Annotated in this window: 59 protein-coding genes, 1 tRNA gene and 1 pseudogene (1 of these 61 only partly in view); 31 read left to right on the top strand and 30 right to left on the bottom strand. The window is 51.9% G+C overall.

Features of this window, described 5'->3' with window-relative positions; all coding sequences use genetic code 11:
• From ribBA to NP589_RS10225, 6 genes are all read right to left on the bottom strand, one after another.
• Nucleotides 1–910, bottom strand: partial view of a bifunctional 3,4-dihydroxy-2-butanone-4-phosphate synthase/GTP cyclohydrolase II gene (gene ribBA, locus NP589_RS10250; protein WP_256606891.1) — the 5' portion only. 203 nt of this gene lie to the left of the window's left edge; 910 of the gene's 1113 nt are visible here — the first part of the coding sequence; it begins with the start codon at nucleotides 908–910; its stop codon lies beyond the left edge, outside the window.
• Nucleotides 903–1562, bottom strand: a complete 660-nt coding sequence (locus tag NP589_RS10245) for a riboflavin synthase (RefSeq protein WP_256606890.1) — start codon at nucleotides 1560–1562, stop codon at nucleotides 903–905. The genes ribBA and NP589_RS10245 overlap by 8 nt, the downstream gene beginning before the upstream one ends.
• Before the next feature lie 37 nt (nucleotides 1563–1599).
• Nucleotides 1600–1860 (bottom strand): hypothetical protein, encoded by a 261-nt coding sequence (locus NP589_RS10240; protein ID WP_256606889.1) that lies wholly within the window; start codon nucleotides 1858–1860, stop codon nucleotides 1600–1602.
• A gap of 4 nt (nucleotides 1861–1864) precedes the next feature.
• Complete coding sequence (gene ribD / locus NP589_RS10235) at nucleotides 1865–2956, bottom strand: bifunctional diaminohydroxyphosphoribosylaminopyrimidine deaminase/5-amino-6-(5-phosphoribosylamino)uracil reductase RibD (RefSeq protein WP_256606888.1); 1092 nt, start codon at nucleotides 2954–2956, stop codon at nucleotides 1865–1867.
• Nucleotides 2946–3404, bottom strand: coding sequence for a transcriptional regulator NrdR (nrdR, locus tag NP589_RS10230; protein ID WP_064037024.1), 459 nt, complete (start codon nucleotides 3402–3404; stop codon nucleotides 2946–2948). Before nrdR ends, ribD begins: the two co-directional genes overlap by 11 nt.
• 84 nt (nucleotides 3405–3488) lie before the next feature.
• A complete protein-coding gene (locus NP589_RS10225) occupies nucleotides 3489–6860 on the bottom strand; it encodes a mechanosensitive ion channel domain-containing protein (RefSeq protein WP_256606887.1) in 3372 nt (1123 codons plus the stop codon).
• Between the two features lie 45 nt (nucleotides 6861–6905).
• On the opposite strand from NP589_RS10225, the gene NP589_RS10220 reads away from it, so the two are divergent.
• Complete coding sequence (locus tag NP589_RS10220) at nucleotides 6906–7562, top strand: class II aldolase/adducin family protein (RefSeq protein ID WP_256606886.1); 657 nt, start codon at nucleotides 6906–6908, stop codon at nucleotides 7560–7562.
• Nucleotides 7563–7604: 42 nt separating this feature from the next.
• A complete protein-coding gene (grxC, locus tag NP589_RS10215) occupies nucleotides 7605–7859 on the top strand; it encodes a glutaredoxin 3 (protein ID WP_064010832.1) in 255 nt (84 codons plus the stop codon).
• A gap of 145 nt (nucleotides 7860–8004) precedes the next feature.
• Here the strand turns inward: grxC and NP589_RS10210 are convergent, their stop codons facing one another.
• The 14 genes from NP589_RS10210 to smpB all read right to left on the bottom strand — a co-directional run bounded on the left by NP589_RS10210 (nucleotide 8005) and on the right by smpB (nucleotide 20715).
• Nucleotides 8005–8583, bottom strand: a complete 579-nt coding sequence (locus NP589_RS10210) for a PilZ domain-containing protein (protein WP_256606885.1) — start codon at nucleotides 8581–8583, stop codon at nucleotides 8005–8007.
• Between the two features lie 87 nt (nucleotides 8584–8670).
• Nucleotides 8671–9861 carry an O-succinylhomoserine sulfhydrylase gene (locus tag NP589_RS10205; protein ID WP_256606884.1) on the bottom strand — a complete coding sequence of 397 codons (1191 nt, stop codon included), beginning with the start codon at nucleotides 9859–9861 and terminating at the stop codon, nucleotides 8671–8673.
• Nucleotides 9862–9872: 11 nt separating this feature from the next.
• On the bottom strand, nucleotides 9873–11381 hold the full coding sequence (gene purF / locus NP589_RS10200; RefSeq protein WP_256606883.1) for an amidophosphoribosyltransferase: 1509 nt from the start codon (nucleotides 11379–11381) through the stop codon (nucleotides 9873–9875).
• 12 nt (nucleotides 11382–11393) lie between these two features.
• Nucleotides 11394–11912, bottom strand: coding sequence for a CvpA family protein (locus NP589_RS10195; protein WP_256606882.1), 519 nt, complete (start codon nucleotides 11910–11912; stop codon nucleotides 11394–11396).
• Between the two features lie 42 nt (nucleotides 11913–11954).
• Nucleotides 11955–12794 (bottom strand): SPOR domain-containing protein, encoded by an 840-nt coding sequence (locus NP589_RS10190; protein WP_256606881.1) that lies wholly within the window; start codon nucleotides 12792–12794, stop codon nucleotides 11955–11957.
• Between the two features lie 11 nt (nucleotides 12795–12805).
• Nucleotides 12806–14071, bottom strand: coding sequence for a bifunctional tetrahydrofolate synthase/dihydrofolate synthase (gene folC / locus NP589_RS10185; RefSeq protein WP_256606880.1), 1266 nt, complete (start codon nucleotides 14069–14071; stop codon nucleotides 12806–12808).
• 11 nt (nucleotides 14072–14082) lie between these two features.
• Entirely contained in the window at nucleotides 14083–15030 is a 948-nt protein-coding gene (gene accD, locus NP589_RS10180) for an acetyl-CoA carboxylase, carboxyltransferase subunit beta (RefSeq protein WP_256606879.1), read from the bottom strand.
• Between the two features lie 24 nt (nucleotides 15031–15054).
• Nucleotides 15055–15858, bottom strand: coding sequence for a tryptophan synthase subunit alpha (gene trpA, locus NP589_RS10175; protein ID WP_064010839.1), 804 nt, complete (start codon nucleotides 15856–15858; stop codon nucleotides 15055–15057).
• Entirely contained in the window at nucleotides 15855–17057 is a 1203-nt protein-coding gene (trpB, locus tag NP589_RS10170) for a tryptophan synthase subunit beta (RefSeq protein ID WP_064010840.1), read from the bottom strand. Before trpB ends, trpA begins: the two co-directional genes overlap by 4 nt.
• Nucleotides 17058–17062: 5 nt before the next feature.
• Nucleotides 17063–17683, bottom strand: coding sequence for a phosphoribosylanthranilate isomerase (locus NP589_RS10165; protein WP_256606878.1), 621 nt, complete (start codon nucleotides 17681–17683; stop codon nucleotides 17063–17065).
• A gap of 119 nt (nucleotides 17684–17802) precedes the next feature.
• Entirely contained in the window at nucleotides 17803–18564 is a 762-nt protein-coding gene (locus NP589_RS10160; RefSeq protein ID WP_256606877.1) for a DUF2231 domain-containing protein, read from the bottom strand.
• A gap of 52 nt (nucleotides 18565–18616) precedes the next feature.
• Nucleotides 18617–19615 carry an FAD:protein FMN transferase gene (locus NP589_RS10155; RefSeq protein ID WP_256606876.1) on the bottom strand — a complete coding sequence of 333 codons (999 nt, stop codon included), beginning with the start codon at nucleotides 19613–19615 and terminating at the stop codon, nucleotides 18617–18619.
• A 42-nt stretch (nucleotides 19616–19657) separates the two neighbouring features.
• Nucleotides 19658–20224 carry a hydrolase gene (locus NP589_RS10150; RefSeq protein ID WP_256606875.1) on the bottom strand — a complete coding sequence of 189 codons (567 nt, stop codon included), beginning with the start codon at nucleotides 20222–20224 and terminating at the stop codon, nucleotides 19658–19660.
• 5 nt (nucleotides 20225–20229) lie between these two features.
• The gene (gene smpB / locus NP589_RS10145) at nucleotides 20230–20715 is read right to left on the bottom strand and encodes an SsrA-binding protein SmpB (RefSeq protein WP_020481594.1); all 486 of its coding nucleotides are present in this window, start codon (nucleotides 20713–20715) and stop codon (nucleotides 20230–20232) included.
• A 101-nt stretch (nucleotides 20716–20816) separates the two neighbouring features.
• Between smpB and NP589_RS10140 the strand changes: the two genes are divergently transcribed.
• The 7 genes from NP589_RS10140 to NP589_RS10110 all read left to right on the top strand — a co-directional run bounded on the left by NP589_RS10140 (nucleotide 20817) and on the right by NP589_RS10110 (nucleotide 25882).
• Entirely contained in the window at nucleotides 20817–22175 is a 1359-nt protein-coding gene (locus NP589_RS10140) for a sodium-dependent transporter (RefSeq protein WP_256606874.1), read from the top strand.
• Nucleotides 22175–22612 carry a type II toxin-antitoxin system RatA family toxin gene (locus NP589_RS10135; RefSeq protein ID WP_026600617.1) on the top strand — a complete coding sequence of 146 codons (438 nt, stop codon included), beginning with the start codon at nucleotides 22175–22177 and terminating at the stop codon, nucleotides 22610–22612. The genes NP589_RS10140 and NP589_RS10135 overlap by 1 nt, the downstream gene beginning before the upstream one ends.
• Nucleotides 22613–22616: 4 nt before the next feature.
• Nucleotides 22617–22889 carry an RnfH family protein gene (locus NP589_RS10130; protein ID WP_256606896.1) on the top strand — a complete coding sequence of 91 codons (273 nt, stop codon included), beginning with the start codon at nucleotides 22617–22619 and terminating at the stop codon, nucleotides 22887–22889.
• A 23-nt stretch (nucleotides 22890–22912) separates the two neighbouring features.
• The gene (locus tag NP589_RS10125) at nucleotides 22913–23359 is read left to right on the top strand and encodes a hypothetical protein (protein ID WP_256606873.1); all 447 of its coding nucleotides are present in this window, start codon (nucleotides 22913–22915) and stop codon (nucleotides 23357–23359) included.
• Nucleotides 23360–23546: 187 nt separating this feature from the next.
• The gene (locus NP589_RS10120) at nucleotides 23547–24149 is read left to right on the top strand and encodes a GNAT family N-acetyltransferase (RefSeq protein WP_256606872.1); all 603 of its coding nucleotides are present in this window, start codon (nucleotides 23547–23549) and stop codon (nucleotides 24147–24149) included.
• Nucleotides 24142–25002, top strand: a complete 861-nt coding sequence (locus NP589_RS10115) for a carbon-nitrogen hydrolase family protein (RefSeq protein WP_256606871.1) — start codon at nucleotides 24142–24144, stop codon at nucleotides 25000–25002. The genes NP589_RS10120 and NP589_RS10115 overlap by 8 nt, the downstream gene beginning before the upstream one ends.
• Nucleotides 25003–25282: 280 nt before the next feature.
• A complete protein-coding gene (locus NP589_RS10110) occupies nucleotides 25283–25882 on the top strand; it encodes a hypothetical protein (RefSeq protein ID WP_256606870.1) in 600 nt (199 codons plus the stop codon).
• 65 nt (nucleotides 25883–25947) lie between these two features.
• On the opposite strand, the gene NP589_RS10105 is transcribed toward NP589_RS10110, so the two are convergent.
• On the bottom strand, nucleotides 25948–26310 hold the full coding sequence (locus NP589_RS10105; protein WP_256606869.1) for a hypothetical protein: 363 nt from the start codon (nucleotides 26308–26310) through the stop codon (nucleotides 25948–25950).
• 456 nt (nucleotides 26311–26766) lie between these two features.
• Here NP589_RS10105 and NP589_RS10100 point away from each other — a divergent pair, with 456 nt between their 5' ends.
• From NP589_RS10100 to NP589_RS10040, 13 genes are all read left to right on the top strand, one after another.
• Nucleotides 26767–27714 (top strand): chromate resistance protein ChrB domain-containing protein, encoded by a 948-nt coding sequence (locus NP589_RS10100; protein ID WP_256606868.1) that lies wholly within the window; start codon nucleotides 26767–26769, stop codon nucleotides 27712–27714.
• Nucleotides 27711–29087, top strand: a complete 1377-nt coding sequence (gene chrA / locus NP589_RS10095) for a chromate efflux transporter (RefSeq protein ID WP_256606867.1) — start codon at nucleotides 27711–27713, stop codon at nucleotides 29085–29087. Before NP589_RS10100 ends, chrA begins: the two co-directional genes overlap by 4 nt.
• Nucleotides 29084–29830, top strand: a complete 747-nt coding sequence (locus NP589_RS10090; RefSeq protein WP_256606866.1) for a superoxide dismutase — start codon at nucleotides 29084–29086, stop codon at nucleotides 29828–29830. The genes chrA and NP589_RS10090 overlap by 4 nt, the downstream gene beginning before the upstream one ends.
• Before the next feature lie 346 nt (nucleotides 29831–30176).
• Nucleotides 30177–31142, top strand: a complete 966-nt coding sequence (pilM, locus tag NP589_RS10085; RefSeq protein WP_256606865.1) for a pilus assembly protein PilM — start codon at nucleotides 30177–30179, stop codon at nucleotides 31140–31142.
• Nucleotides 31139–31765 (top strand): PilN domain-containing protein, encoded by a 627-nt coding sequence (locus NP589_RS10080; RefSeq protein ID WP_256606864.1) that lies wholly within the window; start codon nucleotides 31139–31141, stop codon nucleotides 31763–31765. The genes pilM and NP589_RS10080 overlap by 4 nt, the downstream gene beginning before the upstream one ends.
• Nucleotides 31749–32393: a type II secretion system protein M gene (locus NP589_RS10075; RefSeq protein WP_256606863.1), complete on the top strand. Its 645-nt coding sequence runs from the start codon at nucleotides 31749–31751 to the stop codon at nucleotides 32391–32393. Before NP589_RS10080 ends, NP589_RS10075 begins: the two co-directional genes overlap by 17 nt.
• 31 nt (nucleotides 32394–32424) lie before the next feature.
• Nucleotides 32425–32715: a general secretion pathway protein GspB gene (locus tag NP589_RS10070; RefSeq protein ID WP_256606862.1), complete on the top strand. Its 291-nt coding sequence runs from the start codon at nucleotides 32425–32427 to the stop codon at nucleotides 32713–32715.
• Entirely contained in the window at nucleotides 32712–34400 is a 1689-nt protein-coding gene (gene mshL, locus NP589_RS10065; RefSeq protein WP_256606861.1) for a pilus (MSHA type) biogenesis protein MshL, read from the top strand. The genes NP589_RS10070 and mshL overlap by 4 nt, the downstream gene beginning before the upstream one ends.
• A gap of 46 nt (nucleotides 34401–34446) precedes the next feature.
• A complete protein-coding gene (locus tag NP589_RS10060; RefSeq protein ID WP_256606860.1) occupies nucleotides 34447–34896 on the top strand; it encodes an REP-associated tyrosine transposase in 450 nt (149 codons plus the stop codon).
• A gap of 112 nt (nucleotides 34897–35008) precedes the next feature.
• Nucleotides 35009–35917 (top strand): ExeA family protein, encoded by a 909-nt coding sequence (locus NP589_RS10055; protein ID WP_256606859.1) that lies wholly within the window; start codon nucleotides 35009–35011, stop codon nucleotides 35915–35917.
• A complete protein-coding gene (locus NP589_RS10050; protein ID WP_256606858.1) occupies nucleotides 35914–36933 on the top strand; it encodes a tetratricopeptide repeat protein in 1020 nt (339 codons plus the stop codon). Before NP589_RS10055 ends, NP589_RS10050 begins: the two co-directional genes overlap by 4 nt.
• Nucleotides 36934–36943: 10 nt before the next feature.
• Entirely contained in the window at nucleotides 36944–38641 is a 1698-nt protein-coding gene (locus NP589_RS10045; RefSeq protein WP_256606857.1) for a GspE/PulE family protein, read from the top strand.
• Nucleotide 38642: 1 nt separating this feature from the next.
• Nucleotides 38643–39866, top strand: coding sequence for a type II secretion system F family protein (locus NP589_RS10040; RefSeq protein WP_256606856.1), 1224 nt, complete (start codon nucleotides 38643–38645; stop codon nucleotides 39864–39866).
• On the opposite strand, the gene NP589_RS10035 is transcribed toward NP589_RS10040, so the two are convergent.
• On the bottom strand, nucleotides 39863–43027 hold the full coding sequence (locus NP589_RS10035; protein ID WP_256606855.1) for a LamG-like jellyroll fold domain-containing protein: 3165 nt from the start codon (nucleotides 43025–43027) through the stop codon (nucleotides 39863–39865). The genes NP589_RS10040 and NP589_RS10035 overlap by 4 nt on opposite strands.
• Before the next feature lie 713 nt (nucleotides 43028–43740).
• On the opposite strand from NP589_RS10035, the gene NP589_RS21655 reads away from it, so the two are divergent.
• The 5 genes from NP589_RS21655 (at nucleotide 43741) to NP589_RS10010 (ending at nucleotide 46447) form a co-directional block, all read left to right on the top strand.
• Entirely contained in the window at nucleotides 43741–44196 is a 456-nt protein-coding gene (locus tag NP589_RS21655) for a type II secretion system protein (protein ID WP_305890979.1), read from the top strand.
• Between the two features lie 120 nt (nucleotides 44197–44316).
• Nucleotides 44317–44808: a prepilin-type N-terminal cleavage/methylation domain-containing protein gene (locus NP589_RS10025; RefSeq protein WP_256606854.1), complete on the top strand. Its 492-nt coding sequence runs from the start codon at nucleotides 44317–44319 to the stop codon at nucleotides 44806–44808.
• On the top strand, nucleotides 44792–45259 hold the full coding sequence (locus tag NP589_RS10020) for a type IV pilus modification PilV family protein (protein WP_256606853.1): 468 nt from the start codon (nucleotides 44792–44794) through the stop codon (nucleotides 45257–45259). Before NP589_RS10025 ends, NP589_RS10020 begins: the two co-directional genes overlap by 17 nt.
• Before the next feature lies 1 nt (nucleotide 45260).
• Nucleotides 45261–46052, top strand: coding sequence for a PulJ/GspJ family protein (locus NP589_RS10015; protein ID WP_256606852.1), 792 nt, complete (start codon nucleotides 45261–45263; stop codon nucleotides 46050–46052).
• A 26-nt stretch (nucleotides 46053–46078) separates the two neighbouring features.
• Nucleotides 46079–46447 (top strand): hypothetical protein, encoded by a 369-nt coding sequence (locus tag NP589_RS10010; protein WP_256606851.1) that lies wholly within the window; start codon nucleotides 46079–46081, stop codon nucleotides 46445–46447.
• A gap of 198 nt (nucleotides 46448–46645) precedes the next feature.
• Here the strand turns inward: NP589_RS10010 and NP589_RS10005 are convergent, their stop codons facing one another.
• Entirely contained in the window at nucleotides 46646–46825 is a 180-nt protein-coding gene (locus NP589_RS10005) for a hypothetical protein (protein ID WP_256606850.1), read from the bottom strand.
• Nucleotides 46826–47235: 410 nt separating this feature from the next.
• Here NP589_RS10005 and NP589_RS10000 point away from each other — a divergent pair.
• Nucleotides 47236–47322 (top strand) — tRNA-Leu (locus NP589_RS10000).
• 62 nt (nucleotides 47323–47384) lie between these two features.
• On the opposite strand, the gene NP589_RS09995 is transcribed toward NP589_RS10000, so the two are convergent.
• The 5 genes from NP589_RS09995 to traF form a co-directional block, all read right to left on the bottom strand.
• Nucleotides 47385–47618 carry a hypothetical protein gene (locus NP589_RS09995; RefSeq protein WP_256606849.1) on the bottom strand — a complete coding sequence of 78 codons (234 nt, stop codon included), beginning with the start codon at nucleotides 47616–47618 and terminating at the stop codon, nucleotides 47385–47387.
• Between the two features lie 110 nt (nucleotides 47619–47728).
• Complete coding sequence (locus NP589_RS09990; RefSeq protein WP_371929662.1) at nucleotides 47729–48211, bottom strand: FlhC family transcriptional regulator; 483 nt, start codon at nucleotides 48209–48211, stop codon at nucleotides 47729–47731.
• A gap of 14 nt (nucleotides 48212–48225) precedes the next feature.
• A complete protein-coding gene (locus tag NP589_RS09985) occupies nucleotides 48226–48816 on the bottom strand; it encodes a flagellar transcriptional regulator FlhD (RefSeq protein WP_256606847.1) in 591 nt (196 codons plus the stop codon).
• A gap of 95 nt (nucleotides 48817–48911) precedes the next feature.
• Entirely contained in the window at nucleotides 48912–49271 is a 360-nt protein-coding gene (locus tag NP589_RS09980) for a conjugal transfer protein TraH (protein WP_443190211.1), read from the bottom strand.
• On the bottom strand, nucleotides 49268–50278 hold the full coding sequence (traF, locus tag NP589_RS09975) for a conjugal transfer protein TraF (protein ID WP_256606846.1): 1011 nt from the start codon (nucleotides 50276–50278) through the stop codon (nucleotides 49268–49270). The genes NP589_RS09980 and traF overlap by 4 nt, the downstream gene beginning before the upstream one ends.
• Before the next feature lie 504 nt (nucleotides 50279–50782).
• Between traF and mobI the strand changes: the two genes are divergently transcribed.
• A complete protein-coding gene (mobI, locus tag NP589_RS09970; protein ID WP_256606845.1) occupies nucleotides 50783–51253 on the top strand; it encodes a conjugative transfer protein MobI(A/C) in 471 nt (156 codons plus the stop codon).
• 382 nt (nucleotides 51254–51635) lie between these two features.
• On the opposite strand, the gene trfA is transcribed toward mobI, so the two are convergent.
• Together trfA and NP589_RS09960 are read right to left on the bottom strand one after the other, a co-directional pair.
• Nucleotides 51636–52499, bottom strand: coding sequence for a plasmid replication initiator TrfA (gene trfA, locus NP589_RS09965; RefSeq protein ID WP_256606844.1), 864 nt, complete (start codon nucleotides 52497–52499; stop codon nucleotides 51636–51638).
• Between the two features lie 10 nt (nucleotides 52500–52509).
• Nucleotides 52510–52956 carry a hypothetical protein gene (locus tag NP589_RS09960; protein ID WP_256606843.1) on the bottom strand — a complete coding sequence of 149 codons (447 nt, stop codon included), beginning with the start codon at nucleotides 52954–52956 and terminating at the stop codon, nucleotides 52510–52512.
• Between the two features lie 128 nt (nucleotides 52957–53084).
• Between NP589_RS09960 and mobH the strand changes: the two genes are divergently transcribed.
• Together mobH and NP589_RS09950 are read left to right on the top strand one after the other, a co-directional pair.
• Entirely contained in the window at nucleotides 53085–55430 is a 2346-nt protein-coding gene (gene mobH, locus NP589_RS09955; RefSeq protein ID WP_256606842.1) for a MobH family relaxase, read from the top strand.
• Between the two features lie 82 nt (nucleotides 55431–55512).
• Nucleotides 55513–55815: pseudogene (locus NP589_RS09950) on the top strand (conjugative transfer system coupling protein TraD); the annotation flags it as partial.

Here is a 55815-nt window from a genome sequence, read left to right as displayed (position 1 = left end):
GAATCAGTTCCACCAAATCCTTATTGTTTTCTTTTTGGCGGATTATCACCAAAACGCCGCGACCGGCTTCGGCGATATTTTTCAAGGCTTCCCGCACCGGCAGGCTGCAATCGCTGCGCTTGGAAAACAATAAATCGTCGATCAAGTTGCGGGCGTGGACTCTCACCAGCACCGGTTCATCGCCGGCCACGTTGCCCATCACCAAGGCCAAATGCACGTTATCGTCGTTGCAATCTTGGTAGGCGTAAAGTCTGAAATCACCGAATTCGGTCGGATAGACGCATTCGCTGATCCGCTCCAGCGTATTTTCGTGTTTGATGCGGTAATGAATCAAATCGGCGATGGTGCCGATTTTTAGATTGTGCTGTTCGGCAAACACTTCCAGATCGGGCCGGCGCGCCATCGAACCGTCGTCGTTCAGGATTTCCACAATCACCGCCGCCGGCTCAACGCCTGCCAGCCTAGCCAGATCGCAACCGGCTTCAGTGTGACCAGCCCGATTTAACACGCCGCCGGCTTGCGCCATCAATGGAAAAATATGTCCCGGTTGCACCAAGTCGCTCGGTTGCGCATTTTTTGCCACCGCCGCCTGCACGGTCAAGGCCCGGTCGGCAGCGGAAATACCGGTGGTCACACCGGTAGCTGCTTCAATCGATACGGTGAAATTGGTGGTGTACGGTGTGTTGTTGTCAGTCACCATCAAGGGCAAACGCAACTGCTGGCAACGCTCGCGGGTCAAGGTCAGACAAATCAGGCCACGGCCGTATTTGGCCATGAAATTAATGTCTTCAGGCCGAGCAAACGCCGCCGCCATCAACAAATCGCCTTCGTTTTCGCGGTCTTCATCGTCCATGATGATGACCATCTTGCCTTGGCGAAGGTCGGCTATGATTTCTTCTATGCTATTCATTTATAAAGCCTGCGTTTTGTAATAAGGCCTCGGTAACGCCGCCTTGACTGTAAGCCGCGGTTTCGCCTTTCATCAGGCGTTCCAAGTAGCGGGCCAGCAAATCGACTTCCAGATTCACCTCGCTGCTCGTCTCGGTGCTACCCAGGGTGGTCTCTTGTAAGGTATGCGGTACGATATTCACGGAAAAATAAGCGCCATCGACTGAGTTGACGGTTAGGCTGATACCGTTGATGCAAATCGAGCCTTTTTCGGCGATATATTTAGCCAGCACGTCCGGCGCCTTGAATTTGAAACGGATCGAGCGGCCGTCCGCCTGTTTTTCGACCACTTTGCCGATCCCGTCGACATGACCGCTGACGATATGTCCGCCCAGCCGACTGGACGGCGTCATCGCCAGCTCCAGATTAACGGGCGTACCGGTAGTTGCCGTCTTTAAGGTAGTACGCGATAAAGTCTCGTTTGAGACGTCGGCGCAAAAATAATGTTCGCCCAGTTCCACGGCGGTCAGGCAAACGCCGTTCACCGCGATGCTGTCACCCAATGCGCATTCGCGCAACGACAGCTTGCCGGTATCGATGATTAACCGGCAATCGCCACCTTTAGGCTGGATGGCCTTGATTTTGCCGATAGCTAAAATAATCCCGGTAAACATGGTTATCGCTCCTTAAAGGGAAAAATATCCGTAACCATTAGCGCGGGGCTGGCTCGGAGGATTGCTTTGGAGTTGGGGTGTCCGGGTCTTTCTTTACCGGCTTGACCGGCTTACGATAAACATCCACCGTTTGGTAGGTACCGCTATGATAATCGTAGATTTCGATTTCATGCTTTTCGCCGATCAATTTACCGCCTTGAATCTGCAAGGTACTGGTTTCCGGGGTGTCGTCCTCATCCGCCGTCGCCCAAGCGGGCAACAAGCCCATTACCACTGTAATTACAATAATGCTTTTCATCGTTTCAATCGGTTTTTGCTTGATAGCGTAATCTCAAATCCGGTCCAATTTGCCGGGCATCTATCAAACGCAGATTTTTTTTATCCTGCATAGTCAGCATACCCGACAGACTAAACAGGCCGCGCGCCTGATCGCCCAACACGCACGGTGCCATGTAAATCAACCATTCATCGATCAGCCCGCTATCCAGCAGCGCGCCGTTCAGCGTGGCTCCGGCCTCGATCAATACTGTGTTGATTTGTAACTCGGCCAGCAACTTAAAAACCTGCGCTAAGTCAGCGCGCCCGTTCTGCGCGCCGACCTGAAACACTTTACAGCCTACGTCGCGTAATTTCTGCTGTTTTAGCGCGTCGTCGCTACAGGTAATAATCCAGACGTCTACCGCATTTTCCAACAGTCTTGCGGATAAGGGCATGCGTAATTGCGAATCCAGCACGACTTTAACGGGCTGCACCGCATCGAAATCGACGCGCGCATTCAATTGCGGATCGTCGTATAACACCGTGTCGATGCCGGTGACAATCGCGCTGCTGGCCGCCCGCCAGAGCTGCACGTCTTGCCTGGCGCTGGCGGAAGTAATCCATTGACTCTCGCCGGAGGCCAGCGCGGTGCGGCCATCCAAACTCATAGCCAGCTTGCTGCGGATCCAGGGCAAACCTTGCCTCATGCGTTTGAAAAAGCCTTGATTCAGTTTTTCGGCTTCTTGCTGTAATACGCCGACTTGCACCTCAACGCCGGCTGCGCGGAGTTTTTGCAAACCGCGCCCGGCCACCAGGGGATTGGGATCCTGCATCGCCACCACGACTCGGCTGATACCGGCAGCGATTAATGCGTCGCTGCAAGGGCCGGTTTTACCATGATGACTGCAAGGCTCCAGCGTCACATAAGCTGTCGCGCCTCGCGCGTTATCGGTCTTAGCCAGCGCATCGACTTCGGCATGGGCAAACCCGGCGCGTTGCGTCCAACCCTCGGCAATAACCTTGTCGTCCTTGACCAACACACAGCCTACATGCGGGTTGGGGTCGGTCGTGTATCTGCCGTTTTCCGCCAATTTGACGGCGCGCGCCATATAGGCCGCATCTTGACTAGGCGTCATGCTTCTGCAGATTTTCGATCATCGCAGTGAATTCGGAGACATCCTGGAAGCTGCGATACACCGAGGCGAAGCGCACGAAAGCGACATGATCGAGTGTTTGCAATTCTTGCATCACCAGTTCGCCTAGTTCGCGAGCCGGAATTTCGCGCTCGCCCTTTGCCGTCAGGGCTTTTTTGATGCGGCTAAGCGCCGCTTCGACGGCGTCGACCTGCACGGGACGTTTCTCCAGGGCCCGCTGCATCCCAGCCCGCAACTTGGCTTCATCGAAACTTTGCCGGGCACCGTTACGCTTGATAATGCGCGGCAAGGTCAATTCAACCACTTCGAAGGTGGTAAACCGCTCTTTACAGGCTACGCATTCGCGGCGGCGTTTGACTTGATCGCCGTCGTCGGCCAAGCGGGTATCGATTACCCGGGTATCTTGTGCTGAGCAAAACGGACAACGCATAGTTAAAGAGCCAAGTCGATGTTCAAAGGGCCGCCATTTTATTACAGAATGGCTTTATATTGAAATCGGCTAATAAACCGTGCGTCATTCGTTCATTATCCCCTTCGCTACCGAACGGATGTGCACGTCGCGTTGCGGATAAGGTATCTCGATATGGTGGGCCAGCAAGGCTTCGTATATTTTTGTGTGCAGGCGATGGGTAACTACCGTCCTGTCGCTAAGCTCACGGACGAATACGTTTATTTTGAACTGTAGGGCACTATCGCCAAAGCCAACAAAGATCACCAGCGGCTCAGGGTCACTAAGCACTTGTTCTACGCTTTTTACCGCATCGGCCAGAATTTCCTCCACCATTGCCACACTGGTACCGTAGGCCACGCTGACCGGCACGACCACCCTGGTGACAGTATCCGACAAGGTCCAGTTGATCAAGCGGTCGGTAATAAAGGTTTTATTCGGCACTACCAACTCTTTTCTATCCCAATCGACGATATGCGTCGCCCGCATTTGAATGCGGCTGACCCGGCCGGTAACATCGCCGACGGTGACCGTATCGCCCACTCGAATCGGCCGCTCGAACAACAAGATAATGCCCGACACCATATTCGCGAAAATCTCCTGCAAACCAAAGCCTAAACCCACCGACAGCGCGGCCACCAGCCATTGCACTTGCGACCAACTGCCGCCCAGCTCTTTGGCAACCGCCAGAAAAGCGATAGCTATCAAGGAATAACGCACTAACTGGATCAACGCATAACGACTGCCGGCGGTCATAGCAAACTTGCCGGCGGTTACCAAATCCACCAAAGCCGGAAAGTTACTGGCAAAGACAAAGGCCAAGGCGCTATAGACCAGGCATATCAGCAGGTTGATCAAGGTGATGGGCTCCAGGGTTTCCTTGCCCTCCACCATCTCGCTATGCTGCCACAGCACTACCTGATCGAACACCGTCAAAGCCGGCAAAATATCGCTCCAGATCATCCAGAAACCCATCAACATGATCACCATCACCACCGTGGTCAACAATTTATGGCTTTGCTGATTGATTTTGGAAATATCCAGCAATTGCTCCTCAACCGGATAGCCTCCTTCCAAGTTGGCGCTACTCACGGCGGCTTGCTCGACCTGTTTACGTTTCTGCCGCGCGTTTTTTAAGGCCAATTGCCGTTCGGTGTTGCGCAACCAACGCAATACCAAGCCCTGGAACAATACGGTGATAAAAATCAACCGTAGGGTCAACAGAAGCTTTTCCTGCAATTCCAATGCGCTTTGGTAATAGCCCGCCACCGCAAAACCGATAATGACCAGCGGCGTCAATACGGCGATACCGTACCAGAGATAACGCAAACTGCTGAGCCAACCATCGGATTGTTGGTAGAAATTTTTCCCTAAGCCGGTCATGGGTTGCGTGAGGCGATGTAACACATAGCTCATCATCAACATCATCACGATCATTGCCGTTCTACCCAGCGCGTGACTGTGTTCCGAGAACAAATCGCTGCCGGTCATTGCGGTGATAAACACGCAAGGTACCAGTACGAAGCGCGCCCATTTCATTTGGCCGTATAGTAAACGGACCGCGTGTTGCGGCCATTGCAACAAGGTGTCAGCAACGCCACCCGGTTTGAACAACCGAAACACAAATTGCACTATGCATAATGACACTGCGGTGGCAGTCAGGCCTTCGGCAAAAGCGTGACTAAACAGATCGGCCCGAACGTTCAATATCAACACACCAGCCATCCAGGCCATAAGCAATGGGCCCGACAAGGAGAGTAGTAACAGATACAGCAGGCTGGATAAAATTTCCGCAAACTCTTGATTGACGGCTTTTTTCCCCAGCAGCTCCGTCAAGCGCTGTTTGACGCCGGCGCGAAAGCGCCAGTGGAATACCACGACACTTAAACCGCCGAGTACCAGCAACGGAAAATGACTGATGCCGTCCCAAAAACCGCTCATCACCCCCAACCAGTTCCCAGGACTCATGAACCACAACAAGGAGGAGAAAATATCTTGCAGGAAATATTTATCGATAACCGGGGCACTGGGCACCCAGAGCAAGCGTTGATCCAAATACGCGCTAAATTTGTCGGCTATACCCAGCATTTGCTGCAAACTAAAATCGACATCGCCCAGCACGCGGCCGTATTCGTTGTAACCGTTAGCCAGTCTTGCTACCAGATCTTTCTGATCGTTCAGCAACATTCGCAGTTCGGTGCGCACCCTCAGCTTTTCCGAATCGGGTGTGTTCTCCGGCAACTGGGCGATACGCGTCAACAACAGTTGATTAATATCGACCAGGCCTTTTTTGGTTTCATCCAGCTTGAACATTTCCAAACTCGCCAGCGCAATCTGATTTTGAATCTCATCGCCCAAGGTGCTGTACTGTTTGCGTTGCGGCAAATTGCGGCGCTGTTCGCGCAGTAAATTACCTAAGGCCGGACTTAAACCCGCCAGACTGATTTTTTGCTCGGCGCTTTGAAAGTCCTTTTCCAGTTGTTTGTAGCGGACGTCGATTTCATTTTTCTGGAGCGAGTACAGCTCCATATTTTTATTGATTTCCTGCAAACTGCGGTTGAACTGCATATTCTCTTTCGTCGCGACTCGAATCAACGGATGTTTGCCCTCCGCATCTTTTTCAGCCTGCAATAATGCGGCCTGTTCTTTGTCGGTTTCCTGCTGACGCCGCTCCAGCAGGAAATTGTCGAGGTCGGCAATCACTAAACTCTGCTGTTCGCGTTGCAAGGTCAACAGATGTACACGGTCTTTATTGGCCTGCAATTGCAGAGGATTACTAAGATTTTCCAACTCCAGCGTTTTCAGCGTGCTGTTTAACAGGCGAATCCGGCTATCCAGTTGTATCTGTCTGGCTTCTTTTTGATAAAGATTATCGCCAGCCGCAGATGCCAAAGCTTGTTGTTCATGTTGACTGGACGCCTGCTTGCTCTTGATTTCGGAGACTTTTTCCCTGATCAGTTGCGGGCGGCCGCTCAGTTCGCCCAACATGGCTTCAATACGGCTAATCTCAGCATCCAAATCGCTAAGCCGGGTTTTTTCGATCAGCAGACGCTGCTCCAACTCATCCGTAGGAAAGATCGCCAGTTTCTCGGACTTGCGATTTTTCAAATTGCTTTCGGCCTCGGCTATTTGTCTTGCCAATTGCTTAACTTCTATCGGTAAGCCGTTTAATGCCTGCTTGAACGATTCCGCCAGCCTATCCTGGGCCTCCAGTTCATTGAGGTTATCTTCGCTCTCATGATAAGCCGCCAGAATCCGGTTTTTTTGCTCTTCAGGCAGATTTTGCTTGTCTTTGACGGTCTGAATACGTTGTTGTATGTCGGTAAGCGATAGCGCTTTAATCGCCGGCTTTTGATTTGCGGCGTGAGCAAGGTTTAAACTGATCAGCAAAAACAGCAAACAAAAGGCAAAGCCGGATCTTAAAAAATTTGGTTTCATGCGTTGGCTGGATAACAAAATAAATCTAAAAAGCACATTATAAGAATGGAAAACGGGTTGAGCGAACTGGAAGGTGTTATTAAATATCGCCTTGATCATCAGCATGGCGAATTAGCGGCGGATATCGATATCAGCGAACTCAATGCCTGGCGTAGCTTGTTTTATCGCTTGCGGCTGATTGGGCAAATAACCGAAAAATACGCTGGGCTGGGCTTCGGCAACATCAGTCGGCGTCTGGTTCCCGGCGGCCAAGAATTTTTGATCTCCGGCACTCAAACCGGACATTTGCCTGTGCTTAACAAACAACACTATGCGCTGATCGAAAGCGCATCACTAGAACGAAATGCCATCAAGTCGCGCGGCTTATCGCAACCGTCCTCGGAAGCGCTCACCCACGCCAGCGTTTATCGACAACACCCATCGATTACTGCGGTGATACACGTTCACTGTCCGGAGTTGTGGGTGCAGACCAACAGGCTTGGTCTGGCTTGTACTGCTGCAGATGTGCCCTACGGCACACCGGAAATGGCAAACGCCGTTGCGGAGCTATTTGCTTCGGGTAGATTGCAACAAACCGGATTGTTCAGCATGCTCGGCCACGAAGATGGCATTGTGGCATTTGGCACAACATTAATCCCCGCATCCTGCTTGTTAATCGAGCAACTCGCCAAAGCTATCGCTATTGAGCAAAAGCGACTCTAGCCTTAGAATATCCCCATTCATTAGCATTTATTAATTTTTCTCATGCCGGACATTATCATTTACACCGCAAAGCTCTGCCCATACTGCACCATGGCGAAAAAACTTTTTGATCGAAAAGGTGTCGGCTATACCGAAATCAATGTGGATGCCGAGCCTGGACTACGTCAGCAAATGATGGAAAAAACCAAACGGCGCACAGTACCGCAAATCTATATCGGCGAGCGGCATATCGGTGGTTTTGACGATTTACATGCTCTGGATATGAACCACGAGTTAGATCCGCTACTAAACGCTTAAGTCGATAGACACTGCATTTCAGGACATCATTTCCGTCTGAATGCCCCCAATCGCGATAAGGCTGCTTGTATTATTTGTATAGGGTTGACTGGCCTAAAAATACCCAGAATGCATGAATCAACGGCGCAAGCAGCCCATCCTGGCCTTATTTGACGATCACCAATTGCAGACCAAGGCGGGTGACCAGTTCGTTACTCTCTACCCAGACCACTTTGCCTAAAGCGCTCAACCCGAGCCCGGCAGCCAGCAGCTTAACCGGAGCGTTGATCTTAATACAGGGATGATTACCCGTTAGCTTCAGGCACATGCCCTCTACCGAACGATTCACACCTTCCACGCTGAAGCGCTCCTTATCGATAAACAATTCGGCTTTAAACCCTTCCAGTTTGCGATAGCCGCGCCGCTTGCGCCAGAGTTTGTGGGCATTGTGCACGACATCGCGAAACTCCAAACCCATCATGATGCGGTTGCGTTCGCGTTTCACCCAAACAATATCGACCTCACCGGCCAACATCAATTCCGCAACGAATATTTCCGCCTGCCGATCTTCGTTCAGCAACGCTTCAAAATCCTGGATAGTGGTGAGCAAATCGCCAGGACTGACTTCAACCATCGCGCCTTTCAGCGACACATCATAGCAATTCAGTTGTAAGGTCTCGCCACCCACAAATAGTTGGCCTTCCGCGTTAAAGTTTTTTCGGTACTCTTTTCTATCCTGAAACATGATCGCAATCTCTCTATAACGTCGGTCAAAGATAGCTTAAATTTTGATTTGCGTTGCGCGCCCGGCAGGCTTTGCCTAACCACGCCATCAGCAAATCGTCAATCCGTTAAGCAAATCGGCCTTGATATCGTCGATATTTTCCAATCCCACCGAAATTCTGACCAGGCTGTCTTTGATGCCGGCTTCGGCCCGCGCTTCCGGTGTCAAGCGGCCATGCGTAGTAGTCGCCGGATGAGTGATGGTGGTTTTTACATCGCCCAGATTCGCGGTAATCGACAACATGCGCGTGGAATCGATCAACTGCCAGGCATGATCCTTGCCGCCTTGCAATTCGAAACTGACCACCGCGCCGAAATGACTTTGTTGACGTTTAGCCAACTCATGCTGGGCATGCGATTCCAGGCCCGGATAATGGACTTTGGCAACCGCCGGTTGTTGCTCCAGCCATTTGGCCAGTTCGAACGCATTGTCACAATGCGCTTTCATCCGTAACGCCAACGTTTCCAGTCCGCCCAAAAAAACCCAGGCATTGAACGGGCTCATCGTCGCGCCGCCGGTGCGCAGATAGGGATATACGTATTTTTCGATCAACTCTTCGTTAGCCACCACCGCGCCGCCGACGCAACGCCCTTGGCCGTCGATGTATTTGGTCGTGGAATGCACCACCAAATCCGCGCCCAAGGTCAATGGCTGCTGCAAGATAGGTGTGCAAAACACGTTATCAACCACCAACAACACCCCATGCCGATGGGCAATATCCGCCAACGCGTGTATATCGGCAATTTCGATTAAGGGGTTAGATGGGGTTTCCAAAAACAGAAACCGAGTATTGGGCTTAATCGCTGCTTCCCAGGCCGCCGGCTCGGTCAAGCTGACAAAATCGGTCTCGACGCCAAACTTGCCGAAATAATTCTGGAAGGTCAGCACTGTGTTACCGAACACACTACGCGAACAAACCACATGGTCACCGGCTTTCAGCAAAGCCATGCCCACGGCCATAATCGCCGCCATGCCCGACGAAAACGCCAGACAACGCTCGCCATTTTCCAAATACGCTAAACGTTCCTGGAACGCGCTGACGGTCGGATTGGTAAACCGCGAGTAGATATTACCAGGCTGTTTACCGGTAAAGCGCAATGCCGCTTCCTCAGCCGACTTGAACACATAGCTGGAGGTGGCGAAAATCGGAATACTATGTTCGTCTTCGTGAGTGCGTTTATGCCCGGTACGGATGGCCAGGGTTTCCGGGGCATAATCTTGCCAATCAAATTCACTCATCTCGTGTCCTATTACTTTGCAACCTGCATCTCTATAATAAAGCTGCTGCTGTTGCGCAATTCCTGCGCATTGTCATTGCGCAAAGCTTCGATGCGCGCCAGATAAGCATCGTCGATATCGCCTGTGATGTAATCATGACTGAAACATGAGGTATCGAAATGTTTAATATCCGGGTTACCTCTACCGACCGCTTCAATCAAATCGTCCAAATCTTGATAAATCAGCTTGTCGGCGCCCAGGGCTTGGCAAATCTCATCCTCGGAACGATCATGTGCGATTAATTCATGCGCTGCCGGCATATCGATACCGTAGACATTGGGATAACGTACCGGCGGCGCCGCAGAGGCAAAATACACTTTATTGGCGCCGGCATCGCGGGCCATCTGGATAATCTGTTCGGAGGTCGTGCCGCGGACAATGGAATCATCCACGAGTAATACGTTCTTGCCGTCGAATTCCAATGAAATCGCATTCAGCTTTTGCTTGACCGATTTTTTACGCATTTTTTGGCCGGGCATGATGAAAGTCCGGCCGATATAGCGGTTTTTCATAAAGCCTTCGCGAAACTTCACACCCAGGTCGTGGGCAATCTGCGAGGCCGCGGTACGACTGGTGTCCGGAATCGGAATGACCACGTCTATGTCGTGATCCGGCCACTCCCTTTGAATTTTTTCGGCCAGCTTTCTACCCATCCGCATTCTGGCTTTGTACACCGAAATATTGTCGATTATCGAATCCGGCCGAGCAAAGTAGACGTATTCAAAAATACACGGACAGTGATCGACTACTTCCGTACATTGCTGGATGTGTAACTGACCGTCCGCTTCGATAAATACTGCTTCACCCGGCTCGATGTCGCGAATCAATTGAAAATCCAACACATCCAGCGCCACGCTTTCCGAAGCGATCATGTAGTCGGTGCCATCCTCGGTTTTGCGTTGTCCGAAGACGATGGGCCGAATACCGTGCGGATCGCGGAAGCCCAATACGCCAAAACCGGCGATCATCACTACGACCGCGTAGGCGCCACGGCAACGTTTATGCACGGATCTAACCGCCTGAAACACATCATCCACGGTCAATTTGAGTTTGCCGAATTGCGCCAATTCATGCGCGAATACATTCAGCAATACTTCCGAATCCGAATCGGTATTAATGTGGCGCTGATCGTCCATGAACACCTGGTATTTCAATTCTTCGGTGTTGGTCAAATTACCGTTGTGCGCCAGCGTCAAGCCAAACGGCGAGTTGACGTAAAAAGGCTGCGCTTCAGCCGAACTGGTGCAACCAGCGGTCGGATAGCGCACATGGGCAATGCCCATATTGCCTTTCAGCTTCATCATTTGCTTGCTGGAAAATACATCCCGCGCCAAACCGTTATCCTTGCGCAAATGCAAACGGCTACCGTCGCACGTAACGATACCGGCGGCGTCCTGGCCGCGATGCTGAAGTACCGTCAGGGCGTCGTACAAATCCTGATTAACACTTTGATTGGAAACAATAGCGGCAATACCACACATAGCAGATCCGAGTTATCGATAATGGATGTAATCCGCCAAACCGGTCGGCATGTGGGCTTTCAACCACACTGCCAAGGCTTGGAACGGAGGAATGAGAAGGGATTGTTTCCACCAGGGATCTTCCGGTAACGGCGTTAAGCCGGCCAGCATCACCAAAATAGAAACCAGCACCGCCCCGCGGGCAATACCGAATAACATACCCAGCAAACGATCACTACCGGTCAAGCCGGTCTTTTCTATCAGCTGGCTCAGCAAAAAGCTGATTAAGCTACCCAAAATCAAGGTGGCGAAAAACAATAAGGCGAACGCGGCAGCGATTCTAGCGGAAGGATAGCTGATGGTCGATTGCAACAAAACCGAAACATCGCGGCAGTACTGCGTCGCGACCCAAACCGCCGCCACCCAAAGCGCTAGCGCAAACGCTTCTTTAATAAATCCGCGCATCAGGCCCATTATCGCCGAAATCGCGATAATGGAAATGACGACGTAATCCACCCACAGCAACTTGGCCCAGGGTACAAAATCCAACATGGTCTAGCCGGCTAAATCAAACAATACGACGTTGGCAAATGGTTATTCGTCCGCCGAAACAAAGCTGTTGACGTTAATTTGCGCCAACTTTGCCTTCACGGCCTGGGCCTTGGCTTTATCGACGATAGGGCCTATGCGTACTTTAAACACAGTACCTTTATCACTGGCAACCTCTCTGACCGATGCTGCGAACCCTTGTTGCTTCAGATTATCCTGCAAACTGACTGCGTTGGGTTTTTGACTGAACGTACCCACTTGCAAATACCAACGATTGCTGTCCTCGGCAGCTGCCAGCGGCGCTTTGCTGGCCGGCGTTACGGCCGGTGCCGGAGCGGGAGTTGCGGCTACCTCTGCTTTGGGTTCAGGTAATTTATTAACCGGTTTGAGCACTTTCGGGCTTGGACTCACCGCTTGTAAAGGCTGTACGGCGGGCGCTGGCGATTTGCTGGGTTTGCCGAGCACTACCGGCGGCACATCTTCCGCTTCGGCAGGTTCCTCGTCGAGTTGCGCGACAGCCGCCGCCGGCGCAGCGGATTTGGCGGCCGGCAGATTACGTTGCACCGGCGCGGTGTCCTTGGCGGACAATTTAACTTGCGGCTTGGGCGCTTCCAACTCGGCTTCCGATTCACCCTCTTCCAGCACTTTCACAGGTTGTTTGGGCGCATTCGCCGCCGGCAGAATTTCCGCTACCTCTTCAACTTTTTCCGGTAGAGGCATGATTTCCACATCCTGAGCCTTGGCAGGCAGCTCGGGAATTTTCAATTCGTTGATGCTTTTGCCGGTTTCGTCGATCGGGTCGTCAAATAACATCGGCACGAAAATCGCCGCCAACGCGGTAATGACCGCCGCACCAATCAATCGCTGCTTTAACTCTTGATCCATTCTGATCACCTCTAAGAAAATTTCGATAAATATTCGGATACTAGAAAAAAAGAACCAAAAATCAAAAGCAATTCGTCTTGCCGGGCAGTTTGCCGAGCAGCGTGAAATGCCTCGGTAAAATCGGCAAAACCGCTACGGACATTGTCCAGGCCTTGTTGCTGAAAGATGGTTTCTAACATATCCGCACTAGCAGCGCGAGGATTAACCAGCGGCGCTAAATACCACGTTGTCACTTTGTCGCGCATCATATTCAATACGCCGGCAATATCTTTATCCCGCATCATTGCAAAAACTGCGTGTATTCTGACTTCGGGGAAGTATTCGTGCAAATAGTCGATTAATGTTTGTACAGCTTGCGGGTTATGCCCCACGTCAAGCAAAATTCGCGGCGAGCCGGCAATCAACTGAAAACGCCCGGATAACTGGGCGCTTTGCAAGCCTTGCCGAATCGCATCGTCACCGACCGCTAATAGAGACTGTAGAGCTTTTATAGCCATTATCACCGCCGAAGCGTTTCGATATTGGTGCTCGCCCTTGAACGCCGGCGGCGGCAAGCCACTGATTTGCGTATCCGCAGACCGCCATTCCCAGTCGTCCAACCGTTTTTGATACGTGAATGCGCTACCCATTTGCAGCGCGATGGCCCCCACTTGCTCAGCCACATCGAGTACCGAGCGAGGCCCGTGCTGATCACCGATTATCGCCGCCACGCCCGGCCTAAAGATGCCGGCTTTTTCCCGGCCGATGGCTTCTTCGGTGTGACCGAGCCAATCCACATGATCAAGCGCTATCGTTGTTACGATGGCTGCATCGGGATCGACAATATTCACCGCATCAAGCCTGCCTCCGAGACCGACTTCCAGAAGTTGTATATCCAGATCCGCGTCGGCAAAAATACTCAATGCCGCTAGCGTGCCAAACTCGAAATAACTCAAACTAGTCTCGCCGCGCGCATCTTCGATACGGCTAAACGCTTCGCAAATCAACGCGTCGGCAACGGGTTCGCCGTCGATACGGATGCGTTCGTTATAACGCAAAATATGCGGCGAAGTGTAAGCGCCAATCCGGTAGCCCGCGGCACGGTAGATCGCTTCCAAAAAAGCTACGCAGGAACCCTTGCCGTTGGTGCCGGCAACTGTGATGGTCAGCGGCTTTTTTTGCTCGGGATTAAGCTGCCGATATACGCCGGCAACCCGTCCCAATCCTAAATCAATAGGCCGAGGATGTAGTTTCTCCTGCCAGTCCAACCAGGCTTGCAGCGAATCAAAACGTGTCATTTCGACCGTGTTTATTCCTGATGCTGCGGATTATCGCTTTCACCCTGATTGATTAAAGACTCACTGTTAGGAATGACTTCCACCACGTCGGCATTATTGCTGCTGCGCCCGGCACACATAATAGCCAGAATGCTGGCAATTTTATCGCGCATCTCACGGCGATCAACGATCATGTCTATGGCCCCGTGTTCCTGCAGAAATTCGCTGCGCTGAAAACCTTCCGGCAACTTTTCCCGCACGGTTTGCTCGATGACTCGCGGGCCGGCAAAACCGATCAAGGCATCGGGTTCGGCCACGTTAATATCGCCCAACATCGCCAGACTAGCGGAAACACCGCCCATGGTCGGGTCAGTCATGAAGGAAATATACGGAATTCCAGCTTCGGCCAGTTTGGTTAAGGCTGCGCTGGTTTTGGTCATTTGAAACAGCGAGAACAAAGACTCCTGCATTCTGGCGCCGCCGCTGGCAGTAAAGACGATGAACGGCACACCCAAACGCAAACTTTCGTTTACGCCGCGCACGAAACGCTCGCCAACCACCGAACCCATCGAGCCGCCCATGAAACCAAAATCAAACGCCGCAGCGACAATACCGGCGCCTTTCAGCGTACCTTTCATCACCACCAATGCATCGTTCTCGTTGCTTTGTTTTTGCGCCTGACTGATCCGGTCTTTATAACGTTTGCTGTCCTTGAATTTCAGAGGATCGCTGGGTTTTAATCCGGCGCCGATTTCTTGACGGCCATCCTCATCCAAAAACATATTCAGGCGTTTGCGCGCCGAAATGCGCAAATGGTGATCGCATTTCGGACAAACGCTTAAGTTTTTCTCTAACTCGGCATTAAACAAAATCGCATCGCAGCGCGGACATTTATTCCACAAGCCTTCCGGCACGGTGGTTTTTTTCTGCGAGGATTCGGTTCTAATGGCAGAGGGAACCAGTTTTTCAAACCAACTCATTCGGTGTAGTCTCCGCTGGAAAGCTTAAACATCCATGGCTGCGCGCATGGATTTCAATAGGGTGATGATCTCATGCTTGGCTTGCTGAGGATCATCGAGATTTGCTTCTATTTTACTGATCAGCGCGCTACCCACCACGACACCGTCTGCAATAGCGGCGATAGTTTTCGCGGTGTCGGCGTCTTTCACGCCAAAACCAACACCAACCGGCAAAGCGGTATTTTCGCGAATCAATTGCAATTTTTGTTCAACATCGGCGGTATCCAAATGCCCGGCACCGGTGACGCCTTTCAAGGACACGTAGTACAAGTATCCACTGCCCACCGCATCCATTTTCTGAATCCGTTCGGCAGTGGTATTAGGGGCCAGTAAAAAGATCTGGTCGATTCCGCGCTCACGCAGCATGCGCACACAAGCCTCGGATTCTTCCGGCGGCAAATCCACGGTCAACACACCATCCACATCGGCGCGTTGCGCGGCATTGGCAAAGTCTTCGTAACCCATGATTTCTATGGGATTTAAATAACCCATCAACACCAACGGGGTGTCCTGATCGGTTTTCCGAAACTCCATGGCCATGCTCAATACTTTTCGCAAGCCGACATGGTGCGATAAAGCCCGCTCGCTGGCGCGTTGTATCACGGGACCGTCGGCCATCGGATCGGAAAAAGGCACACCCAGTTCGATCACGTCGGCACCTGCCGCCACCATTTCGTGCAACAAAGGTACGGTAAATTCCGGATACGGATCGCCGGCGGTAATAAACGGTATCAAGGCTTTACGGCCCGAGGCTTTTAATTCGGCAAATTTGTTGGCTAAACGGCTCATAAACTGATGCCCTCGCGTTGCATAATGGTCTGCATGTCTTTATCGCCGCGTCCGGACAGATTAATAACTATGATTTGATCCTGGCGCATGGTGGGCGCCAGTTTCATCGCGTAAGCCATCGCATGGCTGGATTCCAGCGCCGGGATAATACCTTCCATGCGGGTTAAGGCATGAAAACCCGCCATCGCTTCGTCGTCGGTAATGTTCACATACTGAGCGCGCCCGGTGTCTTTCAGCCACGCGTGCTCAGGGCCAACGCCGGGATAATCCAGGCCGGCGGAGATGGAGTGAGTTTCGATGATTTCGCCGTCGTCGTCAGCCATCAAGTACGTGCGATTACCGTGCAATACGCCAGGACGGCCGGCGCATAGCGGTGCGGAATGGCGGCCGGTTTCTACGCCGTCACCGGCCGCTTCGACGCCGATCATTTTCACAGACTTGTCGTCGATAAACGGATAAAACAAGCCGATGGCATTGGAACCGCCACCCACGCAGGCCAGCAGCACGTCGGGCAAGCGGCCGGTTTGATCTAGGCATTGTTGACGGGCTTCGCGGCCAATCACTGCCTGAAAATCCCGAACCATGGCGGGGTAAGGATGCGGACCAGCCACGGTGCCGATAATATAAAAAGTGTTATCGATATTGGTCACCCAATCCCGCAGAGCTTCGTTCAATGCGTCTTTCAGGGTTTTAGACCCTGATTGCACAGGCACCACGGTGGCACCCAACAACTTCATTCGATAGACATTCAAGGATTGGCGGGCCACGTCCACAGCGCCCATGTACACGACACACTCCAAACCCAAGCGCGCGGCGACTGTCGCAGTGGCTACACCGTGCTGACCGGCGCCGGTTTCGGCGATGATGCGGGTCTTGCCCATGCGCTTGGCCAGCAGGGCTTGACCGACAGTGTTGTTAACTTTATGCGCGCCGGTATGATTAAGATCTTCGCGCTTCAGATAAATCTGCGCACCGCCCAAATCGCGGCTCCAGCGCTCCGCATGATATAGCGGCGATGGCCGGCCGACATAGTCTCGAAGATCGGCATCCAGTTCGGCAATAAACTCAGGATCCTGCATGTAGCGCTGGTAGGCTTCGTTCAATTCGGTAATGGCCGGCATCAGCGTTTCCGCCACAAAAATACCGCCGTAAGGCCCGAAATGGCCCCGGGCATCCGGCATATCGTATCTTTCTGTCATAGTTCTCAAGTCGCTTGATTAGTTTTTCTTATAAACGCAGCCATTTTCGCCGCATCCTTGATGCCTTTCCCGGCCTCAACACCGCTGCTCACATCCAGTGCATACGGTTTTACAGCTTTAATCGCTTCCCCGGCATTTTCCGGCGTCAATCCGCCCGCGAGAATTATCGGTAAACTGCGGGTCGTCGGAATTAAATCCCAGTCAAAACCGCTACCGCTGCCGCCTTGCACGCCCGGATGATAAGCGTCCAACAGTAAGCCGGCCGCATCGTGGTATTGCTGTTGCAGCGCAACTACGTCCGTATCCGCTTGCATGCGAATGGCTTTGATGTACGATTTATCGTAAATCCGGCAATCCTCGGCGGGTTCATCGCCATGAAATTGCAGGCAATCCACCCTTACTTTATTCAATACTTCCCGGATCAACGCCGGCGCGGCATCGACGAACAAGGCTACCACGTTAACAAAGGCTGGCAATGCTCTACTGATGCTTGCGGCCTGTTCGATGCTTACGTTTCTTGGACTAGGCGGATAAAACACCAAACCAATCGCATCGACACCCAAATTAGCTGCACAAAGCGCATCTTCCACGTGGGTAAAGCCGCAAATTTTAACGCGGGTACGCATCTAAAGCCTCACAAAAAATGGCGGCGTAGGATAACACAGCTATCCGATATGTCATGTCCGGACCAATAAAAAAAGGCTGACCCTGGTCAGCCTTTGTCCGGCGGCTCTTCAGGCGGGCGTCAATGCGCATGATGATGGTCGTGATGATGACCGGCAACGCCATGCGCTGCATCATCGTGATGACTATCTTCCGGTTTCAAATCGTCGACTTCTGCGTCTTCATGCGTTGCCGGCAAACTATCCTGAACAGCACCTTCGTGTTCATGGGCGCGCGCCGCCGCTTGATTAAACTGCTCCGCAGCGTGTACCGACACGCCATGTTTATAGACCATCAGGCCGCCCAGATCGGCAGTAAACGCCAGTAACCCGGATATAATCGCCGCCAGCAACAAGTACAGCGTGTTAGCCGGTCCGGCTATCAGCCCTTTATTCAACAAGCGCCACGCTGAGAGCAGCGCAGCCAGACTCAATACAGAAATACCCAGATGCTCATGATGTTCCATGATCTCGTGGACGTCACCACCATGCGCCACACTCCCAGCCGCCGCCAAGCCGGCCGCCACGGTCAACGCGGCAAATACGGTACCCAGATACAAAAACGCGCCGGCTATCTGCCGCCACTCCGAGCGGTTCGCCAAGCTGCCGATCAAGTCCAGGGTGAAGAACAAAGTCAACAACGCAATCGGAAAATGTACCAGCAAAGGATGGACATTTTGTAACGCGGCGATGCCCGGCAACAAACTATCCAGACTTTCCGACGGAGATTGCCGCACCAACACTTCCAGGAAGGACAACAAGCTCTCCACGCCGCCGGCAACTCCCCCACCGTTATCGCCGCCGCCATGCACGGCGAACGTTAAGTGATCGTTTAGACCCCACATAAAATCTCCCCCGATTCTGTTTTGCGCGGATACTACCACGATAGAACTAAGCTTAGTTAATCGTCACCAGGGTGGACATGGTCAAGGCTCTAGTCTTGCTTTCCAAAAACTCGGTGCCTTGCTGCTGGATAAACATCACCTGCAATTTCTCGGCATCGGCGAGTTTCATCCCCTCTTCCTGCCCCAGGCATAATAAAGCGGTAGACCAGGCGTCGGCGATAGTCGGGCTCTCGTTAAACACGCTGACCGCGACCAAATCGTGCGTCACCGGTTTGCCGTTGCGGGCATCGAGAATGTGGCTGTAACGTTTGCCCTTGACGTCGAAATAATGCCGATACGTGCCGGAAGTCATGACCGACATAGGGCTGTCTTTCGGCAACGTCACGACCTTATGCATTTTTTGCTCGCCGGGCAGCGGTTTTTCGACTGCAATTCGCCAAGCCTTGCCGTCCGGTTTACTACCCAGCGCTTTCAGCTCGCCGCCAATTTCCACCAAATAGTTTTGGATACCCATAGCCTGTAGCGTATTACTGATTTTCTCTACACTGTAACCCTGAGCTATCGACGACACATCGACACGCAAATTCGGCAGTTTTTTCAACATGTGGCTATCGTCCACCAGTTGCAACTTGTCCATACCGACATTCGCCAAAGCCGCCTGTAGAGTTGCATCGTCGGGAACAGTCAAGTCGTCACCCATAAAGCCCCACAGCTCGAATAAGGGTCTTATGGTCAAATCGTAGCACCCCTGACTCAAGGCACTAACGTTCTGAGCAATTTTAACCAAAGCCACGATTTCCTCACCGACTCGCTGACCATCCGTCGAGGTACTGGCATTGAACTGTTCGATTATCGAGTCGGGTCGGTAATTGGACAAAGCTTTATCCAAATCCACTAAAACCTTTTCAACTTCAGCGGTGATCTGCGCCTCATCCACTGCTTGCGGGGCCCAATAGCTAATATGGTACGTAGTCCCTTGTGCAAAACCGCTAAAAGTATGCAACTGCGGCAGCGGCTCGGCACATCCTTGCATCAGCAGTAATCCAAGCATTACCGCGTTCCATCCCTTCCGTAGCATTAAACCCCCGTGACATTAACGCAAAAGCGCTGAAATAGTTTTGAAATGGCCATGCCGAGCATCCCGCAACCATTCGAACAACACCGATTCGTGACAGCTCAACGTGACGCCTTGCTGCTGCATGCGCTGCAAGGCAATATTTTTATGTTCGACTCGACGCGAGCAAACCGCGTCAGCCAACACATGAACTTGATAATTTTCACTTAACAACTCGAGCGCGGTTTGCAGCACGCAGACATGCGCTTCCTGGCCTATCACCACCACTTGCTTCCGCCCAGTATCAGCCAGGGCCTTGTTGAAGCCGTCCGCGGCACAACACGAAAAACCGGTTTTACTGAAGACCAGGGCATTACCAGGCAAACACTCGCTAATCTCCGGTTGAGTAGGCCCAAGCCCTTGCGGATACTGTTCGGTCAACAGCACCGGCACATCCAACAACCCGGCGGCTTGCAACAAGCGCTGACCGTACGTGAGCATTTGCTGCAAGTCTGTAGCCGGCATCGCCGAAGACAAACGCCCTTGAATATCCACCACCAGCAAGACGCTGTTGTCGGCGTCCAATAAATTGGGATGCGGAGACATGAAGATTAACCGTGCTTCATGATGCGCGCTCTGTCGCGCTGCCAATCTTTGTCTTTGGACGCGGCGCGTTTGTCGTGCAGTTTTTTACCTTTCGCCAGACCGATTTTCAACTTGGCGCGGCCCTTGATCCAGTACATCGATAACGGAATCAAGGTATAGCCCTTGCGTTCCACCGAGCCGATCAGCTTGTTCAATTCACGTCTATGCAGCAACAATTTTTTCTTGCGCACCGCGTCGGGATTGACGTGGGTAGACGCCGACAACAAAGCCGACACGTGCGCCCCACTTAGCCAGGCCTCGCCGCGCCTGATCTCGACATAGCTTTCCTTTAGCTGAATCCGGCCGTCGCGCAAGCTTTTTACTTCCCAGCCCTCCAATACCAAACCGGCTTCGAAAGTCTCGTCTATGGTGTACTCGTGGGAGGCCTGACGATTAACCGCAATGGTGTTATCGGTGGCTTTGTTGTCCTTCTTGGATTTTTTGGCTGCCATTCTGTAGCGAAGATTTTTTAAACTGACTGAAAACGTGAATTTTGATATTTTACTCACACACCCGTTAAATAACGATATAAAAACACACAGGGCTCCCCAACATGACAGATAAAACCCCATCCATCCACGGCGAATGGTCCTCCCGCTTCGCCTTTATTCTGGCCGCCACCGGTTCGGCGGTCGGTTTGGGTAATATCTGGAAATTTCCTTACATCACCGGCCAAAATGGTGGTGGTGCCTTTGTGATGGTGTATTTACTCTGCGTGGCCGCTATCGGCATACCCATCATGATTGCGGAAATTATGCTGGGCCGGCGCGGTCGGCAAAGCCCGATAAACACCATGCAAACCCTGGCGGCGGAAGCCCAAGTCGACCCGCGCTGGGGCTATTTGGGCTGGATGGGCATGATCGCCGGTTTTTTAATCCTGGCCTACTATAGCGTGATTGCCGGCTGGTCGATGGCTTATATCTTTAAAGCCTTTTTCGGCAGCTTCTTCGGCACCGACGGCGCCGAAGTGAAGCAAATGTTCGATAATTTAATGGCCAGCCCGATCCAACAAATTTTCTGGCACACAGTGTTCATGGCCATTACTATGCAAGTGGTCATGCGCGGCATCAAAGGCGGCCTTGAAAAAGCTGTACGCTTTTTGATGCCAGCCTTGTTTGTAATACTGATCATTTTAGTGGCTTACGCGATGGCATCCGGCTCTTACGCGCAAGGCATCCACTTTTTATTCAGCCCCGATTTCAGCAAAATCACCGCCGATGCGGTGCTCACCGCCATGGGTCACGCCTTCTTTACTTTAAGCTTGGGCATGGGCGCGATCATGGTTTACGGCTCTTACCTGCCCGGCCATGTCTCCATCGCCAAAACCACGTTTTTTATTGCCGGCGCCGACACGGCTGTCGCCCTGTTGGCCGGTATAGCTATTTTCCCCTTGGTATTTGCGAACAATCTGGAAGTGGCTGTCGGTCCTGGTCTGATTTTTCAAACCCTGCCGTTGGCCTTTGGGCACATGAGCGGTGGCTGGTTATTCGGCGTGCTGTTTTTTGTGTTGTTGTTTTTCGCCGCGCTCACCTCGTCAATTTCCTTGATTGAGCCGGCCGTAGCCTGGCTGGTGGAAAACAAAAATATCGATAGGCAAAAAGCCTGCGTTTGGTCCGGCACAGCATGCTGGGGCTTGGGTGTAGCCGTGGTGTTTTCCTTTAATGTCTGGTCCGGTTTCAAAATCTTCGATAAAAATCTGTTCGAACTGCTGGATTACCTGACCGCCAACCTGATGCTGCCCTTGGGCGGTTTGTGCATTGCCGTGTTTGCCGGTTGGATGATGAAACAAGCCCATGCCGAGCAGGAATTGGAACTGCCCGCACAAGGCTTTCAAGCTTGGCAATTTCTGATCAAATACGTGGCGCCGGCAGCGGTATTCCTTGTGTTCCTGCATGTGCTCGGGGTGCTGTAATGATCACGGTTGTCCAAAAAAGCGCCTTGGTTAAATTCTCGGCTAAGCAGATGTTTGATCTGGTGGACGACATCGAGTCGTATCCCAAATTTTTACCCTGGTGTTCGGGCAGCAAAATATTGAAACGTGAAGGCAACATCGTCGAGGGCCAAATCGACATAGCCAAGGCCGGCTTTCATAAATCCTTCACCACCCGCAATAAAGTCGATCAAGGCGGCAGAATCCAGATCAGCCTGCTGGACGGGCCGTTTTCTTCCCTGGAAGGCTTCTGGAGCTTCATGCCTTTGCGCGAGGACGCCAGCAAAATCTCGCTGGACCTTGAGTTCGAAATCTCCGGCATGCTGGCCAATTTGGCCTTCGGGCCGGTGTTCAATCAAATCTGTAACACCATGGTCAGCTCGTTTACTCAACGCGCCAAAGCTTTGTATGGCGGATGAGTTGATCGCGGTGGAAGTGGCTTACGCCACGCCGGAGCGGCAACTGTATATTCCTGTTAGCTTAATGGCGAATTCCACCGTCGAGCAGGCGATAGCTGCTTCCGGTATTTTGCGGGAGTTTCCAGAAATAGATTTGAGTCAGCAGAAGGTCGGGATTTTTGGGGTGGTTTGCGGTTTGGATAAGATCCTTAGTGCTGATGATCGTGTCGAGATTTACCGGCCTTTAAGCCAGAATCCGATGGATGCGCGACGGGAACGAATAAAAATGATTTCGTAAATATTGTTGTCTACATCGGCCCAATGATCGAACAGCGAATAACTAAGTTTGAAATTGCAGAGCGTCAACTTCTCGTTGCTATAGAAATGTTCATTGCCCGTAATCCAATTCCCGCACTCACCCTTGCTGGGGCTGCTGAGGAAATATTAGGCAAGTTGGTCAAAAAATTGGGAGGAACCAACGCGCTTGAAGAAGATATAAACGATAGTTGCGAGCTATCTGAGACAGTCTTTGGTGATCGTGGGAATTCCAAAGAATTCGCAGATTTAATGAATGCACCACGGAATGAATTGAAACACCTGATGTCCGGAGAAGCGATAGAGTTCGATTTGGAAGAGGCTGCTATCAATTTGATCAGCAGAGCAATTATAAACTTTGAGAAATTGCGACCAGGACCAAATGTTGCCTTCCAAAATTTCGAAACTCAAGCGTCTGCTTGGTATCGCCTAAAACAAGTAAGAAATAGTTAGTGCTCCATTGGAGAGAAGCCAAATTCACGCTGGGTTTCGCTTCACTCTACCCAGCCTACGATTGAAACTCGCGAACAGATTCGTAAACCTTTGCCATAGGCAATCCGCCACCGCGTGCAATACAATATGCCGCTATCGCCTTGACGTTGGCGACTGACAATTTGTTTTAATTCAACCGCAAACCAGCATGAGCAAAGACATCCGCATCCAGCGCCTCAGCGGCGAAGCCTTGATTCAATACATTCCGGAACTGGCGCGCCTGCGCATCGAAGTGTTCCGTGATTTTCCGTACTTGTACGACGGCGATTACGAGTACGAGAAAAAATACCTGCAAACCTATATCAACTGTCCGGAAAGCGTCATCGTGTTGGCTTTCGACGGCGATGCGATTATCGGCGCATCTACCGCGATTCCGTTGAAATACGAAACCGACGAAGTTAAAAAACCGTTTGTCGAAAACGGCTACAACCCGGATGAGGTGTTTTATTGCGGCGAATCGGTGTTGAACAAGGCTTATCGCGGCCTGGGCATTGGCGTGCGTTTTTTCGAACAACGCGAAGCCCATGCCGACGACTTAGGCGGTTTCAAACACATTACTTTCTGCTGTGTCGAGCGCCCAGTCGATCATCCGCGCCGCCCGGCCGATTACGTGCCGCTGGATGCGTTTTGGAACAAGCGGGGCTACTTCAAACATCCCGAGCTGAAAACCACTTACACCTGGAAGGATCTCGACGACGTCGAAGAAACCGCCAAACCCATGACTTTTTGGTTGAGAGAAGACCGTGCCTAAAATCGCCAGCGCCCAATACGACATCAGCTTCCTGGAAACCTGGGAAAACTTTGCAGCCAAGGCCCGCCGCTGGGTGAAAGAAGCTGCCGACAACAAAGCCGACATCCTGCTGTTCCCGGAATACGCCTGCATGGAGTTGGCGTCGTTGTTTCCGAAGGAAGTTTATTCATCGTTGAACGGCCAGTTGGATGCCTTGCAAACCTTGCTGCCTAGTTATTTGGGTCTATTCAAAACCCTGGCTGCGGAATACCGGGTTTACATCCAGGCCGGCACTTACCCTGTCAAACACGACAACGGCGAATTCCGAAATCATGCATATTTCTTTACGCCTCAAGGCGATATGGATTATCAGGAAAAACTGACCATGACTCGTTTCGAGAACGAGCAATGGCATATCTCGCGGGGCTTGGATATTAAGTTGTTCGACACGGTATTCGGTAAAGTGGCGATCAACATATGTTACGACAGCGAGTTTCCGCATTACGCCCGCCAACAAACCGAACGCGGCGCGACCTTGATTTTAGTGCCGAGTTGCACCGATACCGAAGCCGGTTATTACCGGGTGCGTATCGGTTGCCAAGCCCGTGCTTTGGAAAATCAATGCTATGTCGTACAAGCATCGTTAGTTGGCAACGCCGATTGGTCGGAAGCGGTGGACGTCAATTGCGGAGCCGCGGCGATTTACACGCCGGTGGACAGGGGCTTTCCGAACAACGGTATTCTGGCGATAGGTGAGTATAACCAAGCGCAATGGGTTTACGCCGACCTGGATTTGGCGGCCGTGGCTACCGTCCGTCAGGAAGGTCAGGTGTTTAATTACCGGGATTGGCCCAAGCAATTCGATTGCCGCTAGGCACACAAAAGCCTTTTCAAACCAACACGCCAGGCAGCACAATGCCTGGCGTAGCCGGAGTGATCTCGTTTTCGATCCAACGAAACGCCGATCAATTAAGACATTTCATCGCTCTAAATTCACCCAACATCAAGGTCACTTGCTTTAACAAAGCTTATCTCCTTGGTTTTTGCGCCAATTCTCCTAAACTTGCGGAATGCCGAAAAAACAGTGCCCGCAATAGCCAAGCCCGGTTATTATTGAGCCCATTGTCCATTTACACGCCCCGGCGGAGATATGCATGCTTGACTCAATCGCTCTTGATATCCAGGCTCTGGTCAATCTGCTGAGCAGGTTAAGACCGGAACTGCTGGATCAAATTTGCGCGAAACATCCCGGTTACACCGAAACCCTCAAGCCCGGAAAATTATTGGGGCAAGACAGCGCGTCGCAATCGCAGTTGCTGGTCGATTTAGCCATGAGCACCAAGGGTCTGGTCAAGCAGGAGTGTTTGAGTATTTATAATTTGCTGAGCGCGCGTTTGCGAGGTTCGGTGCGCTTGCGTCTGATCGGCAGCACCATCGCCACCTTGTCGGCCGGAGCATTGATAGCGGCCTTGACCCAGGGCATCCCAAAGTTGGTACTGGCGTTTGCAGTATTGACGGTGTTTGCGGCGGCATTCATGCTGGTGGGCGAATGCCTGGAAGGTTATTTCGGCCGGCAGCGCGGCTTGCGAGAAATGCAGGATAAGCTGCTGAAAAACCTATTGGAAGTAGCCGATGTTGAAGCCGAGCTGCGCCTGATGGAGTTTCGCGGCAATTTCGACGGCATCGAACCGCAAATCCGCAAGTTAAATACCGTCGCGATAACCAGTCAGCAAATCCAACATTTGGTCGGCTAAGCGCATCTCCAGGCGTAAAAATTAAACTACAGACCTGGCCTCGCCCGACCGACAAATACACAATTTCAGTAGCGCAGCTTCAAATCACACGCCCCGACAAATCGACTAGACAGCGAGTTGTCTTCACTGGCGAATTGATTCACATCGACACCGCAACCCAAGTTCACCGGCCGGCTTTTGCGTTTTTCAGTCGGTTTAAGGTTTGCCGTGCCGCGCCCGGTATTACTTAACAAAAGGTTCGAGCTATCAGTGGCATCGGCTGTCAGCGCTTGATCCGAAGGGGTCAGAATCAACGTGGAAGGCGCATCTAAGCTTTCCGGTGGCGGTGGGTCCGCAAGCACATTTAGCGTACAAATAGCTAGCAAGCCGCCGATAAAGGCGGAGATTGGTTTGAACTGCTTTAGAAACGAAAAATCATGGGCTTTCATGATTTCCTCCTGTTCCAAAGTTGGCAATATGAGCTCGGCGAACAAAGCCTTAGAAGCTTGTCCAACCCGCTCGGTCTAAGCTATCTGCCGGCAGCGGCCAAAATTACCGTCAAGATTTACAATCGGCTATAGCAAATCGGTTTTCTATTCAAGCATTCATCGCTTAACAGATTTTTAATTCCTTACTGCGAACCAGGCCGCAAATGCAATCCCGGAAACGTCCTTAATAATAGTCCGATACCTGTTTCGTGGCGAGTTTTAAAACGCTTAGTTGCAAAATTTTTCTTATTAATGTCAATTAGTTGACTAATAAACCTCACTGGATTTCTAGCATAAAAAGCGCCAACTTGCGCAAGTTGGCGTCAAGCAAAAAAATTTCTTTGAAAAATGGATTTAATTTGACTTCAAAATGACAATTTATGTAGAGTATTCTACATATTTACAATATACGAACATATGAATTCAAAGCCCTGGGTAATCTTGATTGCCAGCCTCCCCACCCAAAACGCCAGCGGCAGGATGCGTATCTGGCGCGGATTAAAGGCCTTGGGTTGCGCGGTCTTGCGCGACGGGGTGTATTTGTTACCGAATCGACCGGACTTTCTTCTGTCATTGCGGTATTACAGCGACGAGGTTGCGGCTGGGGGCGGTACTGCGCATATATTGCAGATTGATGGCACGGATGAAATACAACAAAAGACCTTCGAATCCCTGTTCGACCGGTCAGCCGACTACGCAAACCTGTTATCGAACATAGAGCAATTCGACCACGACCACCAAGATATCGGCAAACTACAAAAGCAATTAAACCGATTACGCAAGGATTTCGAAGCGTTGGTAAGTTTGGATTTTTTTCCGGGTGCGGCACGTGACCAGGCCGCATCAGCATTAGAGCAGTTGGAATACATACTGCACGATACGCTTTGTCCCGATGAACCGCGCGCCGCAAAACGGTCTATCAAATTGCTGAATCGTGACGACTACCAAGGCCGGACCTGGGCCAGCCGGCATCGACCTAAAATAGACCGCTTGGCTAGTGCCTGGTTGATCCGCCGCTTTATCGACAACGAGGCACGTTTTATATGGCTAGCCAACATCGCCGATTGCCCAGCCAATACACTGGGTTTTGATTTCGACGGAGCCGCATTTACCCATATCGACGCCAAAGTCACCTACGAAGTATTGCAAGCCAGTTTCGGCCTGGCCCAAAACGCTGGATTGAATAGAATCGGCGCCATCGTCCACTATCTGGATGTTGGCGGCATCGCCGTTCCGGAAGCAGCCGGGCTGGAGGCTTTAATCGCCGGCATGAGGCAAACCTGGAGCGACGACGATGATTTGCTGTCCGAAGCCGAAAAGATTTTCGACGCTTTTTACCAAGCTTTTTCAGGAACAGACTTATGAACGACAATCAAGCCCTCAGCACCCCACCGCCGTCCGTGAGTTTGAAACAGGCTTTTTGGTATTGGCTGAAATTGGGTTTCATCAGCTTCGGCGGTCCCGCCGGGCAGATTGCCATCATGCATCAGGACCTGGTGGAAAATAAACGCTGGATCTCCGAACGCCGTTACCTGCATGCCTTAAATTACTGCATGCTGCTGCCCGGCCCGGAAGCGCAACAACTGGCCACCTACATCGGTTGGCTGATGCATCGCAGTTGGGGCGGTATCATGGCCGGAGGTTTGTTTGTATTGCCCTCCTTGTTGATTTTGATCGGCTTAAGCTGGATTTATATGGCTTACGGGCATTTACCAGCGGTGGCCGGCGTACTATATGGCATCAAACCCGCCGTGACCGCGATTGTGCTGTTTGCCGCTTATCGGATCGGCTCGAGGGCTTTGAAGAATGCTTGGCTATGGGCGATGGCAGCGCTAGCATTTCTGGCTATTTTTGTATTACATGCCCCATTTCCGCTCATCGTGCTGGTGGCGGGCGTGCTCGGCGCCATTGGCGGCAAACTGGCACCCAAATACTTCAATTTGGGCGGCGGTCACGGTAAATCCAACCAGCATTTCGGCCCGGCGTTGATAGACGACAATACCCCGACACCGGAGCACGCCCGCTTCAATGCCAAAAAACTGGTGAATCTGGCACTAATTGGCCTAGGCTTATGGGGTGGCGTTATCGGCTGGCTTTGCGCCAAATACGGCTGGGACGGCGCACTGACACAGATGAGCTGGTTCTTCACCAAAGCCGCCCTACTCACGTTCGGCGGCGCCTATGCGGTATTGCCTTATGTGTATCAAGGTGCGGTCGAACATTACCATTGGTTGACTCCGACGCAAATGATCGACGGCTTGGCCTTAGGCGAAACCACACCCGGTCCGCTGATCATGGTTGTCACTTTCGTCGGCTTCGTCGCCGGCTGGAGCCAGGCACTGTTCGGTAGCGAGCATCTGTTTCTGGCGGGTGCGGTAGCGGCAACTGTGGTGACTTATTTCACCTTCCTGCCCAGTTTTCTGTTCATCTTGGCCGGTGGACCGCTGGTGGAATCGACTCACAACAATTTGAAATTCACCGCGCCGCTGACCGGCATCACCGCCGCCGTGGTGGGCGTGATTCTGAATCTGGCCGCATTTTTTGCCTATCACGTGTTCTGGCCCAGAGGGTTTAGCGACGAGTTGGACAGCTTCGCGCTACTAATCGGCCTGGCTGCCATTCTGGCTTTGTTTCGCTACAAAGCCGGCGTTATACCGGTTATCGCCTGCAGCGGTGCAGCCGGGCTGTTATTAACCTTTCTGAAACCCTGGCTAAGCCAACATGGAGTGAACTTATGACGAACGACTATACCCGGAGAGATTTCTTAGCCACCGCCACGGCCGGTGCCGCCTTGGCTTCCCTGAGCAATAACAGTCTTGCCGAAACCGAATCGGACCTCAATACCGTTTTGTCGTCGGCATTTAATACGGTTCAGGAGATAAAACCGCTGCCTTTCGATCCCGCGAAGTTGGACGGTATATCCGAGAAACTGATTCGCTCGCACTGGGAAAACAATTATGCCGGCTCGGTCAAAGCGCTGAATGCGGTCAAACTAAAATTGGCCGGTTTCCTGGAAGATTCCACGCTACCGCCTTATATCTATAACGATCTAAAGCGCGAACATTTAATACGTACCGGCTCTGTGGTACTACACGAACTGTATTTTGCCAATCTGGGTGGCAGCACTAAGCCGGATGCAACGGTTGGTAAGGCTTTGAGCGAATCTTTCGGTTCCGTGGAAACTTGGGAAAAGGAATTTAAGCGCATCGGCGCCGGTCTGGGCGGCGGTTCCGGCTGGGTGGTTTTGGGTTTAAACCTGCATACCGGCCTGCTGGAAAATTATTGGCAGTGGGATCATGCCAATGCGCCCAGTGCGACTCTGCCTATCCTGGTGCTGGATATGTACGAACACTCTTATCAAATGGATTACGGCGCGGCGGCCGGTAATTATGTCGATGCGTTCTTTCGTAATATTCAATGGCAGGTAGTTGCCAGCCGATTACAAAAAGCATTTAAAGCCCGTTCTGTTTGGATCAGCTGATTTACAGCTTATCACCGCCAACTAAGCTCAAAAATATGCGTTCGCCAAAAACAATTTGGCGAACGCTTGCTGGTACAAGGCCCTACTCTGGGCTCCCGCTTTCGCGGGAGTGACGATATTAAGTGCCGGGTTAATAAGGTCCCGCCTCAGTCTTTTCGTAGTAATTTAATTCACGAACTTAGAATTCGCGCAAATTTCTATAAATCCGGTCTTTTGGTATAGACTTCGCGTACTAGTTGCAAGTTAGGCTGTAAGCCTTTCAAAAAAAACGTAAACAGCGAATCGATACGTCCTCGCTTTTTTAATTGCAATTCCAAATAGCCTTTTCTACCGGAAACCGCTCACAGTGCGCTTACTGCAAAAATTACTGCGAAAACCCAGCATCTCGCCCGGCATCGTAGCTGTCAACTTCGTGGCAAACGGTTTTACCATAGCCATCACCCGTTATGCGGAACATGAACGACCACGCTTATTGCATGCCGAATTCGTGCCAAGCAGCGAACTGCAGTTAGTGCCGCAATTGGAAGCGCTGGTTAAAAACCACCATCTGGAAGAATACGACTGCCATATCCTGCTGGCGCCGGAACACTATCGCTCAATCAGCATTGAAGCGCCGGCGGTTAACTCAGAAGAAATTAAACAAGCAGTCGGCTGGCGGATTGCCGACTTACTCGATTATCCGGTCGATCAAGCCACAATCGATTATTACTATTTACCGAAATCCAACCGGCCCAACACGCCGCAAATGCTGGAAGCAGTGGCGTGTACCAAAGACCTGGTATCGACGCTCAGCAAACATTGCCGACAAGCCGGTTTACATGTCAAAGTGATCGACATTCAGGAAACCGTTTTACGCAATCTGGCAACCTTATTGCCGGAAAACCAGCAAGGCATCGCCTTGTTACACTTGGAAAAAGACAATGGCCGCGTCATCATTCAAAAAAACGGTGCCCTGTACCTATCCCGTAAAATAGGCAGCGGCTATCAACAACTTGCCGACAGCAACATATATAGTGGCCTGGAGTCCCACTCAATCGAGCAGGACAGCCTGGCCCTGGAAATCCAGCGATCTTTCGATTATGTCGAAAATTTTTTCGATATTCCGCCCATCACCAGTCTGGCGGTGGTACTAACGCCGATTGATACGCAAAAAATCATCAATTTCCTGACCATGAGCCACGGGATTACGGCTCGGGCCATGGACTTATCGGCGATAGTCGATAGCGATATTTTGTTGAGCGACGCCACCCAAAACCTTTGCGCACCGGTGATAGGTGCCAGCCTACGCAGAGCGCTGGAACCCGGCCAATGATCCAGCAAATCAATCTGTACCAAAACGGCGGCAAACAGCACAACGCCATGCTTCGCAACCCTTACCTGCTGGCGGTAATCGGCGTGGGGGTTTATCTGCTGATCGTCGGCATCGTCGCCAATCGTAGCCTGCATGATAGACAAGCGGAACGGGAACAATTGCAATCCCAGCTGCAGCAAGCACAAACTCACTTACAAAGTTTGCAAAACCAATATCCCAACCAACAAGTCGATGCCTTGCTGAATCGGGAAATTCAGCAATCCCAAACTGCCTACCAAAGTTTATCGCACGTGTTAGAACTGTTGGCGGACGATAGCTCCGACCAAACCCAAGGATTTTCCGGGTATCTGGCGGCATTGGCGGCCCAAGCCGACAGCAACGCCTGGCTAACCGGCATCAACATCGAAAGCACCGGCGACAGTATTCGTCTGCAAGGCCGCGCCTATAAACCGGAACAGATTGCCTTGCTGTTACAACGCCTGCAAAACACCGCACCGTTCACCAGCCGGCGTTTTGCAAAGCTGATCATTCAGCAATCGGCCGACGCCGCCGAACTGAGCGACTTTAGCGTGAGTGCAAATTTTAAGGACGACAAGGAGGCCAAAAATGCCGGCAAACATTGAACAGTTTCAGCTGCGATTTGCCAGGCTTAGCCGCCGCGAAAAGTGGATGGTGGCGGGTACCCTTATCCTGTCCCTGTGGGGCGTTTGGGATACGCTGTTCTATCAGCCGCTTAACAAACAACAGCAGTTGGTTATGGCTGAAATCGGCGCTTTGCAAAAACAACTGGCAGCGCAACAGCAAATCGCCAAGCAACTTGAAGAAGCGGGCCGGCAAGATGTGAATAGCGATGCGCGCCAACAGCTGAAGCAACTTCAGCAAGCGGTGAACAGCCTAAAACAGCAACTCAGTGAAGGCGGCAAGAGATTCGTCCCGGCCCAATCCATGGCAACCGCTCTGCGCGATATGCTCAAACAACACGGCAACCTGAAACTGCTCAAACTGGAAACCCTGCCGGCCAGCGGTTTCGGCAATAATGAACAAGAACCGATTTGGGTGTATAGGCATACGATGGTGATTACCTTACAAGGCGATTACTTCAGCACCTTGAATTACTTGAAAGCCCTGGAAGCCCTGCCCTGGCGCATCCATTGGGACAGCATCGCCTATCAGGTAAAAGACTATCCGCTTGCCGAAACCCGGATTCAGGTATACACCTTGAGTTTTGAACAGGATTTACTCGGTGTTTAACTATTTTGCACTCGTCCTTTTGGCCCTAATCATGCCCAGCATCACGCAAGCGGAATTACACGACCCGACTTTGCCCGGCAATTTGCCAGCTGCGCAGGCAATGGACGCGCCCAACGCCGAAACGCTTCCCAGCCTGACCGCTATCTGGATTTCCGCCGCCCGCAGACGCGCGACGATCAATGGCGTGACTATCGGCAACGGCCAAACCTTGGCGGATGGCAGCCGATTGGTACAGATCAAGCCTGGCTATGTGTTGATAAGACAAAACGGCGTCAACAAAAAACTTTATTTGGTCCCCTCCGTTAAAAAACCGGTGAAATGAACCCAATGCTCAATACTTTTGTAATTGTTACTGCCAGCCTGACTTTATTGCTCTCGGCCTGTAGCGAAACCGCCGCGGTCAAGACTGCCAACGTGGACAAAACCTTTCCAGCCGCCATTGCCCCCAGCAATACGCCCTCACCTACCCCGCCCACGGCGGTGACGGACGCATTGATTCCCGATTTTAATCAAACCCTGCTCGGCGATCCTCTGGCCAGCCGACCGGCGACCTTTAACGTGTCGGTGCACGAGGTCGACGCTCGGGAGTTTTTCATGAGCCTGGTGGTGGATAGCCAGGAAAACATGGTGGTACACCCGGATGTCAGCGGACGCATTTCCTTGGAATTGAAAAACGTCAGCATTGCCCAGGTACTTAGCGCGGTGCAAAAGGTCTACGGTTACGACTACAGCAAAACCGACATCGGCTACATCATCTATCCGGCTACTTTACAAACCAAGATATTCAAAATCGACCGCATCGATTTACTGCGCGAAGGCAGTTCCAATACCCGCGTCTCGTCCGGCCAAATTAATAATAATTCCAGACGCAATAATACTTACAACCAAAATAACGACAATAACAGCCCCGGCAATAATCCCAACGGCAACAGTAACTCCACTTCAGGCAGTTGGATCACCACCTCGTCAAAAACCGACTTTTGGGAAGAGCTGCAATTGTCGCTTTCAGCAATAGTGGACATCGACGCAGCGAGCAACGGCAATGCCGAGAGCAATGAGCTGAGCAACCCGAAAACGGGCTCCAAGGTGGTGATCAACAAGCAGACCGGCATCGTGGTGGTACGCGCCAATCCCACGCAAATGCGCGAGGTGGAAAAGCTGGTGGAGAGCACTCAAGGCCAGATAGCCCGGCAGGTGGTGATAGAAGCCAAAATTCTGGAAATCATCCTCGACGACAAACATCAGGATGGCGTGAACTGGGCCAATATTGTTCGGGAAGGCAGTAAAGCTTTTCTGACTGCCAGCAATCCGCTACCTTCGATAGTGGCCGGCACCACCGAAGTGTTTACCTTAGGTATACGCTCCGGTGATTTCTACGCCTTTATCGAACTGATGGAAGGCCAGGGTAAAACCAATATCCTGTCCAGCCCGCGCATCTCCACGCTGAATAATCAAAAAGCCGTGATCAAGGTCGGCGAGGACGAATACTTCATTACCGACATAGCCTCGAACAACAGCCTGTCGGCCGCCACCAATACCGTTACGCAAGACATTACCTGGACACCGTTTTTTTCCGGGATTGCGCTGGATGTAACGCCGCAGATCAGCGATAGCAATAACATCACCCTGCATATTCACCCTTCGATTACCCGCGTCAGACAGGACGACAAAAAGTTTTCCATTAACGGCGACGACAACAGCTTACCCATGGCCAGAAATACCGTGCGGGAATCGGACAGCATCGTCCATGCCGAAAACGGCCAAATCATCGTGATCGGCGGTTTGATGCAGGAAAACCGCGAGGAAAACAAGCAAGGGGTTTCGCTACTTTCGCGCATCCCTTATCTGGGCAATGCCTTCCGGGAAAACCAAGGCACTGGTCTAAAATCGGAACTGGTGATCCTGTTAAAACCTACCATTATCGGCAACAGCCAGGACTGGAACGCACCGATAGAAGACAGCCGCGAACGTATGCAACAATTGGAACGCAAGCAATTGTGGAAATGAGCCCTTGTAGGATCGAATTCATTCGACCTATTTAAGACAAATACCTATGCCATACGATGACCTCCGCAAAGGCAGATTAAGTATTACAGGACAGGTTTATTTCATCACTACTGTTACAGATAATCGCCAAACTTTTTTCCATTGTTACCAAACCGCTCGTTTGGTTGTTCTAGAAATGCGCCGAGTCGAATCAGAAAACCGTTTAACGTCACTTGCCTGGGTGCTAATGCCCGACCATCTGCATTGGTTGTTTGTTTTGCAAGACAATATGCGGCTATCAGACACAATGAAGGCATTTAAAGCCCGGTCTGCGCTGGGAGTAAATCGATTTTTGAATAGATCCGGCGCGGTGTGGCAACGCGCGTATTACGATCATGCTTTACGCAAGGAAGAAGATATAAAGGGCATTGCGCGTTATATGATTGCTAATCCTTTGCGGGCTGGATTAGTAAAAAATATCGGGGACTATCCATTATGGGATGCCGCATGGCTATAGGAGTTTGGTCGCTAGCATTCAGTGCGAATGAATTCGCACCTACATGCCCCGATCTTTCAACGCAATCAATTTCGCCCGTTTGTAGGCTCGAATTCATTCGACCGTTCTAAACATGTACCTACAACATTTCGGCCTAAATCAGCTGCCCTTCAACCTGACGCCGGACACCGAGTTTTTCTGCGATTTGCCTACGCATCGCGAAGCCTTGAATGTGCTGATGATTGCCTTGCAAAGCGGCGAGGGTTTTATCAAGATCACCGGCCCGGTCGGTACCGGCAAGACCTTGCTGTGCCGGATGCTGCTGAACGAATTGCCGGCGCCGTTTATCACCGCCTATCTGCCCAATCCGCATTTATCCGCAGCCGGCTTGCATCTGGCGGTCGCGGAGGAATTGGGCATCCGCTATTCCAGCAATGCCTGGCAAAGCCGCACCTTGACGCAAATCAACGATTATCTGCTGATGGCCGCCAAGCTCGGCAATAAAGTGGTATTGATTATCGACGAAGCCCAGGCCATGCCTCTGGAAACCCTGGAAAGCTTGCGGCTGCTCACCAATCTGGAAACCGAGAAACAAAAACTGCTGCAAATCGTGTTGTTCGGCCAACCCGAGCTGGATGAGCTGCTGCTAAACAAATCGATCCGCCAGTTACGCCAGCGCATCAGCTTTAGCTATACCTTGCAGCCGCTGAATAAGCGGCAAATTCGCGAATATGTGTTGCATCGGCTAAGAATCGCCGGCAACACGCATACCGATTTGTTGGCACCGCTAAGCGTCCACGCGCTGCATTTTTATACGCAAGGCATTCCGCGCCTGATCAATATTCTGACGCATAAAGCCTTGTTGGCCGCATACGGTAAAGGCCAAAGCAAAATAGGCTGGCGACACTTGCAACTGGCTGCTCTGGATACCGACGACACCCGGGGTAGAACGCTGCCTTGGGGCTTTAGAAGCATTTTCCTGTGGCTGCTGCTACTTAGCTGTTCGCTGTTTGCTTATTTTTCGTCATACTTAAGCCTATGAGCCTGATCAATCAAATGTTGCGCGATTTGGAACAACGCAACACCCCAAATAAAACGCCTGCCCCAAAACTGGAACTGAGGCCTGCCCCACATACCCAGCATCAACGCCGTTGGTACTGGTTAATTGCATTCGCATTGACACTGCCCCTGCATTACGTGTGGCGGCAAACCCACTCGACCCAGACGGAACAGCCGGCGGTTGCCGCCCCCGCCATGGCACTACCGGCCGCACCCGTGCAAATATCTGCACCGACACCGACGGAACCGCCAAAAGTCGCACAACCTGAGACGCCATCAGCAAATGCCAGGGGCGCCCAACCGGCCGCAATCAAAACCGAACAAATCATCCAACCAAGCAAAGCAGTAGAGCCGGAAGTGCCGCCATCACCCGCCAACGCCGCACCGCTTCCGCCAACCATCTCGCCAGCAGTCAAGCCCGTTAAAACACAAACGCCCGCTGAACAGGCCGACGCCCTGTACCGGCGCGCCAAAGCCAGCCGCTCGCCATCGGCAATCCAGGCAGATTTGCTCAATGCCTTGCAGCTTAACCCCAGCCACTTGGGTGCACGCACCCTATTTCTGCAAATCCTATTAAAAGTGCCTGCCAACCCGGAAGAGATCGCTGATTTCGTGCAAGAAAGTCTGCAATTATTCCCGGACAACCTATTGTTCGTAAAAACCCAGGCACATTTATACGTTCAGCAAAAAAACTTTGTCGCGGCAATAAACACACTGGAACAGATCAACCCCGACTCGGTAGACGATACGAATTATCTGTCATTGCTGGCCGCCAGCTATCAACAACAGCAGCGCTTCCTGCCAGCAGAACATATTTACCAACGTCTGACTCAGCAACAGCCAGAGAAGGCCGAGCACTGGTTGGGTTTAGCAATTTGCCAGGACAAGTTAAACCAGACACAAGAGGCCGCGCAGGCTTACCAGCAAGCACTGGACAAAAACACCTTGAACGCAGACGTTGTGAACTATATTAAACAACGTCTCAGCGCCCTGAATTAATTCACCCGCCATGGAATATCCGCAAAAGAAAATCCGCATCGGCGACTTGTTGGTACAACACCGTATCATCAGTCACGAGCAATTGATGACCGCGTTGGCCGAACAAAAAAAAACCGGCCGCAAGCTGGGCCGCACCTTGGTCGATCTGAATTTTATTTCCGAAACCGATTTACTCAGTTTCCTGTCCCGGCAATTGCAAATACCCTTCCTGGATATTTCCCAATACAAGCGCAAACCGGAAATTTGCAAGGAACTGCCGGAGAATCTGGCCCGCCGCTTTCGGGTCATGCTTTTAGAGAGCAACGCTAATGACGTGTTGCTGGCCATGGCCGATCCGACCGATTTGATGGGGCTGGACGAACTGAGCCGGGTGCTGAAAAAGCGCATACGCCAGGCGGTGGTGCGCGAATCGGATTTGCTCACCGCCATCGACCAAGCCTACCGCCGCACCGAAGAAATCAGCAACTTGGCCGACCAGCTCAGCGACGAACTGGCGGAAAATCAATTCGACCTGAACGCCCTACTCTCCAGCAGCGAAGTCAGCGACGCGCCGGTGGTTAAATTGCTGCAATCGATTTTCGAAGACGCGGTGCAGACCAACGCCTCGGACATCCACATTGAACCGGACGAAAATGTGCTGCGCATCCGCCAACGGGTAGATGGTGTGTTGAACGAACAAGTATTGGACAATATCAACATCGCCCCGGCGCTGATGGTGCGTCTAAAGCTGATGTGCGGTTTGAATATTTCCGAAAAACGCTTGCCGCAAGACGGCCGTTTCAGTATTCGGGTCAAAAACAAGGCGCTGGACGTGCGGCTATCGACGCTGCCAATTCAAAGTGGTGAATCGGTGGTGATGCGGATTCTGGATCAATCCAAGGGTTTGCTGGATTTGGAGCTACTCGGCATGCCTGCGGAATTGTTGGGTCGCTTTAAAACCCATATCCGCAATCCGCATGGTTTGATCTTGGTCACGGGCCCCACCGGCAGCGGCAAGACCACCACGCTATACGCGGCGCTTTCGTCGGTTAACTATCCGCAGACCAAAATCATCACCGCCGAGGACCCCGTGGAATACAGCCTGCCCCGTATCAATCAGGCGCAAGTCAACGACAAGATCGGCCTGACCTTTGCCAGTGTGCTGCGCTCGGCGCTACGGCAGGATCCTGACGTAATTCTGGTGGGCGAAATTCGCGATAGGGAAACCGCCGAAATCGCGGTGCGCGCCTCGATCACCGGTCATTTGGTATTCTCAACATTGCATACCAACGGCGCGGTGGAAACTGCCACCCGGCTGTTGGATATGGGCATTGAAGGCTATATCCTTGCCAGCGCGCTGAAAGTTATCGTCGCCCAGCGTTTAGTCAGAAAAATTTGCGACCGTTGCGTGCAAACCGCCGAGATCAACGAAGGCCAAAGCATCTGGCTGGAAAAGTCCTTAAATATTCGGGCTGGCGACATTACGTTTAAAAAAGGCGCCGGCTGCCAATACTGCAATCACGTAGGCTATCGCGGCCGCATCGGCGTTTATGAACTGTTGGAGTTGAACCACGACACCCTGGACGCCTTGCGTCGCAACGATTCTGCCGGCTTTATCTCAGCCGCCCGCGCCACGCCGGGTTTTAAGCCGTTTACTGCACAAGCGTTGGAGCTGGTCAAGCAAGGCACTACAACCTTACACGAAATCATGCGCATCTCGGAAAGCTGAGATGGCGAATTTTGCCTATAAGGCCCGCAATCCCAAAGGCCAACTGATCAACGGCCAGCTGGAAGCTGAATCCGCGCAAACCGTCGCACAAACCCTAAATAGCAGAGGTTTGATCCCCATCGCCATCGAACCGATCGCTAGCGGCGCCGACTTGCTGGAACAATTTGCGCACTGGCGCGCCTTAAGGGCTCTCAATATCAACGACCTGATTCTGTTCAGCCGACAAATGTACAGCCTGACCAAAGCCGGCGTGCCGCTGTCCCGCGCCATTAGCAGCCTGGCCGATTCCAGCCGCAATATTGCCTTGAAGCAGGCTTTGGTTGGTATCACGCGCAAACTGGAATCCGGCCAACCGCTGTCGCAAGCCATGGCGCAATACGACCGGATTTTCCCGTTGCTATTGCTCAGCATTGTCAATGTCGGCGAGACCACCGGCAGCCTGGAGCAAGCTTTTCTGCAAATCAGTCATTATCTGGAGCGGGAAAAGGATACCGAGAACCGCATCAAAACCGCGCTGCGTTACCCAGGCATGGTAATCGCGGCCATCAGCATCGCCCTGGTCATCGTCAATATCTATGTCATTCCGGCCTTTAAAGGCATGTTCGACAAAATGGGCGCGCAATTACCTTGGCAAACCCGTCTGATGATGTCGATTTCCGAATTTACGGTCAATTACTGGCCGCACCTGTTGGGGTCATTGGTCGCGGCAGCTTTGTTGTTTGCCAAATATCTGAAAAATCCGGAAGGCTTGAAGCAATGGCATTGGCTGTTGCTAAAAATTCCGGCGGTCGGCAGCATCGTCGAACGGGCGACGATGGAACGATTTTCCCGCGCCTTTGCCATGATATTAACCGCCGGCGTACCGTTGATTCAGGGTATTGCGATAGTCTCAAAAGCCGTCGGCAACGAATACATCGGCGCCAAGCTGCATAAGATGCGGATCGGCATCGAAAAAGGCGACAGTATCAGCCGGATGGCGAAAAGCATCGGTCTGTTTCCGCCCTTGGTGATTCAAATGATTATGGTCGGCGAAGAGTCCGGCAACATCGCGGAAATGTTGCATGAAGTAGCAGACTTTTACGAAGGCGAGATTGATGCGGATCTGAAAGTGCTCTCCAGCGTCATCGAGCCGGTGTTGATCGTGGTAATCGGCATCATGGTACTGGTGCTGGCATTGGGTATATTTCTACCAATGTGGGATTTATCGACCAATATGCATCGCTAGTATACTTCCCGCAGATAAATCTGCCGGCTGTTGCCTTTGTAGATACCAAATGTTGCCTTGGCCGTTGGCGCGTCATCGTGTCCACCGTCGTGATCCCAATCGAATAACAGCCATGGCAGACTGCTTAGGTCTGCACTGACATCGATATAACCGGTATTGCCGGCGCCCGGCGCACTGAAACTCAGGCCCGCTATACCGGCTAGCAGTGGCGTATTCGCCAAAGTCGCAGACGATGTACCCGACGGCAGTATGGTCATAGCCGTATTTCCGGCTTTTAAGGCGCCGTTTGAGGTAGCTGCATTGCTGAGCTTGATCTGGCTACTTAGACTCAGGTTCGTGCAATTGTCAGCGGTGTTGGTGACGAAAGCAGTACCATTGAAATACTCGCTGAACAAGGGCATGGGTAAGGCTGTCAGTTCCGAACCGTGGGCATTGCTTAGCGTCAAACGTCCCCAGCGCTGGGTTTTGTTGCCGCCAGAGAAAGCAATGCCGTTTCCGGCACTCGCCGCCCCGAATTTCACCGGATTATTGCCCGCCACACCGTTGATGTGAGCCACCTGCACCGCGTCGGTATCCTGCAAGCTAAAACTCATCGCGATTTCAGCGTTAAACGGTGCCAATGGATTGCCGCGAGTAACACCAAGAATATTGCTGCTAGTATCCGCAAATGTCAACGTGCCGCTGCCGTTGCCGGTATCGGTCGCGACCGGTGAACTGCTGTTTAACACCGTCAAGGCGTTGCCGGCTTCGCTGTAGCTGGGCGTTATGCCATAAGTAGCGTGACTAGGGCTGATTTTCCAATAACTGCCGGTGTAGTTTTGGGTAGTTACGTCATCGGCATTCTTGGCGCTGATAGTTGCTACCGGGTTAGTCGTATACTTGATGGGTTGGCCGACGTAACTAAAGCTGCCGCAGGCTGGGGCGAATAGCGGCGTGTTTAGGGTCACGTCAAAATGGTCCGGGATAAAGCGACCGAAATTACTGGTGGTAGCCGTATTACCGAATTTGCAGCCGAATTTTCCGCCGACCACGGTATTAGCAAAACTGTTGGCGCAATCATTGTTTACCGCATCGACCTCGGTGAAGTTGTCGTCGTAAACGCCTTGCGCCGATAAATTGAAATAGCCCACTTCGGAATAAATAAAATCAGTACCTCTTGCCGTTCCCGTCGCATGATCCGCGTAGTCGAAAGTGCCGGTCAAGGTTCCACTGCGAACCGCCCCACTGTGCGCGTTCAATTTACTGGGATCCAGCTTTGGCGAGCCGTCATATCCGACTACTCCGCTGGCGGCCGTCATCGTAAAACTGGTACCGGTTTTAATCGCCGAACTGCCGTCGGCGCTCGCGGAGACGTTAAACGCGGCCGGCCTCACCGAGAAGCTGTCAGCCGAGCAACCCACTACGGACGGAGAATTGGTAGCGTCGGTCACCCGGCAACGTAAATTGGCGTAAGCTTTGGCAACCGTAAAGCCCGCGCTGCTTTTTCGGCCTTGCTCACTGGGTTGCGATGCCTTGGTAAACGACAGAGTCTGGCTAATAGCCGGACTTAGCGCGCTCCTATAACGGCAGGCCGTGCTCCCGGAGCCATCGACAAGTTCCACTGTCACGTTACGCGTCACATCGGAAGCATAGGTAGTGAGCGCTCCTTCGGCGATACCGTCGCTATTCCCGTCTTTAAGGGCAACTACGTCTAAAGCAAACGGGGTACCAGCCAGTTTGCCGTAGATATGCCCAGTCAATTCCGATTGCCCGGCTTCGACGCAATTGAAATCAACGGGATTGAGCAACACCGGCGAAACAACAGTGCAAGAGCGGGTGCGCGACATAAGAGTTTGGATATCTGTTTGAGATAAGGCATTTTGAAAAATCCTAAGCTCGTCGATATTGCCGGCAAAACCAAAGTTATTGTTATTCTCCCCGGCCGCATTGGTTTCACCACCGATAGATGCAATGCCGCTATCCGAACCGAAACTGGTTTCGGTCCACGTCATGCTGACATTGGCCAATAAAGTTCCGGCGGTATTGAATACGTAAATCCGTTTAATTTTATTGGGCACGTCGGCCACCGCCGCGACGAAATACCAGGTGTTATTAGCTATCACGTTTGCCGTGTCCAAACTCAACGCTGAAGGCGTCCCCCTAGTAAAGAAGCGCACCTTACCTGTTCCGCCGTCGGCGAGGCTAAAGCCGTAACCACCACTGTTATTTTCGTCGTCGATAAAAATCCGCTGGTTCGGCGAGGTGTTGTTGGTGGTTTTGATCCAGGCGGCAATAGTGAAAGCGTCGCCCGTCGCTCCCAAGTTGGGGAAACTGGATGACAACGCAACATAGTTTTTATTGGTGCGGTTGAAGACCCCGTAGCCGCAGGTTCCCGGACTACCGGCGCGCGCTGGTAGGGTGTTGGCAGTGCTGGGTTTGCTGCCCGCCAACGTTGCGGCCGTACCGTGATAGCCGCTCCCACTGTCAATCACTTCGTTGGCAGTACCGTTCCAGGACGCTTCGTCCATATAAAAATCCAACTGGGGTAGCAACGTCGAAGGCACCGTGTAAACCTGGCCAGTGAAGTTGCCATTGCCACTACCGCTACCGCCCAACACAGTATTGGTGGAATCCTTAATCGTATCGTTATCGACCAAATTCAACCCTAAGGACCCTGAGCCCAAACCGGTATTGGCTGTCACGGTCCAGCTAGTGCCGCTACCGATCACAGAACTTATCGAGGCGCCAGTCACCCCTCCGCTCGGCACCAGAGAAAAGTCAGTGGTATCAACACCTGTGACACCCTTGTCGAACGTAACGCTCCAAGACACATTGCTTCCAGCCGTAGTGGGGCTTGCAGACACCCTGTCGATACCGGTAACCACAGGCACCAGTCCTTCAAGGCGACTTGGGTAGCTGGTAGTGTCATACGCAAACCACATATCGTCGTCACTGGTGTTGTTGACGATAAGCTTAAGCGCTAAATAGCGCCCGGCAGGTATTGTAAAGCTTGAAGGTATCGTGAAAGTAGCCGTTTTCTGAACCCAGCTACCAGTCGTGGCCCAAGGACTACGATTAATTGCGGACGAGGCTATTTGGATACAGCTAGCACCCGTGCTGTCGCAATGTGCCAGAAAAGCGGACACGCCACCATCTCTTTCACTGTTTCTGAAGTCTTTCATAGCACTCCAAAATATGAATGTCACATTACCAATTATGATGCGTCCACCCGCAGCAACAAGCCAAGTCTGATATCGGGATGCGTCTGTTTCAGTAAACCCGCTACCACCTTTCTGGATAAAGCGACCAGCGGAAGAATCTCTATCGGGATCGAAATTTGGTAAAGTGGTCTGAGTCGGAGCGTTAATTTTAAAATTACTCACCGGCACGCCCGCTCCAGTTCCAGAACCATTCAGATATAATGTTTCAGCTGAGGATTGAACGCTGAAAACTGCTAACAGCGCGAGCGCCAGGAGTTGCGCCCAACAGCCAAACACCCGACTCATTATCAGCTATGGCCTTGACATATAGGACAAATATGCCGACCGTCCTCGGTACATAACCAGCCTGAATTAACGGCCAAGAATAACTCACCTTCGAACCAGGCCCTACCGTCGCTGAGGCGCCTACCGACTCGCTCGTCACTGCGCGGCGCCCGCCGAAACTCTATTGAACGCAAGCCTTGGGGGTTGCAGATGTCGCAAAAGATGAATGTCCGAATACTCATATCAATAGTAAGTGAAAAATACCCTGAAAACTCAAGCGTTGCATTTTCTCAATGGTTAACCAAAATTAAACCCCAGTATAGACTAGGTCATACTCTACAATAGCTAGCAATTCATATACCTTACTTTTAACAGAATATTCGTTTACGCCTTAATTTTCGGAAAAAACAATGAAATCATATCGACAGCAAGGATTCACATTAATAGAACTAATCATGGTCATCGTGATTTTAGGTATTTTAGCGGCCACCGCTTTACCTAAGTTTTCCAACATGTCCGCCGATGCCCGGGCGGCGGCGCTGGAAGGTGCGTTTGGCGCGGTTAACTCCGCGATAACCATTGCGCACGCCCAAGCCCTGCTCGAAAGCAAAACCGCCGCGTCGGGCCAAACCATAACGCTGGAAGGCAATACCGTGGATTTGGTGTATGGCTACCCGGCGGCAACCGCTGCCGGTATCGGCTCGGCCATCCGCTTGACCGGCGATCTTTCGTTCACCACTGCCGGCACGAAGATCGGTTTCTCATCAGGCGTAACGACTGCCGCCACTTGCGAGATCACATACACAGCGGCTACCAGCGCATCGGTCCCCGCAACAGCCAGCATCGTTAATAGTAACTGTTCGTAATGGAAATAAAGCTGCCCTAAACACGCATCTAAACGAAGACCTTGGTCCGCCATGTCGATCATAAAGGGCTATTGAGCATGTGCGGTGCCAGCTTTTGACCATAGCCTGTCTTAGACTGAGATGCTGAGTATTTCGGACCGCCGCTCGGCCGGTTTTACATTGCTTGAGCTGGCAATGACCATCGTCATTCTCGGTATTTTGTCGGCAACGGCATTACCCAAGTTTTTCGATCTGTCGGTTTATCAGGAACGAACCTTCTTCGACGATACCATCAATGCCATTCGCTACGCCCAAAAGTTGGCGGTGACGACCGGCTGCAATGTTCAAGTGCAAATCAGCGCCAATCAATTCGAATTGCGCCGTCCATCTGCGACGGATCGCAGCAAGTGCGCCTCAAACGTCGCCACCGATTTCGATCTAACGGTGGCTAGACCTGGCTCAGGAGAATCGACTTATCAGGGCAGTCAGACCGGTATTAATTTGATCGACACGACCTTTTATTTCACGGCCAAAGGCGACGCATCCGCCGACCAGCAAATCAGTGTCGGTAGTAACGGCAAACAAATCAGCGTGGTTAAAGACACCGGCTTTGTGTATGACAGCTCATCTTAAACCATATGCGAAAATCCATTATCAACGGCAAATCGGCGTTACGCTGATAGAGTTGATTCTATCGATGCTGATAATCAGTATCGGACTGCTAGGCGTGTTATCGGTGATTAATCTAACCGTTAGCCACAGCGCGAACCCGGTGCTACAGCATCAAGCCATCGCGATAGCGGAATCCTATCTGGAGGAAATTTTACTCCAAGCCTACAGCGGTGGAAGCACTAGTGCCAGAGCCGACTACGACGATGTCGATGACTATAACGGCCTGGGCGACGTTGGTGTGCATGATCAACAAGGCAATGCAGTTGCCGGCTTATCGCAATATAACGTCACAGTCTCGGTATCGGCCGCCACTGCGTTAACCGACGGCGTAAATGCCAAACAAATAACCGTTACCGTTGATGGTCCAGGCGTTAGCGATTTGCGTTTGGTGGGTTATCGAACCGAGTACTGATATGCGCCGCGCTAATCTAGGCTTTACCCTAATCGAGTTAATTACAGTGCTGGTCATTATCGGCATTCTGGCGGCAATGACGACCGACATTATTACCCTGCCGGTGAAAAGCTATCTCGATCTGGAGCGCCGCACCACACTAGTCGATAACGCTGAATCGGCGCTTCGGCTGATGCAACGCGACATTCGCCGCGCCCTGCCCAACAGCATCCGCATAGCCGGCGGCGGTACAACACTAGAGCTTTTGCATATCAGCGAAGGCGGCCGTTATCGAGCAAAATTGGCAGCGGACGGCAGCGGCGACGTTCTGGACTTTACGACAAGCGACAATCGCTTCGATGTCATGGGCAGTTTGGAAAATACGCCGGCGGGAGAACTGGTTATTTACAACCTCGGCAGCGGCACTAGCGATGCGTATGCCGGCAGTAATCGCGCCACCTTAGACAACACGTCCACAACGACCGAGTTGATTCTAGGAACTGCCAAGCAATTTCCGCTGCAATCGCCGGCACAACGGTTTTTTATCGTCGATACCCCGCTGAGCTATCGTTGCGATCTGCTTGCGGGCACTTTATTGCGCTACAGCGGCTACAACATCACTGCCACACAAGTTAATCCGCCGACTGGTGCAAGCGGACAACTACAAGCCAACAATGTCAGTAGCTGCGATTTTGCCTATAGTTCGGCGACAGCGTCGCACTCCGGAATAGTTACACTGACCATCACCTTGACGGACAGCGCCGGAGAGTCGACCCGATTGATTAGACAAATCCATGTAGATAACGCGCCGTGAACCGACAAGGCGGATTCTCAATTGTGATGGCAACTTTTGTACTTGTAGTGCTGGGTCTGTTGGGTGCATATATGGTTAGGCTAAGCGCCCACCAAATTAGTACCTCCATCAACGCACTGCAAGGCGCTAGAGCCTATCAGGCCGCGCGCGCCGGCATCGAATGGTCGATTGCCCGGATTGCCAACGGCGGCAGTTGCACTGACCTAAACACCCAAACCGCGATGGTTTTTACCGGCCTTGACGGATTTTCGGTGAAAATAAACTGTAGCAGCCAGACATATTCCGAGGCTGACAAAACAGTAAATGTTTTTCGGATTAACGCCTTGAGTCAATTCGGTAGTTACAGCGATAACGACTATGTAGCAAGAGAAATAGAGACGTCTATTGTGAATTAGACAAAACGGTGCACCGATCTAAATCGTATTCAAGGGTTGAATCGATCTTTCACTTTACGCCCTTGCTTTAGAACCACGGAACAAATCATCAACCTGTCATCCTTACTTACTGCCCCATAGAAAAAAGTAACCGAAGGGTTAAAGTCGTCTCCTCAGATTAGAAGTAAACTGAATGCCTGAAAAAATGAGTTTCAATGGTTACACAATCGCCACCTTGATAGCAAATGGATAGAGTTCGGCATGATATTCTCGAAGCGTGTGTTTGGTTGCATCCAGGATGTCTGGATGATCGATCACCCGTTGACAAGGGGTTTGCAGCGAGTGGTATTTTTTTGATGAACTTGGCGCCATCCCGTTATTTTTTCTGACGTTTTGCATCGCTGGTGAACCAAATGCGTTTCAAGGGCTCTAGCAGCAACTTGGCTGGGTATTTCCGATTAGGGGCCAGCGCTTTGTGGGTGAAGTGGATGGCTTTATTTTTCGATTCAGTAAACGAATCGCGTACTTGCGGGCGTAACCGCCAACCCCGTAAACTCGTTCAGGATCGTTTATTTCGCCGCTCGATCACTTTTCGACAGCCTTAGGAGGGCTTGTAAGTAGACCCTGCGTTCGTGTTTTCCCATTGGTGTAATCCAATAGCGTGCGGTTACATTCAAAGTGAGGCTACGCCCCTCCTTTACCGAGGTCTTGAGTTACTTTTAATTTGAGGCAATTCTGGATAAAACTTAAAGTTGACACAACCCGACTATTTACTTATAATGGCCAAATTGCTTGCTCAAGCAGGTAATGCCGAGGTGGTGAAATTGGTAGACGCGCTAGCTTCAGGTGCTAGTAGGGGTAACCCTGTGGAGGTTCAAGTCCTCTCCTCGGCACCATTAATATCAGTAAAATCAATTGCTTACGATATTGATGATGTAATTTTGATGTAACGAAGTACTTATCCTCTTTGCTTTCTAGCAAAATCTTTAACCTCTTCAGGTAAATATTTAGGGTGACTTCCGGGATAAGGTTTTACCGGCCTTGGAAATCTTGGATGAGATTTAATCTCATGCGCTTTTGACTTACCAACCCCAAAGAAGTAGGCAATATCCTCTATATCCCAAAGCCTATCACCTTTTGCTTTGCCTTCGAGTGCAATTAGGATCTTTTGAAGCGTGTCTTTTATCGTCATTTGACTCGCCTTAATATTTCCATAGTTTACTTTTTGATATGGGCGACCCTCTCGCCTTTTGCCCACCAAGCGCTAAATTTCTATAACACTTGATGGACAGACGGTATTTCCTACAGGCTCGTTTTCAAACTGGTTTTACATACACAACACCGCTCTAATGATTTTTCACTGCCTACTATTATCAACACCGGTGAACTGCACTGATGGCATGAAAACATCAGCAACTGCTTATTCCTCAAATCTCGCGCCACCAACCACGCCGTGGTGAAATCTAGGTCGCCAGTGGGCAAGGAGATTTTAAAGAAGTCGAATGCCTGGATGACGTTATCGATGCCACCCTGCAGATTTTCGGTTTCAATTGATCGAAATATCTTGGCGAAGAGTGTGGCTTCCTTGTAACGCCGTCTGTTGTGTGTCAATCCACGAATCGACTCCTTGATCGGACCGGGATTGCCAGGGCGCCCAAGCAATTCTTTGTACGTTGCTTTTATCAAGTCCTTAGGAATAGCGGTTTCCCTGAGAATGACTGCAATTCTGGCTTGGCGCTGAATCAATTCAACAGCCAATTCATACTGTTTTAGCCTTTTGATCATCCTTGTGGCCTCCATTACTCGTCACCGCTTAAAGTCAGCAAAACATCAATACTGCTACGCTGCTTGGCATTGAGGTGCGCAAACAAATGATTTGACACTCTTGGCGCAAAGCATAGCCAGCCAGACTGGGCAATATGCTCAATATCTTCAAGAGACAAGCGTCCGATGGCATCGCGCAAATCCTGATCAGTAATGCCGAGCATGTATCTGGCGAACAACGGCTTATCGCGGCAAAGCTCACGGGCTTTGATAAGCCATAGACTGTTCAATGACACTATTTCCTGATCAGTGATCTGATCCTGTGCGCGCTCCAAACAATCGAAATAGTCATCCAATTCGCCCAAGGCAGACTGCATGATTCCGCCGATGTCGGCGGACAGGTTTTTTAGCTGCAACCATTGCTTCAAAAAGTCCGCGCCGAATTCGTTCGTTAATGGACACAATAATGCATGACAAAAATGCTGCGTCACTTGCCCAACATTCACAAAGTCGAGCGTTAAGGGTTGATGATTGAAAAAACATTCTCGCGCCAGTCGGGCTAAGTTTTTCCCTTCCGCCGCATCCAGTGTTGTTCGAGCATTGATAGATTGAACGAGTAAGTGCATTATGACTCTCCTTGGTCGTTAGAAACGGCCAAGACATATCGTCGAAGTTTTGCGCGCATTTTGTGAAAATGTCCGCGAAATTCGAGGTTGTCGGGTTATGCCCCCAGTTTCGGTTTGACAAACCGGACAATGGATAGGGTGTTGTTCTGTTGGCGCCGATTGAAGCTGAAACTGCCGGCAAATAAATCGATGCCACCGCAACCGGCGCTGAACGACGGCGGTACGAACGACACCAGATTGGTGTTGGTGATGCCGTTCCGCGCCACCAGACTGCCGCCGGTAATCACGCCACGGCGCTGTCCCAAATGCGCGGTTGGTGCTGTGAAATTGGTCATGGTGCCGAACATGCTATCCATTTCCTGTTGCAGGTCGGCATAGGCCGGAACGGAGCTCTCGACCAACAGAGTCAACACCAGCACCTGGCGATAGCGTATTGGCAGCGAAAACGAAGTCATGGCGTGCTCCCAAAATGTGCACTGCGTTGCAATGCCTGGATCAGTGATAGTGGCTCTTGAGTGACCGCAGGGCTGATGCTACCGGCTGCCGGCAATAGCATCGGCGTGTTACGAATGCCCTGAGTGGTTTGGTATTGCGAGGCATCGATCCAACCGGCTTCCTTGGCCGCCAGTAGAATCCGACCGGTGATTTCTTCCAGAGACAAGGCACCTTGCGCCAACGGTACGACTTGCTTGGGCGGCTTCATCAGGAACAGAGCCGGGGTTTGTTCGACACCCAACATCGCCGCCTGACCGTTATCCCGTTTAAATTGACTAAAAAAACCGTTCGGCATCGGTAATCCATCCAGCGACACGGGATAAATCTTGAATCCGTAGGCGTTTTCCAGCATGGCCAGAATCGGCGCCTGCACATGGCAATAGGGGCAATCGGATCGGAAGAAAAACAAAATACCGGCTTGGGCGGCAATCGCTTTCAAGGCGCGTTCGGCCACCACGCTGGCCTGATGATTGGCTTCATTGGCCGCATAGGTTGCCACCGGACGGCGCACGGTTTCATCGAGTTGCGGATCGGACATCACCACATAACGAGCGGCATTGGTAAAGCGCTCGGCTTTGTCCATCATCACCCGCTGCAGGTAATAAAACGCCGCGACATTCTCGGGACTGGGATCATCAATGGCCTGGTTCAGGTAATGTTCCAGATTTTGTTTCAACCAGGCTGAGGAGAGCGGTTGGGGTTGGTTCGCCGCCGTGGATTTCGGTTCTGAAGCCGGTTTTTCCGAAGCCTTTGCCTCGGTCTTGGTCAATTCCGGAACCGGATCAGGTCGTTTTTCAGGTTGGATGTTCTTGACCGGTTCCGGCAACACTTCATACCAAAACCACCCGCGCTGCTTGTCTTCGAAATACGACATGGTAGGCGACTGAACAGCCTCTTCCCCGCAGACAACCGATGTCTGTAGCGACAGCATGAGCAGGAATGGAAGCAAGCCGTTTTTTGGGTTCATAGCCCAATTGTCCACTACGCCCCTGATCCGGTTGTTTGCGAAAACTCGCTAATTTTTGATCTTTCGCAAGTTGGGTCAAAAAAATTGCGCTTTAAACGCCTGAATCAATGAAAACGGCGAAAACACCGACTTTTCATGGAAGGCCGTCAAACGCGGCGCATTAAAATCCAGCGCGCTCGATCAAGATAACGATGAAAAAGCCTAGTGACATTTGCGTGACGATCACCTTGGAGTGTCTGGGCCGGCGGGCGCAGTCGGGGGGAATCGGCGAGATTATGGCCGCCCTATACAGGGTTTTTCGCCCAATGTTCATACAGGGAAATGACCGACGATTAGACGTTCATCAAGGCCTGACAAGCCGTTGATTCGATGAGACCTTTCGTTAAAAAAACTTCTTAGGCTTTTGACTCCGAATTTGACTTGCGCTGAACACGTTATTTTTTTCAAAAAAAGTCACTAGGTTTTTGAGACGAAAAAACCTGTGGTTAAGAATAGGTTTTTGACATGAATCCGATAAGCGAACCGAATGATCAAATGGCGTATGCCGATGAACGGGTGATTGAATGGCTGGCAGCTAACGTTGAAAGTCTGCATGGCCAGGCACGCATGCTGGTCGATGATTATTGGCGACGAGCGGGCCAGGAACGCAAAAAATATCCGGCATCTCAACGCGGCAGGCTGGGGGTTCGAATCCGGCGCAGGGAGAGCGCTTATTCTTTCACGATCGAGTGGTTTTTGATTGCGTCGTTGTCGATCGACGGCCAAACCCAAACGGTCACGCAATACCTCAAAAAGGGCAAAGGCTACAGCTATCCCTTGCAGCACGTTCTGAAAAAAGAACCCGACTGGGAGGCCTCACTGGTGGAGGAATTTGAAACCGAGTTTGCCGACCTGCGCAAACAAGTGGATTTATTGGGCAAGTTTCGAGATGCCTTTCATCGCTGTCGGCGGGAATTGCGTGAAGGTATGGATTAAAGTGCCTTGTCGGCTAAGACCGGACATGAATCCCGAAGTTATCCACAGGGGCGAAGCCCCTTATAAAGATTAAAAAAAGATTATAGATAGATTAGCAAGCGATTTTGGGTGCAGTTGAAATTCGCTACAGCCCTCGTCTGATATGGCCTGTAGCGATTTCGAAAAATGGGTCAGGCGTTAGTCGAATGCCGTGTGTTTTGTCAGCCGAATGCCGTGCTTTGCGTTAGCCGAATGCCGTGGGGTGTCAGTCGAATGCCGTTACTCTGTTAGCCGAATGCCGTGCCTCTGTCAGTCGAATGCCGTGTGCCCGTTAGCCGAATGCCGTGTCGGGGTGGCATCGACAGGGCCAAAAGGGCGTCAGTCGAATGCCGTGCCTTTTTGCTCAGGATTGCCTGAGTTCAAGATGCCGTTTTTGCGTTGGTGTCGGTTGCTTTTTGACCTTGACGACATCCTCATCGATCTCGAACCCCTCCAAAGCCCCGATACCGACCAAGGCTTGCAAGGCTTTCCGCATCCTGAGCTTGAAATCCCTGGGATTTTGGGTGCTACTGCCACTCAGTTGGTAGAGCGTTTGCAATTTCAACGGATATGGCGCCGCATGCGATGACAAAAAGCCATGCAGCCATAACGCCAGGGGGTGCTTACGCAGCTGCTGGCGCTGCTCGAATTCGATATGGGTGTAGCCGTCCTCGAACAACCGTAACATCGACTCGGTGAGTTCTACCACATAACGCTGGGTTGCCTCGTCACGGTGATAGCGCAGGAAACCTTTTTCGCCAAAGGTGTGTCGGCCGTGGTAGGTGATTTCGACGAAGGCACCACCCAGACGAGCCATGGATTCTTTCAGCCATTCGTGCTGACTTTTTCCGGTACATCGCCCCAGGGCCGTCAGCAACGCATGGGCGCTGAAGGTGACACTAAAGCCCGGTATTTGCATTCTGGACAGATGCACGATCTGCATCCAGACGTCCAAATCCGACTGATTGAGCTGTACTCCCAAGTAACGGACTTCGATACCGTCGACAGCCGCCAGTAAGGTGCGCTTTTTGTAGGCCATCCGTTCATTACCCTGAACGCCTGCAAACAGCGCGCTACGCAAACAGGCATTCGGCGTCCCTCGCATGCCGGCAGGCCAGCTAGGAATGGTGTCTAAGGGCTCAATGCGTCGAGGCTGGGCTTTCTTGCGATCGGTCAACGACTGGAAGCGCTCGGTGAGGTTGGTCAATGAGGTTGCAGTGTTTTGCATCATAGCCACCTCACTTTTTCAAGCTGCGGGGATCGCACTGCCGCGTTGGATCGGTCGGCGGCAGAGGGGTTTTCTCGACCCATTCGCGCTCTGCTTCCGTCAGATCGAGTTGGTGATGGCAGTATTTGCGCCAGGCGCGTTCTACCTCCAGGGGATCCGGTGCAGCAGGGTTTTCATCGTGGCCGGAACCCTCGACGGCGGAATCGGTTGCCGTCGACCACACCGGATCCTCGCGCCTGATCACATGTTCGATGGACGACGTACACCATGCCGAGCCGCCCAAACGACTGGGTTGCCGGGTAACATCCAGACGCCACCGCGACTCGAATGCAGTGATGGGCATCAGGGAGTCAATAACGGTTTCGCTGACTTGATCAGATGGTGTTTGTAAGGTGCTGCAACCCACGCTGATCAAGGCGGGGAAAATAGCAGCAATCGGGGCGATGCGGATGTTCATGTCGTCTCCAAAGAAATAAGAAGACTCGACACAGTAAGCACTATTTTTTGGGGAGCGTTTGCGAAAGCTCGATAATTATGCGTTTTTCGCAGATTGACTCAAAAAAATGACTGGCATGATAGCCGGTCATGAAAATCACGCTTTCACCGTTCTCGATTCCTTGGCTGCAACGTTTGTTCGTTGCCAGCAAACCTGCGCCTGAGCTAAGCCCGGTCAGCCAGGAGGAAGAGATCCCGCGTTACCCGCCGTTCATGAAAGGCTTGCCGGCCGCGCCGGTGGCCCGCATTCTCGGTACACAAACCGAGTTGATCCAGGCTATTGAACAGGCTTTGGCATGTCCGGAATCGCTGTTTCAGGGCATCGTGCTGCCGGTGATCGCGCGTTATGCGGCATTCAGCCATCTGCTGCCGGCGTCGGAATCCCATCATCACCGAGGCGCCGGCGGTTTGTTTCGGCATGGGTTGGAGGTCGCTCACTGGGCGGCTTTGACATCCCAGGACTGTCTGTTTGCCACCGATGCCACGCCGAAAGCGCGTAAATCCTTAGAACCGCGTTGGCGGTTGGCTGTCTGTTTTGCCGGTTTGTTGCATGACATCGGCAAGCCGGTATCGGACATAGCCGTCACGGATAGACTGGGTGAACATACCTGGAATCCTTGCGATGAAAACTTGACCGATTGGGCTGCGCTACATCACATCGATCGTTATTTCTTACGCTGGCGAGAGCATCGGCATAAGCGCCATGAGCAGTTCTCGGCCCTGGTCATCGAGCGGGTATTGACGCGGGAAGCACGCGCCTACATTCTGGCACCCGGTCCTGACATCATGCAGGCCATGCTGGAAACCATCCACGGTCTGGATCTCGGCTCGAAATGCTATTCGCTGGTCATGGCGGCTGATTGCCTGAGTGTGGAACGGGATTTAAAAGCCCACTATCATGGTATGGAATCGGCCATGGGCATGCCGGTTGAACGCTATCTGTGTGACGCCATGCGCCGATTGGTCAAATCCGGCCATTGGCTAGCCAACGAAAAAGGCGCCCGGATCTGGCGTTTCCAGGACGGTCTGTATATCGTTTGGCGCACAGCCGTCAAAGAAATTCTGAACCTGCTGGACAAGGATCACATCCCCGGCATTCCCCGTGATGAAGATACCCTGGCCGATATTTTGATCGAGCGCGGGCTCGCTATTCCTAAAACCTTGCCGAACGGCGGACGGTTTCGATATTGGCATATGCAAACTGAAACCCTGAATGGCAGTTTGTTCATGTTGCGCCTGGCATCGATCGAGCTGGTGTATAGCGGAGAGCCGCCCGTGGCGGTGGACGGCATGGAAGTTGGTGATCAGCCGGAGTCTGCGCCTGCTAACCTAGCCAGCGCCCATTCCCAATCCGTTAGAAAACCGGCTGCCGACGCAGGTGGAGGCAAGCGGCGAAAAGCCAAGGAATCTGACAGCACGGTCAAGACCGCTATCGCTGAGCCTACTGTTGCGCAAGTCGCTGAGCCCTTCATACCGGCGGATTTAGCTGCTATGTTGGCCATGGATTCTCAAATTGACAGCAGTCTGTGCGATCTTTCCGGACATGCGACTGAAGATGTGGACAACAAAGGCTTGGAAGACAAACCGCCAAATTCGCCAATCTCAGGTTTGGTGAGCACGATTGAAGCGGTAACCCCATCCATGGCGCGCCCCCAGGCCGAGCCAGCGCATACCGATCTCGCTCGACAATGGCTGGAAGCCCAAGGCCTGGCCGGCCAATGGCTGATTCAACTGGCTGGTATTGTTTTGTCTGAACAATGGCAATGGGGGACTGATCTGTTGGATCATAAAGACCAATGCTTGCTCGGTTTTCCTCGAACAGCGGATGCCCTGCAACTCGAAGCCAATCACTTCATCAAAATCCTGGACGAAAAAGGCTGGATAGTGACTGACGTACTCTCGCCCATGCGCAAAGTCCGAGAGATCGAAAAAATCCGCGGCCTGCTACTCGCCGGCGAACCGAGCGCCATGTTCAAACGGCTGTTAGCAAGCACGTCCGAGCCCATCGCAAGCTTAGAGTCAAAGCCAGCCGTTCCATCGGTAGCCGTCGGCCGGAACAGTGTCCCCAAAGCAAAACGTCCACCGGCGACAACGGTAAAGCAGACCGAGCAATCATCACCGCCGCTGAGTCAGGCATTGGTAGAGAATGAGCCTGCCACTAAACCATCACCGATTGTCGTACCAGCGCCGGATAATACAACACCAACGCCACCGTTTCGCCCCCCAGCAAGCGGCAAAATATTCAACCCGAATCATCCGCGCCACGATCTGAATCCAGCGCGACCAAAACACAAAACCTCCGACAAGTCATCGAACACTGGATGGACGAGTTATTGCAAGCCGCGCCGCATCTGCCATCAGACGGAACCGACGCGGCATGGCTTGATGTGGAGGATCAGTCGATTGAGACCTTGCTGCGAAACACGCCCGGCTTGACCCGCACACAGTTGATGCGTGCGCTGGGTAGCCATGCCGATTTTCGAAGTATCGGTGCCGTTTTGCAAATGCGGCATACCCGATGAAATCCGATTACGACTACCAGTTTCCCTGGCGGCCAATTTTCGAGGTGTATGCCATCTCGGGTTGGTTGGGTGGTGCCGAATTGGCGTATTGGACCAGTCGTTGGTCGGGCTTGCCGCACGAACCCTTCGATTGGTTGATGACGGCGTGCGGAGTGATGGCGTGTTGGCGGTTGTCACCGGCATTGAGTCTTTGGTACCGCAAACGCCGATTGCGCCAGTTTCGCTTCCAATACCTGGATGCAGAGAAGCTTGTAGCGATGGTGAAGCATCATCCCGAGGCCTTGTGGTTCGGCTGGGGT

This window comes from Methylomonas rosea (genome assembly GCF_024505055.1).
Lineage (GTDB): Bacteria > Pseudomonadota > Gammaproteobacteria > Methylococcales > Methylomonadaceae > Methylomonas > Methylomonas rosea.
This window is presented reverse-complemented; position numbering and strand designations above follow the sequence as displayed.

What these genes read in the sequence shown, in the direction of transcription:
- NP589_RS10245 (WP_256606890.1), bottom strand. Translation starts at nt 1,562, where the DNA reads ATGTTTACCGGGATTATTTTAGCTATCGGCAAAATCAAGGCCATCCAG.
- NP589_RS10240 (WP_256606889.1), bottom strand. Translation starts at nt 1,860, where the DNA reads ATGAAAAGCATTATTGTAATTACAGTGGTAATGGGCTTGTTGCCCGCT.
- ribD (WP_256606888.1), bottom strand. Translation starts at nt 2,956, where the DNA reads ATGACGCCTAGTCAAGATGCGGCCTATATGGCGCGCGCCGTCAAATTG.
- nrdR (WP_064037024.1), bottom strand. Translation starts at nt 3,404, where the DNA reads ATGCGTTGTCCGTTTTGCTCAGCACAAGATACCCGGGTAATCGATACC.
- NP589_RS10225 (WP_256606887.1), bottom strand. Translation starts at nt 6,860, where the DNA reads ATGAAACCAAATTTTTTAAGATCCGGCTTTGCCTTTTGTTTGCTGTTT.
- NP589_RS10220 (WP_256606886.1), top strand. Translation starts at nt 6,906, where the DNA reads ATGGAAAACGGGTTGAGCGAACTGGAAGGTGTTATTAAATATCGCCTT.
- grxC (WP_064010832.1), top strand. Translation starts at nt 7,605, where the DNA reads ATGCCGGACATTATCATTTACACCGCAAAGCTCTGCCCATACTGCACC.
- NP589_RS10210 (WP_256606885.1), bottom strand. Translation starts at nt 8,583, where the DNA reads ATGTTTCAGGATAGAAAAGAGTACCGAAAAAACTTTAACGCGGAAGGC.
- NP589_RS10205 (WP_256606884.1), bottom strand. Translation starts at nt 9,861, where the DNA reads ATGAGTGAATTTGATTGGCAAGATTATGCCCCGGAAACCCTGGCCATC.
- purF (WP_256606883.1), bottom strand. Translation starts at nt 11,381, where the DNA reads ATGTGTGGTATTGCCGCTATTGTTTCCAATCAAAGTGTTAATCAGGAT.
- NP589_RS10195 (WP_256606882.1), bottom strand. Translation starts at nt 11,912, where the DNA reads ATGTTGGATTTTGTACCCTGGGCCAAGTTGCTGTGGGTGGATTACGTC.
- NP589_RS10190 (WP_256606881.1), bottom strand. Translation starts at nt 12,794, where the DNA reads ATGGATCAAGAGTTAAAGCAGCGATTGATTGGTGCGGCGGTCATTACC.
- folC (WP_256606880.1), bottom strand. Translation starts at nt 14,071, where the DNA reads ATGACACGTTTTGATTCGCTGCAAGCCTGGTTGGACTGGCAGGAGAAA.
- accD (WP_256606879.1), bottom strand. Translation starts at nt 15,030, where the DNA reads ATGAGTTGGTTTGAAAAACTGGTTCCCTCTGCCATTAGAACCGAATCC.
- trpA (WP_064010839.1), bottom strand. Translation starts at nt 15,858, where the DNA reads ATGAGCCGTTTAGCCAACAAATTTGCCGAATTAAAAGCCTCGGGCCGT.
- trpB (WP_064010840.1), bottom strand. Translation starts at nt 17,057, where the DNA reads ATGACAGAAAGATACGATATGCCGGATGCCCGGGGCCATTTCGGGCCT.
- NP589_RS10165 (WP_256606878.1), bottom strand. Translation starts at nt 17,683, where the DNA reads ATGCGTACCCGCGTTAAAATTTGCGGCTTTACCCACGTGGAAGATGCG.
- NP589_RS10160 (WP_256606877.1), bottom strand. Translation starts at nt 18,564, where the DNA reads ATGTGGGGTCTAAACGATCACTTAACGTTCGCCGTGCATGGCGGCGGC.
- NP589_RS10155 (WP_256606876.1), bottom strand. Translation starts at nt 19,615, where the DNA reads ATGCTTGGATTACTGCTGATGCAAGGATGTGCCGAGCCGCTGCCGCAG.
- NP589_RS10150 (WP_256606875.1), bottom strand. Translation starts at nt 20,224, where the DNA reads ATGTCTCCGCATCCCAATTTATTGGACGCCGACAACAGCGTCTTGCTG.
- smpB (WP_020481594.1), bottom strand. Translation starts at nt 20,715, where the DNA reads ATGGCAGCCAAAAAATCCAAGAAGGACAACAAAGCCACCGATAACACC.
- NP589_RS10140 (WP_256606874.1), top strand. Translation starts at nt 20,817, where the DNA reads ATGACAGATAAAACCCCATCCATCCACGGCGAATGGTCCTCCCGCTTC.
- NP589_RS10135 (WP_026600617.1), top strand. Translation starts at nt 22,175, where the DNA reads ATGATCACGGTTGTCCAAAAAAGCGCCTTGGTTAAATTCTCGGCTAAG.
- NP589_RS10125 (WP_256606873.1), top strand. Translation starts at nt 22,913, where the DNA reads ATGATCGAACAGCGAATAACTAAGTTTGAAATTGCAGAGCGTCAACTT.
- NP589_RS10120 (WP_256606872.1), top strand. Translation starts at nt 23,547, where the DNA reads ATGAGCAAAGACATCCGCATCCAGCGCCTCAGCGGCGAAGCCTTGATT.
- NP589_RS10110 (WP_256606870.1), top strand. Translation starts at nt 25,283, where the DNA reads ATGCTTGACTCAATCGCTCTTGATATCCAGGCTCTGGTCAATCTGCTG.
- NP589_RS10105 (WP_256606869.1), bottom strand. Translation starts at nt 26,310, where the DNA reads ATGAAAGCCCATGATTTTTCGTTTCTAAAGCAGTTCAAACCAATCTCC.
- NP589_RS10100 (WP_256606868.1), top strand. Translation starts at nt 26,767, where the DNA reads ATGAATTCAAAGCCCTGGGTAATCTTGATTGCCAGCCTCCCCACCCAA.
- chrA (WP_256606867.1), top strand. Translation starts at nt 27,711, where the DNA reads ATGAACGACAATCAAGCCCTCAGCACCCCACCGCCGTCCGTGAGTTTG.
- NP589_RS10090 (WP_256606866.1), top strand. Translation starts at nt 29,084, where the DNA reads ATGACGAACGACTATACCCGGAGAGATTTCTTAGCCACCGCCACGGCC.
- NP589_RS10080 (WP_256606864.1), top strand. Translation starts at nt 31,139, where the DNA reads ATGATCCAGCAAATCAATCTGTACCAAAACGGCGGCAAACAGCACAAC.
- NP589_RS10075 (WP_256606863.1), top strand. Translation starts at nt 31,749, where the DNA reads ATGCCGGCAAACATTGAACAGTTTCAGCTGCGATTTGCCAGGCTTAGC.
- NP589_RS10070 (WP_256606862.1), top strand. Translation starts at nt 32,425, where the DNA reads ATGCCCAGCATCACGCAAGCGGAATTACACGACCCGACTTTGCCCGGC.
- mshL (WP_256606861.1), top strand. Translation starts at nt 32,712, where the DNA reads ATGAACCCAATGCTCAATACTTTTGTAATTGTTACTGCCAGCCTGACT.
- NP589_RS10060 (WP_256606860.1), top strand. Translation starts at nt 34,447, where the DNA reads ATGCCATACGATGACCTCCGCAAAGGCAGATTAAGTATTACAGGACAG.
- NP589_RS10055 (WP_256606859.1), top strand. Translation starts at nt 35,009, where the DNA reads ATGTACCTACAACATTTCGGCCTAAATCAGCTGCCCTTCAACCTGACG.
- NP589_RS10050 (WP_256606858.1), top strand. Translation starts at nt 35,914, where the DNA reads ATGAGCCTGATCAATCAAATGTTGCGCGATTTGGAACAACGCAACACC.
- NP589_RS10045 (WP_256606857.1), top strand. Translation starts at nt 36,944, where the DNA reads ATGGAATATCCGCAAAAGAAAATCCGCATCGGCGACTTGTTGGTACAA.
- NP589_RS10040 (WP_256606856.1), top strand. Translation starts at nt 38,643, where the DNA reads ATGGCGAATTTTGCCTATAAGGCCCGCAATCCCAAAGGCCAACTGATC.
- NP589_RS10035 (WP_256606855.1), bottom strand. Translation starts at nt 43,027, where the DNA reads ATGAAAGACTTCAGAAACAGTGAAAGAGATGGTGGCGTGTCCGCTTTT.
- NP589_RS21655 (WP_305890979.1), top strand. Translation starts at nt 43,741, where the DNA reads ATGAAATCATATCGACAGCAAGGATTCACATTAATAGAACTAATCATG.
- NP589_RS10025 (WP_256606854.1), top strand. Translation starts at nt 44,317, where the DNA reads ATGCTGAGTATTTCGGACCGCCGCTCGGCCGGTTTTACATTGCTTGAG.
- NP589_RS10020 (WP_256606853.1), top strand. Translation starts at nt 44,792, where the DNA reads ATGACAGCTCATCTTAAACCATATGCGAAAATCCATTATCAACGGCAA.
- NP589_RS10015 (WP_256606852.1), top strand. Translation starts at nt 45,261, where the DNA reads ATGCGCCGCGCTAATCTAGGCTTTACCCTAATCGAGTTAATTACAGTG.
- NP589_RS10010 (WP_256606851.1), top strand. Translation starts at nt 46,079, where the DNA reads ATGGCAACTTTTGTACTTGTAGTGCTGGGTCTGTTGGGTGCATATATG.
- NP589_RS10005 (WP_256606850.1), bottom strand. Translation starts at nt 46,825, where the DNA reads ATGCAAAACGTCAGAAAAAATAACGGGATGGCGCCAAGTTCATCAAAA.
- NP589_RS09995 (WP_256606849.1), bottom strand. Translation starts at nt 47,618, where the DNA reads ATGACGATAAAAGACACGCTTCAAAAGATCCTAATTGCACTCGAAGGC.
- NP589_RS09990 (WP_371929662.1), bottom strand. Translation starts at nt 48,211, where the DNA reads ATGATCAAAAGGCTAAAACAGTATGAATTGGCTGTTGAATTGATTCAG.
- NP589_RS09985 (WP_256606847.1), bottom strand. Translation starts at nt 48,816, where the DNA reads ATGCACTTACTCGTTCAATCTATCAATGCTCGAACAACACTGGATGCG.
- NP589_RS09980 (WP_443190211.1), bottom strand. Translation starts at nt 49,271, where the DNA reads ATGACTTCGTTTTCGCTGCCAATACGCTATCGCCAGGTGCTGGTGTTG.
- traF (WP_256606846.1), bottom strand. Translation starts at nt 50,278, where the DNA reads ATGAACCCAAAAAACGGCTTGCTTCCATTCCTGCTCATGCTGTCGCTA.
- mobI (WP_256606845.1), top strand. Translation starts at nt 50,783, where the DNA reads ATGAATCCGATAAGCGAACCGAATGATCAAATGGCGTATGCCGATGAA.
- trfA (WP_256606844.1), bottom strand. Translation starts at nt 52,499, where the DNA reads ATGCAAAACACTGCAACCTCATTGACCAACCTCACCGAGCGCTTCCAG.
- NP589_RS09960 (WP_256606843.1), bottom strand. Translation starts at nt 52,956, where the DNA reads ATGAACATCCGCATCGCCCCGATTGCTGCTATTTTCCCCGCCTTGATC.
- mobH (WP_256606842.1), top strand. Translation starts at nt 53,085, where the DNA reads ATGAAAATCACGCTTTCACCGTTCTCGATTCCTTGGCTGCAACGTTTG.